Raw genomic sequence first — 57,671 nt, 5'->3', positions numbered from 1 at the left:
CGTCGTTGCTGATGTAATCGGTGCAGCGCAGCGGTCCGCGGGTGAACGGGTTTTCCCAGAGGCTTTGCTTGACCACGCAGTTGGCGTGACGCACCAGGCCGATCAGAAACACCACGTCGATCAGCGAGGGATGATTGGCAAGGATCATTTGCCCGGGACGACCGAGTTTTTCCGCGCCTTCAATGTCGTAGGTCAGCACCCCGGTACGGGCCATGAAGCGCACAAAAATCCAGAAACAGCGGCTGACGGTTCGCCGGGCCCTCAGCCGATGGGTGCGGGCGTCGCCGGGCAGGCAGTTCAGCACAGGAAAAACCACCAGGCGTAGGCACAGGCCGCCCAAGCCGAACAGGGCAAAGCTCGCGGCGGTGGCCAGCAAGCGCCAGTAATAGGCGTCGCGGTTTTTCTCGGTCACGGGTTGCGTTGCCAGGTCCATACACGATTTTTCCAGGCATGTTGGCAGGTGGTTTGCTGGCCGAGCAGCATACGCAACAGATTCAGCGCGTGGGGCCAGCGGGATTTGGACAACGCATCCGAGGGGCTGTTCAGGGACAACTGCCAGTCGGTGCCTGGTGTGATCAGCAGGCCGACGGCATAAGGGAACGGCACGTCGTCGATCCAGGTCGAGTAGGCCTCGGGCGGCCGCTCTTCGGTGACCACCAGCAGCACCGCGCCAGCGCCTTCGGCCAGCAGTGCGGCCGCTTCGAGCATGCCGTGCTCCAGGCCATCGCCTGCGGCGGCCAGGGCCGTCATTTCGCTGGTTTCACCGCGCATGATCGACCACAAGCCGATAATCGCGTTATGAACAGACAAGCTGAACCGGGTCGGCGACAGCGGCTGATCGGCGGCCAGATCACTGAGAATGTCGACGGTGCGTGGCGTTTCGCCGTGACGGGAAACAAAGACCAATGGCAGATCCTGCCGGCCTTCGGCCAATGGCCAGCCGACGCTGAATGCCATCCGTGCCAGGCGGCTTAGCCTGCGGCGCTGCATGGCCGGTAGAAAGGAAACGTCGGGAGCGGCATCGCTGTCCGGCAGCACGACGGGTTGCCGGCTCCAGGCCTGCCAATCGTTCACGCTCTCAAGCCCCGGGGCCCAGGCGCGCCATTGGGCGATGTTGAAGTTGATCACAGACATTCATCCCGCCCTCACGGGCTTACTTGACGCGGGGAGTGGCCGAGAGCCGAGACTCACCCTGCGCGGCGTTTGCCGCCGAGTGGCGCGCATTATCCCGGTGCCGGGAACGTGTAGCAAATGCTGGTTACATTTTGCTCAACAAGATGCAGCGACTGGCTCGCAAAAACTGAGCGATTGGCAATTATTCACACAATCACTACTCCGTCTGTCGGTTCCTGCGTCAAACCATCGGGCCGTTCAGGACTTTTCAAGCAAGAGAAGGCAACTGACTGTGTAGTCCCTGTGCCGACAAGGTAGCGAAGCAACGCCGTGCACCACTACACTCGGTCATTCTTTGATACACGGAGGTTTTGACATGCGGCGCGTGGTGTTCAATCAGAAAGGTGGCGTTGGCAAATCCAGCATTGCCTGCAATCTGGCGGCGGTCAGTGCCAGCGAGGGTTTTCGCACCTTATTGGTGGATCTCGATGCCCAGGCCAACTCCACTCAGTACCTGACGGGGCTCACCGGTAGCGACATCCCGATGGGCATCGCCGATTTCTTCAAGCAGACGCTGTCTTCCGGGCCGTTCTCCAAAAAGAATCAGGTCGACATCTACGAAACCCCCTTCGATAACCTCCACGTTATTACCGCCACCGCCGAACTGGCGGACTTGCAGCCAAAGCTTGAAGCCAAGCACAAGATCAACAAGCTGCGTAAGTTGCTTGAGGAACTGAGCGAAGACTACGACCGGATTTACCTCGATACCCCGCCAGCGCTGAATTTTTATGCGGTTTCTGCATTGATTGCCGCCGATCGTGTGTTGATTCCCTTCGATTGCGACAGTTTTTCACGCCAGGCACTGTACGGCCTGATGGCGGAAATCGAAGAGTTGAAGGACGACCATAACGAAGGCCTGGAAGTCGAAGGCATCGTCGTCAACCAGTTCCAGGCCCGCGCCAGCCTGCCCCAGCAAATCCTCGACGAACTGATCGCCGAAGGCCTGCCGGTGCTGCCGGTGTACCTGGCCAGCTCGGTACGCATGCGCGAATCCCACCAGGCCAACACGCCGCTGATCCATCTCGACCCGCGGCACAAGCTGACCCAGCAGTTTGTCGAATTGCATAACCTGCTGGAAAACGCCTGATCTTTCAGGCGAAACAAAACACTGTGGGAGCGAGCTTGCTCGCGATAGCGGACTGACAGTCAACATCATCTTCGACTGAAACACCGTCATCGCGAGCAAGCTCGCTCCCACATTGGAACCTGAGCAATTTCAGATGCCCTGACTGCGCAACCAGCCCATCAGTTGCGGCAACGGGAAAGCCCCGCTCTGGCGGGCGATCTCCCGGCCGTTCTTGAACAGGATCAGGCTCGGGATCGAGCGAATCCCCAACTGCGCCGACAACTGCTGGTTCGCCTCGCTGTCCAGCTTGGCCAACCGGCACTTGCCCTCCAGTTGCCCGGCCGCCTGCTCGAACACCGGTGCAAACGACTTGCACGGCCCGCACCAGTCGGCCCACACGTCCACCAGCAGCGGCAGATCGCCCTTGATCTGGCTGGCGTAGTCGCCTTGTTTCAATTCAAACGGCTTGTTCAGCAGGACGTCGGCCTTGCAGCGTCCGCACTTCGGGTGGTCGTTGAGGCGCTCGGCGGGGATGCGGTTGAGGCCGTTGCAATGGGGGCTGGGGATGAGGAGTGGGTCGGTCATGACAAGTCGTCCAGTCGAAAGCGAATGATCCTTATCTGGAGACAGGTCTCCAGATTTTCAATTGTGTAGCGCCTCACGACGAACAACTGATCTCCAGATGCTTACCCCATTCCGGCGGCCTCTCGGCGTAGCTTTCCATCCCCGGTTGTTCCTCGAACGGATTGCTCAGCACTGCGTGCAGTCGTCGAACTTCTGAATAGTCGCCGCTCTCTGCCGCATCGATGGCCTTTTGCGCCAGGTAGTTGCGCAGGATGTACAGCGGGTTGACCGCGTGCATCCGCTGGCGGCGCTGCTCTTGATCAAGCGTGCCTTCACGGGCGACCCGGGCGACGTAGAGTTCGCCCCAGGCATCAAAGCCCTTGAGGTCGACGAAGTCATCACGCAAGCGGGTGATGGCCAGCTCCGGTGCCTCATCCCCCAGGCGACGGAAAAACAGGCTGTAGTCGACGCCGCTGTTCTGCATCAGTTGCAGCAGGTTCTCCAGCAGTTTCTGGTCATCTTCTTCGGCCGTTGTAAGACCGAGGCGACGGCGCATCAGGTCCAGGTAATGGGCCTGGAACAGCGGTAGGTAGAGGCCGAGGGTTTCGCGCAGGGCTTCGACGCTGATGAACGGCGTCAGGGCCTGCGCCAACGCGCTGAGGTTCCACTGGCCAATCGGCACCTGGTTGCTGAAGGAGTAACGGCCCTGGTCGTCGGAGTGGTTGCAGATGAAGTTGGCGTCGAAGTCGTCGAGGAAGGCGAACGGGCCGAAGTCGAAGGTGATGCCCAGGATCGACATGTTGTCGGTGTTCATCACCCCGTGGCAGAAGCCATAGGCCTGCCATTTGGCGATCAGTTCGGCGTTGCGTTCGACCACTTCGCGGAACATCGCCAGGTACGGCTCCGGTTGTTCCAGGCACTGCGGGAAGTGCATGGCCAGTACGTGATCACCCAGCACTTTCTGCTGCTCGGGGCGTTTGGTGTAGTAGAAGTATTCGAAGTGGCCGAAGCGCACATGGCTTGGCGCCAGGCGCAGGACCATGGCTGCGCGCTCCTGCTTTTCGCGCCACACCGGGGTGTCGGAGCCGATCACGCACAGGGCGCGGGTGGTCGGGATTTTCAGGGCGTTCAGGGCTTCGGAAGCGAGGAACTCGCGGATCGAGGAGCGCAGTACCGCCCGGCCATCGCCCATGCGTGAAAACGGCGTCTGGCCGGCGCCCTTGAGGTGCAGGTCCCAGTGTTCGCCGGCCTCGTTGTACACCTCGCCGAGCAACAGGCCGCGTCCGTCGCCCAGTTGCGGGTTGTAGGAGCCGAACTGATGTCCGGAATAGACCATCGCCCTCGGAATCGCGTCGGCCCAGAGCTTGTGGCCGCTGAACAGTTCGGCGAACTCCGGGGTTTCGGCCTCGGCCGGGTCGAGGTCCAGCAGGGCCATGGCGGCGGGGCTGGCCACGACCAGGCGCGGATTGTCGATGGGCTCGGGCAGCACATGGGCGGAAAACGCTTCGCCCAGGCGGTCGAAGCGATTATCGAAGGTGAGTTCGTCGAGGGCTTTCAAGGGCCGGCTCCAGCAGAATGTCCGAGCATTCTGCTGGGGAAAGGCCGGTTAGTCGAGTTTGGCGGCGGGCGGTTCTTGCGCCGGCTTGCCATCGACGATCGGCACGATGGTTTTCGTTTCCGGCTCGATCGGCACCATCTTGTATTCCTGACCGTGCAGATTCTTGAGGTAAACCTCCATCTGCCGGAACGAGATGTTGATGTGCTGCTTCTTGAACTCGCGGTTGATGAAGCGGTTGACCTCGTCGAGCACCGGGTTGCGGTCGCCGAGGTCACGCACGTGCATGCGCAACTCGTGGTCGAGGGTGCTTTCGCCGAAATTCAGGAAGTACACATGCGGCTCCGGGTCTTTCAGGACGCGCGGGTTATCCCGTGCAGCCTTGAGCAGCAACTCTTTCACCAGGTCCAGGTCCGAGCCGTAGTCGACACCGAGCTTGAGGGTCACCCGGGTGATGGTGTCGGTCAGCGACCAGTTGATCAGTTGCCCGGTAATGAACGTCTTGTTCGGGACGATGATGTCCTTGCGGTCGAAGTCGGTGATGGTCGTGGCGCGGATGCGGATCTTGCTCACCGTACCCGACAGGTTGCCGATGGTGATGGTGTCACCGATCCTCACCGGACGTTCGAACAGGATCATGATGCCGGAAATGAAGTTGGCGAAGATTTCCTGCATGCCGAAACCGAGGCCGACCGACAGCGCCGCCACCAGCCATTGCAACTTGTCCCAGCTCACGCCCAGGGTCGACAAAGTCGAGACGAAGCCGACGCCGGCGATCACGTACGAGAGCAACGTGGTGGTCGCGTAGGCGCTGCCCTGGGCCAGGTTGAGCTTGGACAGCACGAAGACTTCCAGCAGGCCGGGCAAGTTACGCGCCAGGGCGAAGGTGATGCCGATGATGATCAGCGCACCGAGCATGTCGCCGATGCTGATCGGCACCATGCTCATGTTGGCGCCGGTACCGCTGGTGTATTCGTAGAGGGTGATGTTGTCCAGGTACGAGAACACGGTGATCAGGTCGGCCCAGACCCAATACAGCGCCGCCATGAAGCCGCCAAGCAGCGCCAGGCGGATCAGGCGCAGGGACTGTTCGTTGACCTTCTCGATGTCCAGGGTCGGCTCTTCGATCACCGCTTCGCCGTCGCCGGCCTCTTTGGCGGCCAGGCGCTTGGCCAGGGCGCGCTGGTAGGCCAGACGCCGGGCCGCCACGCTGAGGCCGCGCACGAAGGTGGCTTCGATCACCAGCCAGAACATCAGCAGGTACAGGGTATTGATCAAGCGGTCGCTGAGCTTAAGTGCGGTGTAGTAGTAGCCGAAGCACACCGCCACGAACAGCGCGACAGGCAGGGCGGTGAACAGGATCCCCACCAGTTTGCGGAACAGCGAGGCGTTCTCGTGGGTCGGGCTGCTGATGAGCAAGCGGCTGAGCAGCAAGGTCATCAAGGCGTAGCAGGTGAGCACCACCGGCATGCCTATCACGTCATCGGCCAGCGCCGCCGGTTGCAGTTCGGCAACGGCCACTACGGTCACCAGCGCCATCACCACGATGCCGAGGCGGCGGATCCATCTGCGCAGGAACTCTACCTGGGGCTTTTCCCAGCGGAAATGCAGTTCTGCCACGCCACCCGGTGCGAGGATCCGGTAGGCGGTGTAGAACACCAGCCAGGCTCCGGCCATTTGCAGCAGCGCCGCGCCCATATTGGCGTTCTGTCCACGGGCGTCGATTTGCAGAGCCAGACCGCACAAGGCGAGGCCCAGGGAAACCGGCATCGCCAGCAGGATGTTGATCAGAATCGCCTGCGGGGTGTGCCACTGGCTATCGCGTTTGAAGTGACCGATGTCCTGGTGAACCTTGTTCAGTCGAGCGTACAGACTCTTGCGCCGCCACAGCAGCGCACCGATCAGCAGGGCCAATGGCAGGAACAGCAGCGGGCGTTGGGTCAAGCCGTCGGTCAGTTCGCTCAGGCTTGACAGTACCGGCAGCGAATCGAGTTGCCGTTGCAGGCGATCCGGCACGCTGTGAATCCACTCCAGGTCCAGCGGCTTGTTGCTGGGAATCCAGAACATCTGTTCATCGAGCGTCGCCCGCAGGCTTTGCGCGGTGCTGAGCAGTTGCTTCTGGTTCAGTTGCAGGGTGATGGATTCATTGAGCACTGCGCTCAGTTCGCGATTGAGCCGCTCCAGCAGGTCGGCGCGGGTGGTGGCCAGTTCCATCAGGCTTTTGCGCAACTGCGGCGTGACTTGCTCGGGGGGCTGGGTCGACAGCAGGTTTTCAACGTAGGTGGTCGGGTTGCTCAGCAGTTCCCGTTGCTGGCTGACTTCGAACTGATACAGGCGAATGTCAGCGATCTGGTCGGCCAGGTTGCGGTCGAGCCGAAGGCGCGGCAACGCCTGTTTCTGTTTGTAGAGAATCTTCGAGAGCAACAGGCTGCCTTTGAGCACGTTGATTTGCTCGTCCAGCGCCGCATCGCTCTGGGTCAGGCTGTCCAGCTGTTGCTTGGTCTGCAGGTTCTGCTGGGTGACTTCGTTGAGGCGGTCGGTGCTTTTGAGCAGGTAGTCCGAGAGCTTCAGGTTGGCCGCGCTTTCGGTGGCCAGCAGGCTGCTGCCGCCGGCTTTCTGCGCTTCGATGGATTGCTGGGTGACTGTTTCCTGGGACAACGCCAGGCGCTTCTGGTTGATCAGGGTTTGCAGCTCCTGGATTTCCTTGTCCAGGCGGTCGGATCGCTCCGACAACAGGTCATGCTGGCTGTTGCCGAGATCTTGCAATTGGGTATTGCCGGCCAGTTCCTGGCGGCGCAGCGGGATCAGGGCGTTCAGTGCCGCCAGTTCGGCATTGAGCTGGTCACGCTGCTCGGCGCTCAGGGTCTTGCCGGCGTCCTTGCCGTTCTTGAGGATATTGTTGATCTGCTGGATGCGCGTCTGGCTGCTGGATATCTCCGCCTGGGCGCGCTCGGGGCGGGTCTGGGCAGTGATGATCAGGCTGTTGGCATCGCCCAGGGCTTTTTGCAGGTCGCTTTGCTGGGTGGAACGCTCTGTGAGCATTTGCTCCAGCTGCTGGATCGTTTCCTTGGCGAAGCGCTGCGCCACCGGCACCACGGTGCTGGCCTTGAGGCGGGTCAGTTCACGCTGGTTTTCCACCGTCTGCTTGGGTGCCGAGCTCAATGTTTGCTTGAGCTCGGCCAGCTTCTGCTCGTAATCACGCTTGTTGTTGAGCTGGTTCAGCGTGCCTTGCAGGACGGATTGCAAAGCCTTCTGATCGGCTTCCGGCAGTTTGCGGTCGGCAATCTTGTCCAGGCTCGCTTGCACGGCTTCGCTGGAGGGCGGTTCGGCCGCTTGTACCGCTTGTGAAAAACCAAGGGGGCCGACAGAGAGACTCAAGCCCAGAAGGGCAATGGCAAAAAGGGAGCGCAGGTTAGGCATAAAGACCGGTCAAGCAAGTGAGAGTGGAAGCAGTTTAGAGGAAGAGTCCGGGACCCGGGCGACTTCCTTCGGGGAATCTGACGCCCACTTTGCCGATCTTGTTCCCGTCCATGACCGCCACGGTCCAGATGGTGTTGTTCCACTCCACCTGGTCACCCACCACCGGCGCGCCGCCGACTTTCTGGGCAATGAAGCGGCCCAGGGACATGTCCGGATCGATGCCTTCGAACTTCAGCCCATACAGGGCCGCAACCGCGGCCAACTGGGCGTCTCCTTCGAGTACGAAGTCGCCGAAGAAGCGCAGATCGAGGCCCCGTTGTGGCGCCTGGCTGAAGAGTTTTCCGAGGGCCGGCAGGTTGTGTTCATGGCCGATAACACACAGCAGATCATCGACTTCCAGCACCGTACTACCCGACGGATGGAGCAATTGTTGACCACGAAACAGGGCAGCGATACGGGTGCCTTCGGGCATTTTCAGCTCACGCAGGGGCGAACCGATGCACCATTTTTCCGCGCCGAGGCGATAAACGAACAGCTCCCACTCGCTGGTGACATGCACTTCCAGGGCCGAGCGCGAGATGGGTGCAGGCTCCGGAGGCACCGTCACCTTGAGCAGCTTGGCGACCCACGGCAGGCTCGTGCCCTGAACCAGCAGCGACACCAGCACGATAAAGAAGGCGAGGTTGAAGTACAGCTGGGCGTTGGGCAGGCCGGCCATCAGCGGGAACACCGCGAGAATGATCGGGACCGCGCCGCGCAGACCGACCCAGGAAATGAACGCTTTCTCACGACCATGGAATGCCTTGAACGGCAGCAGGCCGACTACCACCGACAGTGGCCGGGCAAACAGAATCATCCACAGCGCCAGTGCCAGTGCCGGCAAGGCGATTGGCAGCAGGTCGTGGGGTGTGACCAACAGCCCGAGCACCAGGAACATGCCGATCTGCGCCAGCCAGGCCATGCCGTCGAGCATGTGCAAAATGCCGTGACGGCTGCGCACCGGGCGGTTGCCGATCATCAATCCACACAGGTACACGGCAAGGAAGCCGCTGCCGTGCAGGGCGTTGGTCAGGGCAAACACCACCAGGCCGCCGGCAATGACCAGAATCGGATACAGGCCGGTGGCCAGGTTGATGCGGTTGACCAGTTGCAGCATGAGCCAGCCACCGCCCAGGCCAATGACGCCACCGATGCCGAACTCGCGCACCAGGTGGGTCAGCAGGCTCCAGTGCAGGCCGGTCTGGCCGCTGGCGAGCATGTCGATCAGGGTGACGGTGAGGAACACCGCCATCGGGTCGTTGCTGCCGGATTCGATTTCAAGGCTGGCGGTTACCCGTTCGTTCAGGCCTTTGCCACCCAACAGCGAGAACACCGCCGCGGCGTCGGTGGAGCCGACGATGGCGCCGATCAGCAAGCCCTGGATCAGGTTCAGGTCGAACAGCCAGGCGGCCGCCATGCCGGTCAGGCCGGTGGTAATCAGCACCCCGACCGTGGCCAATGAGAGCGCCGGCCATAACGCCACGCGGAAACTCGAGACCCGGGTGCGCAAGCCGCCGTCGAGCAGGATCACTGCCAGTGCGAGGTTGCCGACCAGGTAAGCCGTGGGGTAGTTGTCGAAGATAATGCCGCCGCCATCGACGCCGGCCGCCATGCCGACGGCCAGGATGATCACCAGAATCGGGATGCCGAGGCGTGACGAAAGGGAACTCACCAGAATGCTCGCACCTACCAGCAACGCGCCGATCAAGAACAGGCTGTTGATGGTCGTCGCATTCAAAGGCAGTACTCCAGAAAGCTGAAAGGCGGGCACAAACTGACCATGCAGTCTGCGTGCCAGCGATTCTAACCTGTTGAAATGTGATGCTGTCAAAAAGCTTTTGCAGATCAAAAGATCGCAGCCTGCGGCAGCTCCTACATTAGGGAAATGGGAGATCTGCGTGTAGGAGCTGCCGCAGGCTGCGATCTTTTCGGCACCACTCTGTTACAGAGCAAAGGACTTGGCGACGAATTGCAGGAACCAGATTGGCTTATCACAGTCTTTAAAACTCGCGAGGAAGGTCGCCCGTCAGCAAAATCAAGGCTTTGCGCCTGTATAACCCTGGCATCCACGGTGACTTTTCTTTATCGTACGCGCCCTTTGAAAAAGCCCGGAATATCAAAATGTTGGAAGCATCCCTAAGCCAATTGGAACAACTGGTCAGCGACCTGGTGCAGCAGAACCAGACGTTGCTCGGCACCAACCAGACCCTGACTGCAGAACTGGCCCAGGCCAAGGATGAAAACGAAAGCCTGCAACTGAGCCTGATGGAGCAGGAAGAGAAACAAGGCGCTACGGCGGCTCGCATCCAGGCCCTGGTTGAGCGCGTCAGCGCAGGCCCTGTCAGCGCATGAGTTACAACGCCGCAGGGGTAAAAGTCGTCTCGATCCTGGGGGAGGACTATTCGATCAAGGCACCGGCCGGGGAAGAACAAACCCTGTTGGACGCCGCGATGATGTTGAAGGCAGCCCTGGCCGAAACCAAGAGGAAGTACCCGACGCTGATCGGTGACCGACTGCTGGTGCTGGCGGCGATGAATCTGTGCTCCCAGCAGATTGAAATGCAGAAACAGCACAAGCTCGAACTCGACCGTTACCAAGAGCAAGTCAGCGCCACGGTTGAAGTGATCTCCAAGACGATCAATCAGGCCTGATCGGCTTTGCGCACAACCAAAGAATAGATTGTCGGTTGGTTTGTATACAATCGGCACGGCTGTTGCAGTGTTTCAGCCTCTTATTCTTTGGGGGTGCTCCATGCAGTTCTGGCGACGCAGTATTCAATGGCAGTTGATCCTGAGCATGGGCACCGCCCTTCTGGTCAGTATCCTGATCGTGGTTGGCATTTATACCCTCGTGGTCAACCGTCTCGCCCAGAGCTATCTGGTCGAGCAAGCCTTGCCGTCGAGCATCGAAGCGATGCGCAACGACATCGAGCGGATCCTCGTCCAGCCCCTCACTGCCGCCAAGGACATCGCCAGCAACAGCATGGTGCGCGACTGGTTGGCCGGGGGTGAAGACAGTGCCCGGACCAACACCTTTGCCACCTATCTGGAAGGCATCCGCGCCGAACACAAAGCCTTTACCGCGCTGATTGTCGGCACCGCGTCCAATCACTACATCACCGAAAAGGGCCTGGACCGCACCCTCAGTCGATCCAATTCCAAAGATGCCTGGTTCTACGCGTTCCTCGACAGCAATCAGCCGCGCACCCTCAACATCGACAACGACACGGCCACCGGAGAATTGGCGCTGTTCATCGACCTCAAGGTCGAGCAGGCCGGCAAAGTCGTGGGCGTTGCCGGGCTTGGCCTGAGCATGAAAGAGCTGTCGGAGCTGATTCACAACTTCAGTTTCGGGGAGCGCGGCAAGGTCTATCTCGTGCGTTCCGACGGTTTGATCCAGGTCCATCCCGAGGCGCAATTCAGCGGCAAACGCACCTTGACCGAGCAGATCGGCGCTACAGCGGCGCAAGCCCTGATGAGTCAAAAAGCCGCCACCAGCAGCGGCTTCCAGCGCGACGGCGAAGACTTCCTCGCCTTGAGCTTGCCGCTGCGCGATCTCGGCTGGACCCTGGTGGCCGAAGTGCCGCAATCGCAGATCTACGCCGAAGCCCGCCGTGCCATGTGGATGAGCAGCGGCATCGGTCTGGCAGTGGCGATTGTGTGCCTGTTGCTGGTGGTGTTGTTGGCCCGTGGGCTGGTGCGGCCGATTCGCCAGGTAACAGCGGCGCTGGTGGCCATCGGTAGCGGTGGTGGAGATTTAACCCATCGCCTGGATGCCAGCCGCGCCGATGAGCTGGGTGATCTGGCGCGTGGCTTCAATCGATTCCTGGATAGCCAGCGCGACATGATCGGTGAAGTGCTGACCACCAGCAAGCGCCTGCGCACCGCTGTCGGCCAGGTGGCGCGGGTGGTGGACAACACCGCCGAACGCTCTGGTCGTCAGCAGGAAATGACCGACATGGTCGCCACCGCTGTTCACGAAATGGGCCTGACCGTGCAAGACATCGCGCAGAATGCCGGCAACGCGGCGTTCGCGTCACAAACCGCCCGTGACGAAGCGATGCAGGCGCGGGAGGTGGTGGGTGGTTCTATCCGCCATATTGAAAGCATGTCCCGGGAAATCGGCCTCGCGGCCACGGCGGTGGCCGAGCTGGCTCATCAAGTGGCATCCATCGATCAGGTGCTGGCGGTGATTCGCGGGATTTCCGAGCAGACCAACCTGCTGGCGCTCAACGCCGCTATCGAAGCGGCGCGCGCTGGCGACATGGGGCGTGGATTCGCCGTGGTGGCCGATGAAGTGCGCACCTTGGCGCGGCGTACGCAATCGTCCACCGATGAAATCCAGCAGATGATCGGTAGCCTCAAGCAAGGCGCGGAGAACGCGGTGTCGTCGATGCATTCCGGGCAAGCTGCGACCGGCACGGGTGTCGAATCGAGCCAGCGTGCCGGCACCTCGTTGACCGCGATTACCGGGCAAGTGGAGCGCATCAGCGATATGAACCATCAGGTGGCGACGGCGACGGAGGAGCAGTCGGCAGTCACCGAGGAAATCAATCGCAACGTGCAGGGCATTTCCGATCTGGCGCGGGCGACAGCGGGGGAGGTCAGGGCTTGTCGTGAAGATTGCCAGACGTTGCAGCGGTTGGCGGATGATCTGGCGCGGCAGGTGGGTGGGTTCAAGCTGAGTTGATGTGCTGTCTGTGCTGACGCTATCGCGGGCAAGCCCGCTCCCACAGGGTTTGGTGTTGAACACTGGATTAGTGAACAACAGAGACTCCTGTGGGAGCTGGCTTGCCAGCGATTGGATTTCAAAGGCTACACAAGGCCGGGATCAAAACCACTCATCCTGCATCCCCAGGCAAACATCATCCCGTGCCTCAAGAATCGCCAGCTCATGGTGGCACCCTGGCACTTCCCATGTCAGGAAGTAGCGGGCCGCCTGCAACTTGCCTTTATAGAAGCTCACATCCGCTGCATTGCCCTTGGCCAGACCTTCCTCGGCACGAATGGCCTGTTCCAGCCAGCGCCAGCCAATGACGGTGTGCCCGAACACCTTCAGGTACAGCGCCGAGTTCGCCAGGCTGCTGTTAACCTTGCCCTGGGCCAGGTCGGTCAGCAGGCCGATGGTCACGGCTTGTAGGCGCGCCACCAGTTTCTCCAGCGGCTCGCGTAGCGGCGTCAACGACTCGAACGCCTGGGCTCGTTCGGCGGTGTCGGCGATCAGGCGGATCAGTTGCTTGAGCCCCGCGCCACCGTTCTGCGCCAGTTTGCGGCCCAAAAGGTCCAGCGACTGAATGCCGTGGGTGCCTTCGTGGATCGGGTTGAGGCGATTGTCGCGGTAATACTGCTCCACCGGGTATTCGCGGGTGTAACCGTGGCCGCCGAGAATCTGGATCGCCAGTTCGTTGGCCTTCAGGCAGAACTCCGATGGCCAGGATTTAACGATCGGCGTCAGCAGGTCCAGCAGTTCATGGGCCTGCTTGCGCTCGGCTTCGATCTCCAGCGTCGTGGTGTCATCGAACAGCCGCGCCGCGTACAGGCCAAGGTCGAACGAGCCTTCAACGTAGGCCTTTTGTGTCAGCAGCATGCGTTTGACGTCGGCGTGCTGAATGATCGCCACCGGCGCAGTGTTCGGGTCCTTGCTGTCCGGCACGCGGCCTTGCGGACGCTCACGGGCGTATTCCAGCGAATACAGGTAGCCGGCGTAGCCGAGCATTACCGCGCCCATGCCGACGCCAATCCGCGCCTCGTTCATCATCTGGAACATGTAGCTCAAGCCCTGGTGCGGCTTGCCCACCAGATAGCCGACACACTCGCCGTTATCGCCGAAATTCAGCGCGGTGGAGGTGGTGCCGCGCCAGCCCATCTTGTGGAACAGTCCGGCCAGCAACACGTCGTTGCGCTGGCCGAGGCTGCCGTCGTCGTTGACCAGGAACTTGGGCACGATGAACAGCGAAATGCCTTTCACACCGGCCGGTGCGTCCGGCAGCTTGGCCAGCACCATGTGCACGATGTTTTCCGACAGCGGATGATCGCCTCCGGAGATGAAGATCTTGTTGCCCTTGAGGCGATAAGTGCCGTCGGACGCTGGCTCGGCGCGGGTACGAATATCCGACAGCGACGAACCGGCATGGGGTTCGGTCAGGGCCATGGTGCCGAAGAAGCGGCCGTCGATCATCGGTTGCAGGAAGCGGCGCTTCTGCTCCTCGGTACCGAAGCTTTCGATCAGGTTGGCCGCGCCCATGGTCAGGAACGGATAGGAAGTCGTCGCCGCGTTGGCCGACTGGAAGTGTGAAAAGCAGGCCTGGGACAGCAGTGTAGGAAGTTGCATGCCGCCGGCGTCGAAACTGCGCGCGGCGTTGAGGAAGCCGGCTTCGAGGAAAGCATCCACCGCCGGTTTCACTTCCGGAATCAGAATCGCCTGACCGTTCTCGTAGCGCGGCTCGTTCTCGTCGCCCTTGCGGTTGTGCGGGGCGAAGAACTTCTCGGCGATGCTGCGGGCGGTGCCTATGGCCGCATCGAAGGTTTCGCGATTGTGCTCGGCGAAACGTTCACGCTGAGTCAGGCCCTCGGCATCGAGGACTTCATACAGCTCGAAAGCCAGATTGCGGGAACTGAGCAGCGTCTCGGACATGGCGGCCTACCTTTTATTGGGATGGGCCGAGTCTAGTCTGGTGAATTTATGCTGAATAGCATGATTGATGAGCGTGATGGTGGGGCAGGGCGGCGACTTTGCAAGCGCCACAAACCACTGTGGGAGCGAGCTTGCTCGCGATGGCGGCAGATCAGTCAACATAGAAGGTGACTGATGGATCGCTATCGCGAGCAAGCTCGCTCCCACAGGGATTTTTGCTGAACCGGGCACCTGTTGCAGGTGCCCGGCTTATCGGGCTTAGCCGATCGTCATCAAGCTCGCATTACCACCCGCCGCAGCGGTGTTGACGCTCAACGCCCGCTCGATCACCAAACGCTCCAACGCAATGTTGGTCTCGCCCTGCGACAGGCCCTGAACCCCGACAATCGCACCGGCACGCTTGGCAACCTGCTGGCAAACCGCTCGCAACTGGTCGGAGTGGCCGTGATGCACAACCGCGTCAAACACCACTTCGTCCTTGTTCCAGTCGGAAACCAGCTTGATGCGCGCCTGAATCTCCTTCGGCAGGCGTGCGAACAGCGCCTTGGTCAGTTCACCCTCCGGCCAGACCGCCGAACCGCCGACAGCCAGTACCGCCGCCAGTTGAGTCAGCAGATCGCCTTCGACTTCCGCCAGGCACAGCACGTGTTCCCGTGGCAGGATCGCGTAGCTGTTGCGCTCGCCGGTCGGGCCGGCCAGGACGCGGGTGATGCCGCTTTGCGATTGCGCGGCGAACTGCACGCACAGGGTGCTCAGGTCGGCGAACTTGTTGCTGTCGGCCCAGGCTTTCAGGGCGGTCAGTGGCTTGCTCATGGCGTCGCGCAGACGAACGTCCGGTGCTGCGGCAGCATCGCCGCGAGCGAAGGATTGTTCGATCGCATCCGCAGGGCGGGTCGACAACAGGCGGTACAGGTACAGCGGGCCGCCGGCTTTCGGGCCAGTACCCGACAGGCCTTCGCCGCCGAATGGCTGCACGCCGACCACGGCACCGACGATGTTGCGGTTGACGTAGACGTTACCGGCATTGACGGTGTCGATCACCTTGGCGATGGTCTCGTCGATGCGGGTGTGCACGCCCAGGGTCAGGCCGTAGCCGGAAGCGTTGATCTGGCCGATCAGTTGATCGATGTCCTTGCGCTTGTAGCGAACCACGTGCAGCACCGGGCCGAAGATCTCCCGCTGCAGTTCGTCGAAGCTTTCCAGTTCGATCAGGGTCGGCATCACGAAGGTGCCGCGTTTGACTTCTTCGGCATCGGCGATGGCCACCTGGTACACGCTGCGACCTTTGTCGCGCATGGCCTGGATGTGCTTCTCGATGCCAGCCTTGGCTTCGGCGTCGATGACCGGGCCGATGTCCACGGACAGGCGCTCAGGGTTGCCGAGACGGCTTTCGGCCATCGCGCCCTTGAGCATTTCGATGACGCGATCGGCGGAATCTTCCTGCAGGCACAGGACGCGCAGGGCCGAGCAACGTTGGCCGGCGCTGTCGAACGCCGACGAAACCACGTCGATCACCACTTGTTCGGTCAGTGCCGAAGAGTCGACGATCATCGCGTTCTGGCCACCGGTTTCGGCGATCAGCGGGATCGGGCGACCCTGGCTGTCCAGGCGGCCGGCGATGTTGCGTTGCAGCAAACGCGCGACTTCGGTGGAACCGGTGAACATCACGCCTTTGACGCGATCGTCGCCGACCAGGCCGGCACCCACGGTTTCGCCGCGACCCGGCAGCAGTTGCAGTACGCCCTCGGGAATGCCGGCTTCGAGCAGCAGGCGCACGGCTTGAGCGGCGACCAGCGGCGTCTGTTCCGCAGGCTTGGCCAATACCGGGTTACCGGCGGCCAGGGCAGCAGCCACCTGACCACTGAAGATCGCCAGCGGGAAGTTCCACGGGCTGATGCACACGACTGGACCCAGCGGACGGTGAGCATCGTTGGTGAAGTCGTTGCGTGCCTGCACGGCGTAGTAACGCAGGAAATCCACGGCTTCACGCACTTCAGCGATGGCGTTGGCGAAGGTCTTACCGGCTTCGCGGGCCAGCAGGCCCATCAGCGGTTGGATCTCGGCTTCCATCAGGTCGGCGGCACGTTCCAGGATCGCGGCGCGTTCGGCGGGCGGTGTGGCCTGCCAGATCGGCGCGGCGTTGAGGGCGCACTGGATCGCGTTGTCGACGTCTTCGACGGTGGCTTCCTGTACATGGCCGACCACGTCACGCAGATCGGACGGGTTCAAAACCTGCGCCGGGGCTTCGTTGCTGGATGCGCAGCCGAGTATTGGTGCGGCTTTCCAGTGGTTGTGTGCGGTAGCGAGAAGCGCGCAGGACAGCGACGCCAAACGATGTTCGTTGGCCATGTCGATGCCGCTGGAGTTGGCGCGTTCGGAGCCATACAGGTCACGCGGCAACGGAATGCGCGGGTGCGGCAGGCCGAAACCACCTTCCACGGTCGCCATCTGCTCGATGCTCGCCACTGGGTCGGCTACCAGTTCCTGAATCGAAATCGACTGGTCGGCGATACGGTTCACGAACGAGGTGTTCGCGCCGTTTTCCAGCAGGCGACGCACCAGGTAAGCCAGCAGGGTTTCGTGGGTGCCGACCGGCGCGTACACGCGGCACGGACGGTTCAGCTTGCCTTCGGAGACTTTGCCTACAACCTGTTCGTACAGCGGTTCACCCATGCCGTGCAGGCACTGGAACTCGTACTGGCCCGGGTAATAGTTCTGACCCGCGATGTGATAAATGGCCGACAGGGTGTGGGCGTTGTGCGTGGCGAACTGCGGGTAGATGACTTCCGGCACCGACAGCAATTTGCGTGCGCAAGCGATGTAGGACACGTCGGTGTACACCTTGCGGGTATAGACCGGGTAGCCCTCCAGGCCTTCGACCTGGGCGCGCTTGATTTCGCTGTCCCAGTACGCGCCTTTCACCAGGCGGATCATCAGGCGATGACGGCTGCGACGAGCCAGGTCGATCACGTAGTCGATCACGTACGGGCAACGCTTCTGATAAGCCTGGATCACGAAACCGATGCCGTTCCAGCCGGTCAGTTGCGGCTCGAAGCACAGGCGCTCGAGCAGATCCAGCGACAGTTCGAGGCGGTCGGCTTCTTCGGCGTCGATGTTCAGGCCGATGTCGTATTGCTTGGCCAGCAGCGTCAGCGACAGCAGGCGTGGGTACAGCTCATCCATCACGCGCTCGTACTGGGCACGGCTGTAACGCGGGTGCAGTGCCGACAGCTTGATGGAAATGCCCGGGCCTTCATAAATCCCGCGACCGTGGGAGGCTTTGCCGATCGAGTGGATGGCTTGTTCGTACGAGGCCAGGTACTTCTGGGCGTCGTGCTCGGTGAGTGCGGCTTCACCCAGCATGTCGTAGGAATAGCGGAAGCCCTTGGCTTCGAACTTGCTGGCGTTGGCCAGGGCTTCGGCGATGGTTTCGCCGGTCACGAACTGCTCGCCCATCAGGCGCATGGCCATGTCGACGCCCTTGCGGATCATCGGCTCGCCGCTCTTGCCGATGATGCGGCTCAGGGACGAAGTCAGGCCGGCTTCGTTGTGGGTTGACACCAGCTTGCCGGTCAGCAGCAGGCCCCAGGTGGCGGCGTTGACGAACAGCGACGGGCTGTTGCCCAGGTGCGGCTGCCAGTTGCCGGTGCTGATCTTGTCGCGGATCAGGGCGTCACGGGTGCCTTTGTCCGGGATGCGCAGCAGCGCTTCGGCCAGGCACATCAGCGCCACGCCTTCCTGGGACGACAGGGAGAATTCCTGCAGCAGGCCCTGAACGATGCCGGCACGGCCGCCAGCGCTCTTCTGATTGCGCAGTTTTTCAGCAATCGAGGCGGCGAGTTTGTTGGTGGCTTCGGCCATAGGTGCCGGCAGGCGAGCCTGCTCGATCAGCATCGGCACGACTTCCGGCTCAGGGCGGCGGTAGGCGGCGGTGATCGAGGCGCGCAGTACCGACTGCGGCAGGATGCTTTCGGCGAATTCGAGGAAGCACTGGTGGGCGTGATCCAGAGGCGCATCGACGGTGTCGTCGGAATCCTTGGTCAAACCGCTCAGCTCGGTCAGGGTTGCACCACCCTCGAGTTTTTCCAGGTAATTGAAGATTGCCTGCTTGATCAACCAGTGCGGCGTGCGATCAATCGAGGTCGCGGCGGCCTTGAGGCGTTCGCGGGTCGGGTCGTCAAGTTTGACCCCAAGGGTGGTGGTAGCCATGTTTTTATCCTCATGTTTGCCACGACGGCGTGGCATCAGCTGGCGGCAAGATTAGCCGTGCGACTGTTGAGGTGCAACCGGGTGCAACCCTTTTTTTGTCGGAATATTACGCAGCTCGTCAGGAAATAAATTCTGGTACGGATGTGCCGTATCTGCTTGGTGCTTTTTAACGCGGTTGGCTCTGTTTCTTGCTCCGAAAAGGAGCAAAAACCGGTGGTTGATATTTATTTCCGACTGGGTGCAACTTATTCTCCAGAAACTGGTTGCACCTTATTTGCTTTGTTGAATAGCATTCGCGCCCAAGGTGCAACCAGGACAAGTCCGGGTGCTCCGGCTGATGGCTTTCCTGGGGAAACATCAGTCATAAATGCGCGGGAATCCGGATCGTCTGTCAAACGTATGCGTTTGCGAGCGGTTCACCAGCCGCCGCTACATAAAAACAAAGCCAGGGCGTAACTTAATGAGCGTAAGCAATCCAACCCTGATCACGTTCGTGATCTACATCGCAGCAATGGTGCTGATCGGCTTGATGGCCTATCGCTCCACCAACAACCTTTCCGACTACATTCTGGGCGGTCGCAGCCTGGGCAGCGTCGTGACTGCACTGTCCGCCGGTGCCTCCGACATGAGCGGCTGGTTGTTGATGGGCTTGCCCGGTGCAATCTACATGTCCGGTCTTTCCGAAAGCTGGATCGCCATCGGCCTGATCGTCGGCGCCTACCTGAACTGGCTGTTCGTCGCCGGCCGTCTGCGCGTGCAGACCGAGCACAACGGTGATGCACTGACCCTGCCGGACTACTTCGCCAGCCGTTTCGAAGACAAGAGCGGCTTGCTGCGGATCATCTCTGCGGTCGTGATTCTGGTGTTCTTCACCATCTACTGCGCTTCCGGCATCGTGGCCGGTGCCCGCCTGTTCGAAAGCACTTTCGGCATGTCCTACGAGACGGCGTTGTGGGCCGGTGCTGCGGCTACGATTGCCTACACCTTTATCGGCGGATTCCTGGCCGTAAGCTGGACCGATACCGTACAAGCCACCCTGATGATCTTCGCGTTGATCCTGACGCCAGTCATCGTGCTGCTGGCCACCGGTGGTGTCGACACCACCTTCCTGGCCATCGAAGCGCAAGATCCAAGCAACTTCGACATGCTCAAGGGCACCACTTTCATCGGCATCATCTCGCTGATGGGCTGGGGTCTGGGCTACTTCGGTCAGCCGCACATCCTCGCGCGTTTCATGGCGGCTGATTCGGTGAAATCGATTGCCAAGGCTCGACGCATCTCCATGACCTGGATGATCCTGTGCCTGGGCGGCACAGTGGCTGTGGGCTTCTTCGGTATCGCCTACTTCTCGGCGCACCCGGACGTGGCTGGCGCGGTCTCCGAGAACCACGAACGTGTGTTCATCGAACTGGCCAAGATCCTGTTCAACCCATGGATCGCCGGTGTCCTGCTGTCGGCCATTCTGGCGGCGGTCATGAGCACCCTGAGCTGCCAGTTGCTGGTGTGCTCGAGCGCCCTGACCGAAGACTTCTACAAGACCTTCCTGCGTAAATCCGCTTCGCAGCTGGAGCTGGTCTGGGTCGGCCGTGCCATGGTGCTATTGGTTGCCCTGATTGCTATCGCACTGGCAGCCAACCCGGAAAACCGTGTACTGGGTCTGGTGAGCTACGCCTGGGCCGGTTTCGGTGCCGCATTCGGTCCGGTCGTACTGATCTCCGTGATCTGGAAAGACATGACCCGCAACGGCGCACTGGCCGGCATCCTGGTCGGCGCGATCACCGTGATCGTCTGGAAACACTTCGAACTGCTGGGCCTGTACGAAATCATCCCGGGCTTCATTTTCGCCAGCCTGGCGATCTACTTCGTCAGCAAAATGGGCACCCCGACTGCCGGCATGTTCCAGCGTTTTGCGGCTGCAGAGAATGATTATCGTCTGAACAAGTGATGAGTGATGGGGTGAACGCTTCCCGTCGCTGATAAAAGAACGGCTCGCAGCTTTTGGTGCGGGCCGTTTTTTATTGGGGATCAGTCAAGATCGGTATCGGGCTGATTCAGAAAGATCAGCACGCCCAGTATTGCCATGTAGAACCTGAAGGCTGCGTCCTGACCATTCCAAATGTCGGATTGCCACATCAGAAACCACTCACCTCCTACAACCATGAAGCCGAAAAACCATACGAAAAACCCGGTCGTCAAACCCGCTACGGCCCACTTCCTGGCCCGTCTGAACTCATGCCCACCGGCTGACCGCGAGCGCCAGAGCTGTAGTGCGCCGTAGCCAAGAAGTCCACAGGTAATGGCTTCGCCAAGGATGATCAGCCAGTAAGCCCCATGCCACACCCAAGGCAGATCAATTGCGCGATACCGGGCGGCGTTGTCAGGGAAGGTGGTATCCATGCTCAGCACATGCCGGACGAAGTTGAAGTTGGAACCGTAGTCGGTGATGTTGTTGAACACGGTCATGAAGGCGAATGCGGCGAGCGCCAGGGTCATTGCAATCTTTGCGTAGCGAATGGTCATTTGTGCGTCCTTTGCTTTTTACGACAAAGAACGCTATCACACCGGTTTGCAGGTTCGGGAGTCTTCCTGTTGTGAGGCGTTTGTGAATTTGTCGAGTGATGGTGCGTGCTTGTTGCCGCTATGAATGCTCGAAGTGTCCGCTCAGTCGCCAACCCCTGACTTGCCGGCCGGTAAAAGGTAAACTTCCCGGCCTTCGCAGGAGCAGCCATGAATTATCGTCACGCCTTCCATGCCGGCAATCACGCCGATGTGTTCAAACACCTGACCTTGACCCGCCTCATCGCCCTGATGTCGCGCAAGGAGCAGCCGTTTGCCTATCTCGACACCCACGCCGGCATCGGTCTGTATGACCTTCAGGGTGATCAGGCCAACCGTACCGGCGAGTACCTGGAAGGGATTGCGCGTTTGTGGGATCAGCCGGATCTGCCGATCCTGACCGCCGATTACATGCAGGTGCTGCACGAGATGAACCCGGATGGCCAGTTGCGCTATTACCCGGGGTCGCCAGAGTTGGCGCGACGATTGACCCGCCCGCAGGACCGCGTGTTGCTCAACGAGAAGCATCCGGAAGACGGCGTTTTGCTCAAGGACAACATGGCCGGTGATCGTCGGGTCAAGGTGCACCTGGGCGAAGGCTGGCATGTGTCGCGGGGCTTGCTGCCGGTGCCGGAGAAGCGTGCGGTGATGTTGATCGATCCGCCGTTCGAGAAGCTCGACGAGATGCAGCGTTGTGCCGCGTCGCTCAAGGAAGCGATCGGCCGGATGCGCCAGACCGTGGCGGCGATCTGGTACCCGGTGAAGGATCAGCGTGCGCTGCGTCGTTTCTACCAGGACCTGGCCGGTACCGGTGCGCCGAAGTTGTTGCGGGTGGAGTTGCTGGTGCATCCGCTGGATACGCCGAACAGCCTGAACGGCTCCGGGCTGGCGATTGCCAATCCGCCGTGGGGGCTGGAGGAAGAGTTGCGTGAGTTGCTGCCGTGGTTGTCCGAGAAGCTTGGACAGACCCAGGGTGGGTGGCGGATGGATTGGTTGATTGCCGAGTAATGCTCGGCCTGTAGGAGCCGGCTTGCCGGCGATGGCGGCCTAGAGGTCAATGCTGGACCCACTGCCGCCATCGCTGGCAAGCCAGCTCCTACAAGTGATTTGTGTCAGATCAGATCGGGCAGGTCACGCCCGTACCGCCGATCCCGCAGTAGCCTTCCGGATTCTTGGCCAGGTACTGCTGGTGGTAAGCCTCGGCGAAGTAGACCGTTGGGGCTTCTTCGATTTCGGTGGTGATGTCGCCTTTGCCAGCCTTGGTCAGTTCGACCTGGAACACTTCTTTGCTGCGATTGGCTGCGGCCAGTTGCGTCGGGTTGGTCGCATAGATCACCGAGCGATATTGGGTGCCGATGTCGTTGCCCTGACGCATGCCCTGGGTCGGGTTGTGCAGCTCCCAGAACATTTTCAGCAATTCTTCGTAACTGACTTTTGCCGGCTCATAGACCACGAGCACCACTTCGCTATGGCCGGTCAGGCCTGAGCAGACTTCTTCGTACGTAGGGTTTGGCGTGAAGCCGCCGGCGTAACCCACTACGGTGCTGACGACGCCTTCACGCTGCCAGAAGCGACGTTCCGCGCCCCAGAAGCAGCCGAGGCCGAAGATCGCAAAATCGACATCGGTGGCGAACGGACCCAGTAGCGGGGCGTCGTGGACGAAATGTCTTTCCGGCAGGTTCATCGGGGTTTCGCGGCCAGGCAGAGCTTGTTCTTTAGTAGGGAGCACGTTTTTGTTCACCAGAATTTCCGAGCGCAGAACCATGATCAGTCCTCTCAGTCAGGATAATTAGACAGACAAGCAGTTTGCCCGAGAGTTGGATCGCTGTCAGGCGATTGGGCCACGCGGGTAGCGTTTGAGCTTCTCGATCAGCTCATTGCCCGGGATCGGACGGTCGAACAGGTAGCCCTGGCCGACGTCGCAGCGGTGACGGCGCAGGAACGACAACTGATCGGCGGTTTCGATGCCTTCAGCCACGACCTTGAGCTTCAGGTTATGGGCCATGGCGATCACCGCGGAGGTGATTTCCATGTCGTCCTGGTTGTCCGGGATTTCGTGGATGAAGCTTCGATCGATCTTGATGATGTCGATGGGGAATTTTTTCAAGTAACTGAGCGACGAGTAACCGGTGCCGAAGTCGTCCATGGCCAGGGTCAGGCCCAGGCGCTTGAGTTGGTCGAGTTGCAAGTGGGTGTCTTCGGTGGCCTCCAGCAGCAGGCCTTCGGTCAGCTCCAGCTCCAGCAAATGCGCGGGCAGGGCTTCTTCCTTGAGGATGGTGGCGATGGAGGCCACCAGGTCCGGGTCGGAGAATTGCTTGGGCGACAGGTTGATCGCCACTTGCAGGTTGCCCAGGCCGGCGGCGGTCAGCGCTTTGCTCATGCGGCAGGCCTGGCGCGCGATCCATTTACCGATCGGAATGATCAGCCCGGTTTCTTCGGCGACGCTGATGAACTGATCCGGGCGGATCATGCCCTTTTCCGGATGATCCCAGCGCAGCAATGCTTCCATGCCCAGCAAGCGACCGCTGCGCAGGCACAGCTTGGGCTGGTAGAACACGTCGAGTTCGTTCTGGGTCAGGGCGCGGCGCAGGTTGTTTTCGACGAACAGCTTGTAGCTGGCCTCGGCGTTCAGCGCTTCGGTGAACACCTGCACCTGATGTTTGCCGTTGGCCTTGGCCTTGTGCAGCGCCAGCCCGGCGTTGCGCATCAGGGTTTGCGGGTCGCGCCCGTGCAGCGGCGCGCAGGCCAGGCCCACGGAGCCGGTGACGCTGATCAACTGGTTGTCGACGAACATCGGTTTGTCGAGGGTAGCCAGCAACTGATTGGCCACCTGCTGACCCACCGTAAGGTCGCTGTTGTCCAGCAACACGGCGAATTCGTTACTGGCGAATCGCGCCAGGCTGCCGCTCGGGATCAGGCTGTTGCGCAGGCGTCGGGCCAGGCTGATCAGCAATTTGTCGCCAGTCTGGTGGCCGAGGCTGTCGTTGATCCGCTTGAAGTTGTCGATGTCCACCAGCAACAGGCTGATCGGCGCGTCGCTGTCGCGGGCGAAGCGTTCATCGAGGTTGCGGATGAACGCCGGGCGGTTGCCGAGATTGGTCAGGTTGTCGGTGTAGGCCAGGCGCTCGATGCGCTGCTGAGCGAGCTTGGTCTGGGTGATGTCTTCGTAGATGCCGATGTAGTGGGTCAACTCGCGGTTGTCGCCATAAACCTTGGAGATCGACAACTGGCCCCAGTAGGGTTCGAGGTTTTTCCGGCGGCTCTTGAATTCGCCCTGCCAACTGTTGCTCTTGGCCAGTGCCGAAGGCGCGTCGAACAGCAGTTCGCTGAGGTTCTCCAGGGCGGGCAGTTCCGACAGGCGCTGACCGTGCACTTCTTCGGTGGAGTACTGGGTGATGGCGGTGAAGCTCGGGTTGACGTACTCCACCACGCCGTCGCAGTTGACCAGCAGAAAGGCGTTGGCACTTTGTTCGACCGCACGCTGGAACAGGTGCAGGGCGCTGGTAGCGGTGCGTCGGTTGTGGTTGCTGATGACCTGGGCAAACTGGTCGGCCAGTTCGCCGGCGAAGGCGATTTCATCCGATTGCCAGGCACGGGTCGCACCGATTTGCTCCAGGCACAAAACGCCCACCACCTGGCCATCGACTCGGATACTGGCGTCGAGCATTGCGTTGACGTCGCGCGGGCGCAGGCTTTCGGCCATCTCCCGGGTGCGCGGGTCGCGCATGGCGTTATGAGCGTCGATGGCGCGACCTGTGTGCAGGGCGTCGAGGTAATCGGGGAACACGCTGGCGTCGATCGGCTGCGGCAGCAGGTATTCCTTATTCGTGCGGTGATAGGCCGATATCGGCACCAGCATCGAGCCTTCGAGGCTCCACAGGCTGGCGCAGTCGATTTGGTAAATATCGCAGGCGCTGCGGGTGATCAGCTCGGCGGCTTCACGCAAGGAGTTGTTGCTGCTGTAGCGCTGACGGGTAAGCAGCAGGATCAGGTCCTGCTGGGCCCGCACCCGGTCCAGATGCAGCAGTTGCTCCTGCTGGGCGCGCTGATTGAGCTCCAGGGCGATTTGCAGGCGCGAGTTCTGGGTTTCCAGATCCAGGGCCGGTTGCAGCGGGTCATCCTCGAACAGGCCGTCAATGACCAACAGGTAGCCGCGCAACAGGTGGCGATTGTGTTGTTTGTAGGCTTCGCCCAGTTCCAGCAGATTCAGGGAGCCGGAGGCAGTGTGCAGGGTGTAGCGGATCAGGTAATGCGTGCTTTGAGTCAGCTGTTGCTGGACCGCATCATGAAGTTGATAGCGCGCTTCCGGCTCCATCAGGCTGGCGTAGGGCGAACCCACCAGTGCGCACAGCTCCACGGCGGGCAAGCCGAACTGGCGTTCGCAATTGGGATCGAGAAACAATAGCGCCCAGCTGGGTTCATTAAGCCGTTCGAAACGCAGCATGCCGAGCCGCGAGGGCACAGGCAACTGCGTCACTACCTCGGCCACCATACGGCTGGCGGCATCGGGTTGGCTTTTCATGGAGGGAAACTCGCTTCGAATATGCTGAACGCGCTGGGCTCACGCCCTCTTTACTGTTGCCTGCGGCAAGGTTGCATCATTGCGACACCGACTGACAAGAGAGATGAAGGCCAAGTGCTATAAGAATATGTCGGCAGGCGCGAAGATTTCTGCAGTTTCGGGAAAAAGTATTGCTATTGATCAGATCGCAGCCTTGAGGGGGGCGTCTCGAAGGCTGTGATTTTTTACCATCAGCGCAAACTAATGCCTGTCGATTGCAGCAACTTGCCATCGCGATCGTGGTAATTCACCTGAATGCGTTCTGCATTGATGACCAGGTGCGCGAAGTTATCCTGGCTGATGACGTTAGCGGTCAATTCCTGCCGATATTCGCCAGCAGCGTTCCATACCAGCGGCCGGTCGAGGATAAAGCTGGATTGACTGGCATAGGGCAGCAGTTTGGTGTTGCACAAAGGCGACGACACGATGGTGTGGACTTCGAAGTCAGGGTCTTCGCTGTGTGTCAGCCGACTGGTCAGGGAGGCGTGGACGTCACCGGAAACGAAAATGACATTCTTCAATCGGTGCGAACGAATGGTCTCCAGCAACCGCAGCCGTTGCCCGGGAAAGCCGGCCCAGGCGTCATTCCCGTCCTGTTTGGCGTCGGGAAAGAACATCACGCTGGTAACCACCAGCTTGACCCGGGCGGGGGCTATGGATCAGCCATTGGCACAAGGCATGTTCCTGTTCAGCATCAAGCATGCGTCGATCATCGGCGGACAAGTTGCGCCGGGTGCGACTATCGGTGACGAACCATTCGATATCGCCATCGGCGAACTGATACCAGTAGTGATTCGGAATCCGGCTGATCTGGCCATCGTCAAGTAATTCAAATGCCGGGCTATGGCTGGCTTGATATAACTCATATGCAGTGATGGCGTTTTTGTATAACGCCTCATCGGCCGAACTTTTCTTGTTCGGCCAGTTGTCTTTAATTTCATGATCGTCGAGGATCATGTAAGTCGATACGTTGGCCATTAACCTGGAAATATGCGGCTGGGAGAAAGCCGCACGATATTTTGCGAGTATTTGCTGATACTCGCGGTCAGGCGCAAAAAAATTCAAGTCGTCGGCATAGATCTGGTCGCCAGTCATCAGCACTGCGCTGACCGGTGGGTCGGCTTGCTTTGCCAATTGAGTCATCGAGGCAAATATCCGGTCACCCTGTTGGGGTGCCGACGGGATGCCGGCGGTCATTCGCAGGTAACGGCATGAGCCGACGAAATAGGCTCGTGGCGTACCGGCCGCGCCGGACCGGGTGCGCAAGCGATAGAGCTCTTGTGGCCATTGCAGCGGCAGTTCCTGCAGTGACTCCGCGGTGTGCTCGGTACTCTGGGTGCTGAACCAGCCGGCCTGGTATTCGTACTCGGTATCGGCTGCCAGGTTATTGAGAGCAATGACATCGGACATGTCCTGCAGGTGTGTCAGCCTTGCAAAGACACTGTTAAGCCATTGTTCATGCCCGGACTGCCGATAACGAATGCCGGCAAATACGGGTGCACTGTTTTGTGCTTCGCCGCGTACAAAAATACGCGCGTGATTAGTTGTTGTGTGGCCAATAATCGGGCCGACAGTTGGTTTTATCATGTTTGAGTCCATTCGCTGCCAGTTAATCCGGAAGTTGGTTGTTTCGGATGCAATGAGGTATTCAGCCAAGACTAATTATTTGGCCTGAATAAATACCTGGCAGAAATGGATTAAAGTTGTGGGTGATATCAGCCACAAATGTAGGAGGGTGTTTAAACAAGAACTTCAGGCAAAAAAGGTACTTCACGCAATCCCGGGAAACTGTAGGAGTCAGCTTGCTGGCGATGGACTTAAGTGCGCCGCGATTATCCAGTTCATGCGCGTTATCGTTACCGACCATCGCCAGCAGGCTGGCTCCTACAAGGGGGCGTGCCCACGCTCGAACCAGTGGATGCTCAAAAAAAAGCCCCGCCAAATTGGCGGGGTTGAGGTACGAGCGTGGCGCTCGGAAACGTGGAACGCGACCGGCCCTCCGGTGAAGGAGGGCCGGTTGGTATTACAGGAGCATGGTGCGGATGTCGCCCAGCAGGTCGCTCAGACGCTTGGTGAAGCGTGCAGCAGCGGCGCCGTTGATCACGCGGTGATCGTAGGACAGCGACAGTGGCAACATCAGTTTCGGCTGGAAGGCTTTGCCGTCCCAGACTGGCTGGATGGTGGCCTTGGAAACACCGAGGATCGCCACTTCCGGCGCGTTGACGATCGGCGTGAAGCCGGTGCCGCCAATGTGGCCGAGGCTGGAAATGGTGAAGCAGGCGCCTTGCATCTCGTCCGACGAAAGCTTCTTGGTCCGGGCTTTTTCAGCCAGGGAAGCGGCTTCGGCAGCCAGTTGCAGCAGGCTCTTCTGGTCGACGTTCTTGATGACCGGTACCAGCAGGCCATCCGGGGTGTCGACGGCGAAGCCGATGTTCACGTATTTCTTGCGGATGATCGCTTTGCCGCTTGGCGCCAGCGAGCTGTTGAAGTCCGGCAGTTCCTTGAGCAGGTGTGCGCAGGACTTGAGCAGCAACGGCAGGACGGTCAGCTTGACGCCGGCCTTCTCCGCAACGGCTTTCTGGGCAACACGGAACGCTTCGAGTTCGGTGATATCCGCCGAATCGAATTGCGTCACGTGCGGTACGTTCAGCCAGCTGCGGTGCAGGTTGGCAGCGCCGACCTGCATCAGGCGGGTCATCGGCACTTCTTCGATTTCACCGAAGCGGCTGAAGTCCACGACCGGAATCGGCGGGATGCCCGCGCCACCGGTTGCGCCGGCAGCAGCGGCCGGCGCTTCCTTGGCCTTCTGCATCATGGCCTTGACGTAAACCTGCACGTCTTCTTTCAGGATGCGACCGTGCGGACCGCTGGCGCCAACGGCGCTCAGCTCGACGCCGAATTCGCGAGCCAGTTGACGCACGGCAGGGCCGGCGTGAACTTTCGCGCCAGGCTTGGCTGGAGCGGCAACCGGGGCAGCAGGTGCGGCGGCAGGTGCAGCAGCGGCTGGAGCCGAAGCAGGAGCGCTCGGGGCAGCAGCGGCAGGTGCCGGTGCAGCAGCCGGGGCAGCGCCTTTGACTTTCAGTTTCAGGATCAGGTCGCCGGTACCGACTTCGTCATCGAGCTTGATGGAAACGCTTTCCACCACGCCAGCGGCTGGCGATGGAATTTCCATGCTGGCCTTGTCGGATTCCAGGGTGATCAGCGACTGGTCGGCCACAACGGTGTCGCCGGCCTTGACCAGTACTTCGATGATCTTGGCCTTGCCCGCCGAACCGATGTCCGGAACGTGGATGTCCTGGACGCTGTCGGCAACCGGTGCAGCCGGAGCTGCTGCAGGTGCAGGCGCAGTGGCAGCAGCTGGAGCGGCAGCCTGGGCCGGGGCGGCAGCCGGTGCCGCAGCACCTGCCACTTCCAGATCCAGGATCAGGTCGCCGGTGCCGACTTCGTCGTTGAGCTTGACGCTGATGGCCTTGACCACGCCAGCGGCAGGCGACGGGATTTCCATGCTTGCCTTGTCGGACTCCAGGGTGATCAGCGACTGATCAGCCGTGACGGTGTCGCCGACCTTGACCTGGATCTCGATGATCTGGGCCTTGCCCGACGAACCGATGTCCGGCACGTGCACTTGCTGAACGCTGGCGGCAGCCGGTGCAGCAGCGGGAGCGGCAGCTGCAGGAGCAGCAGCCGGCTTGGCTTCAGCCTTGGCCGCCGGCGCAGCGGCAGCCGCAGGGGCTGGCGCAGCGGCACCTTCGACTTCCAGTTCCAGCAGTTCGTCGCCTTCTTTCAGGCGATCGCCCAGCTTCACTTTCAGGCTCTTGATGATACCGGCCTTCGGCGCGGGCACTTCCATGCTCGCCTTGTCCGACTCAAGTGTCAGGATGCTCTGGTCGGCTTCGATACGGTCGCCGACCTTCACAAACAGTTCAATTACTTCACCTTCACCGCTGCCGATGTCAGGTACGCGAATGAGTTCGCTCACAGAATCTCTCCTCAGCAGTCCAGTGGGTTGCGTTTTTCCGGGTTGATACCGAACTTGGCGATGGCTTCGGCCACAACCTTAGGTTCGATGTCACCACGGTCAGCCAGTGCTTCCAGGGCTGCCAACACCACGAAATGACGGTCGACTTCGAAGAAATGACGCAGTTTCTTGCGGCTGTCGCTGCGGCCGAAACCGTCGGTGCCCAGGACTTTGAATTCCTTGGACGGTACCCACTGACGGATCTGCTCGGCGAACAGTTTCATGTAGTCGGTCGAGGCGATGACCGGACCCTTACGGCCGTTCAGGCACTCTTCGACGTAGCTCAGCTTAGGCTTCTGGCCAGGGTGCAGACGGTTGCTGCGCTCAACGGCCAGGCCGTCGCGACGCAGTTCGTTGAAGCTGGTAACGCTCCACACGTCGGCGCCGACGTTGAACTCTTCGCGCAGGATCTTCGCGGCTTCACGGACTTCACGCAGGATGGTGCCGGAGCCCATCAGCTGAACGTGGTGCGCCGCTTCGCGGTTGTCTTCCTCGAGCAGGTACATGCCTTTCTTGATGCCTTCTTCGGCACCGGCCGGCATGGCTGGCTGCTGGTACGACTCGTTCATCACGGTGATGTAGTAGAAGACGTCCTGTTGCTCTTCGGTCATCTTCTTCATGCCGTCCTGAATGATCACCGCCAGCTCGTAGCCGTAGGTTGGATCGTAGGTGCGGCAGTTCGGGATGGTGGCAGCCAGCAGGTGGCTGTGACCGTCTTCGTGTTGCAGGCCTTCACCGTTCAGGGTGGTACGGCCGGCGGTGCCGCCGATCAGGAAGCCACGGGTGCGGCTGTCGCCAGCGGCCCAGGCCAGGTCGCCGATACGCTGGAAGCCGAACATCGAGTAGAAGATGTAGAACGGCAGCATCGGCTGGTTGTGGCTGGAGTACGAAGTACCGGCAGCGATGAAGGAGCTCATGGCGCCCGCTTCGTTGATGCCTTCTTCGAGGATCTGGCCCTTCTGGTCTTCCTTGTAGAACATCACCTGGTCTTTATCGACTGGCTCGTAGAGCTGGCCGACGGAGGAGTAGATGCCCAACTGACGGAACATGCCTTCCATACCGAAGGTACGGGCTTCGTCCGGGATGATCGGCACGATGCGCGGGCCGATTTCCTTGTCCTTGACCAGTTGCGCGAGGATCCGCACGAAGGCCATGGTGGTGGAGATTTCACGGTCGCCCGAGCCGTCCAGGATCGCCTTGAGGGTGTCCAGTGGCGGAGTCGGGATGTTGAAGCTGTGAGCACGACGCTGTGGTACGAAACCGCCCAGTGCGTTGCGGCGATCTGCCAGGTAACGGGCTTCGGCGCTGTTCGGCTCCGGCTTGAAGAACGGCAGGTTTTCCAGCTCTTCGTCCTTGACCGGGATGTCGAAACGATCACGGAACAACTTCAGGCTGTCGACGTCGACTTTCTTGGTGTTGTGCGCGGTGTTTTTCGCTTCGCCGGCACCGGTGCCATAACCCTTGATGGTCTTGGCCAGGATGACGGTCGGTTGTTCCTTGTGGTTGACCGCTTCGTGGTACGCCGCGTAGACCTTGTACGGGTCGTGGCCGCCACGGTTGAGTTTCCAGATCTCGTCGTCGGACAGGTCTTCAACCATCGCCTTGAGTTCCGGCGAGTTGAAGAAGTGTTCACGCACGAACGCGCCGTCTTTGGCTTTGTAGTTCTGGTACTCGCCGTCGATGACTTCGTCCATGCGGCGTTGCAGGATGCCGTCGACGTCCTTGGCCAGCAGTGGGTCCCAGAAACGGCCCCAGATGACTTTGGTCACGTTCCACTGAGCACCGCGGAACACGCCTTCGAGTTCCTGGATGATCTTGCCGTTGCCGCGAACCGGGCCGTCGAGGCGCTGCAGGTTGCAGTTGATGACGAAGATCAGGTTGTCCAGCTTCTCGCGGCCGGCCAGGGAGATCGCGCCCAGGGATTCCGGCTCGTCGCACTCGCCGTCGCCCAGGAAGCACCAGACTTTCTGTTTGCCTGGCTGGATGAAGCCGCGGTGTTCCAGGTACTTCATGAAGCGTGCCTGGTAGATCGCCTGGATCGGGCCCAGACCCATGGATACGGTCGGGAACTGCCAGAAGTCAGGCATCAGCCAAGGGTGCGGGTAGGACGACAGGCCCTGACCGTCGACTTCCTGGCGGAAGTTGTTCATCTGGTCTTCGGTGATGCGGCCTTCCATGAATGCGCGGGCGTACACGCCTGGCGAGGTGTGGCCCTGGAAGTAGATCAGGTCGCCGCCGTGTTCGTCGGTCGGGGCCTGGAAGAAGTAGTTGAAGCCGATGTCATAAAGGGTCGCACTGGAAGCGAAGCTGGAGATGTGACCGCCGAGGTCAGAATCCTTCAGGTTCGTACGCATCACCATGGCCATCGCGTTCCAGCGTACCAGCGAGCGAATGCGGCGTTCCATGAACAGGTCGCCAGGCATGCGTGCTTCGTGGGTAACGGGGATCGTGTTGCGGTAAGGCGTGGTGATGGCGTAAGGCAACTGCGAACCGCTGCGGGTCGCCAGTTCACCCATACGGGTCATCAGATAGTGAGCACGGTCTTCGCCTTCTTTGTCGAGAACCGATTCCAGGGCGTCCAGCCATTCCTGGGTTTCGACGGGATCGAGGTCTTGCATGGCTTGCTCCAGGGCGGAAAGGCTACCAGAATCGGTTGCCTGAGTTAGCGACTGGCCTTGTGGGCAGACGTTATGAATTCTTGGATTGCCGACAGGTTGTTCCGGCGGCGTGTAGTTTTACTACAAATCTTCCGGCATTTCAGCCCGTCTAATGTATATACGAGTAGTAAAACTACAGATGAGCGGCTTGTGGCCCCCGGCTGCGTTGTGAGAATAATCGTTAAGGTTGGTCTTTTTCCAACTACAAAAGGTAAAAGCTTGATGCTGGCTGCCAAAATAAAAGAAATTTCAGCTATTTCTAACTTTTGTTCGACACTCCATCAGGTAGTGGGTTTTCGAAAACCACTACATGCAGTCCGCTATACGCCGATCAAGGATAGACCATGAGCCTCCCTTCGCTTGCCGAACTGCCGGCCATTCTCCAGCCGTTTGTCACCCGCGCCGAGCAGTCGTTCCGGGCTGCTGTCGCCACTTTGGACGATGACCACGGGCTGTCTGCCTGGTCGCCAGAGCGCTGGGCGCAATTTGCCCGCGTCACCGCCGCCAGCGATTTCGTGATTGAACAGTCTGTTCGTGACCCTTTGATGTTGCTGCAGCTGGTGCAGTCCGGTGAGCTGGACCGCAGCTACGCGCCTGGTGAATTGTGCGCGCAGATCGCGGCCGCCGTGAGCACGGCCGAGACCGACGATCTGCTGGGCCGTGCCCTGCGCCGCCAGCGCGCGCGCCATCAGGTGCGGATCATCTGGCGCGACCTGACCCGCCAGGCCGATTTGATCCAGACCTGCCGCGACCTCTCGGACATGGCCGATGCCAGCATCGATCAGGCCTATCAATGGTTGTACGTGCGGCATTGCCAGCAGTTCGGCGTGCCGACCGGGCGACGCAGCGGCGAGCCGCAGCAGATGGTCATCCTCGGCATGGGCAAGCTCGGTGCCGTGGAGTTGAACCTGTCGTCGGACATCGACCTGATTTTCGCCTATCCCGAGGGCGGCGAAACCGTCGGCGTGAAACGCGCGCTGGATAACCAGGAGTTCTTCATTCGTCTGGGCCAGCGGCTGATCAAGGCCCTGGATCCGATGACCGTCGACGGCTTTGTATTCCGCGTCGACATGCGCTTGCGCCCCTACGGTTCGGCGGGCGCGCTGGTGCTGAGCTTCAATGCGCTGGAGCAGTATTACCAGGACCAGGGTCGCGACTGGGAGCGCTACGCGATGATCAAGTCGCGGGTGGTGGCCGGCGACCAGGTGGCTGGCGCGCAACTGCAGGACATGCTGCGGCCGTTCGTTTACCGGCGTTACCTGGACTTCTCGGCCATCGAAGCGCTGCGTACCATGAAGCAGTTGATCCAGCAGGAAGTGCGGCGCAAGGGCATGGCCGACAACATCAAGCTCGGTTCCGGCGGCATTCGCGAAGTCGAGTTCATTGCTCAGGCGTTCCAGCTGATCCACGGCGGCCGCGACCTGAGCTTGCAGCAGCGTCCGCTATTAAAGGTGCTGAGCACGCTGGAAGGTCAGGGTTATCTGCCGCCGGCCGTGATCAGTGAGCTGCGCGAAGGCTACGAATTCCTGCGTTACACCGAACACGCGATTCAGGCGATCGCTGACCGTCAGACGCAAATGTTGCCCGATGGCGAGCAGGATCAGGCGCGCATTGCCTTTATGCTGGGCTTTGCCAACTGGACGGCGTTCCACGAACAACTGATGTACTGGCGTGGCCGCGTAGCCTGGCACTTCGGGCAGGTGATCGCCGATCCCGACGAAGAGCAGGGTGCCGAAAGCGAAGTGGTGGTCGGCGGTGAGTGGTTGCCACTGTGGGAAGAGGCTCAGGACGATGAGGCCGCTTGCCGCCAGTTGGAACAGGGTGGTTTCAAGGATGCCCCCAAGGCCTTGAAAGCCTTGGCCGGTCTGCGCAGCAGTCCGCAATTGCGGGCGATGCAGCGTCTGGGGCGCGAACGTCTCGATGCGTTTATTCCGCGTTTGCTGGCGCAGGCCGTGGAGCATGCCAATCCGGATCTGGTGCTGGAACGCGTGTTGCCGCTGGTTGAAGCCGTGGCCCGTCGCTCCGCGTACCTGGTGCTGCTGACCGAGAACCCTGGCGCCTTGCGGCGTTTGCTGACGCTGTGCGCCGCGAGCCCGTGGATCGCCGAGCAAATCACCCGTTTCCCGCTGCTGCTCGACGAATTGCTCAACGAAGGCCGACTGTTCAAGCCGCCACTGGCGCCAGAACTGGCAGCCGAGTTGCGCGAGCGCCTGACACGGATTCCCGAGGACGACCTCGAACAGCAAATGGAAGCGCTGCGTCACTTCAAGCTGGCGCACCGCTTGCGGGTGGCTGCGTCGGAAATCGCCGGCAGCCTGCCGCTGATGAAAGTCAGCGACTACCTGACCTGGCTCGCCGAAGCGATTCTTGAACAGGTGCTCGCACTGGCCTGGCGCCAGACCGTGGCCAAGTACGGCACGCCCCTGCGCACCGATGGCACCTTGTGCGATCCCGGCTTCATCATTGTCGGTTATGGGAAAGTCGGCGGCCTGGAACTCGGGCATGGTTCGGACCTGGACCTGGTGTTCATCCACGACGGTGATCCGCAAGCTGAAACCGATGGGCCCAAACCCATCGACGGTGCGCAGTTCTTCACCCGGTTGGGGCAGCGGATCATTCACCTGCTGACGGCGCAGACCAACTCCGGGCAGTTGTATGAAGTGGACATGCGTCTGCGGCCGTCCGGTGCGTCGGGATTGCTGGTGAGTTCTTTGGGGGCGTTTGCCCGTTATCAGGAGAACGAAGCCTGGACCTGGGAGCATCAGGCGCTGGTGCGGGCGCGCGTGCTGGTGGGCAGTCAGGATGTCGGCCAGGCCTTCGAGAAAGTCCGCGCCGCGATATTGGGCAAGACGCGTGATTTGCCGACCCTGCGCCAGGAGGTCAGCGAGATGCGCGCCAAGATGCGCGATAACCTCGGCAGCAAGAGCACGGCAGCCGGCACCGGGGCAAATGCCTTCGAAGCCACGGCGCCGTTCGATATCAAGCAGGACGCCGGAGGTATCGTCGATATTGAATTTATGGTGCAATACGCGGCCCTGGCGTGGTCCGAAACACACCCGCCATTGCTGCGCTGGACCGATAACATCCGCATTCTGGAAGAGCTGGAGCACGAAGGGCTGATGCCCGTCGAAGATGCCAGCCTGTTGCGTGAAGCGTATAAAGCGTACCGTTCCGCCGCCCACCGACAGGCTCTGCAGAAGAACCCGGGCGTGATACCGGCCGACCAGTTCGCGGACGAACGGCAGCAGGTCATGCGGATCTGGCGTGAGCTGGGGCTAAACTGAAACGGGATTTTTGATACGCCCGATACCCCTGTGGGAGCGAGCTTGCTCGCGATAGCGGAGGCACAGTCACCATTGATGTTCGGATGTGACGCCCTCATCGCGGGCAAGCCCGCTCCCACAGTAGATCTGCAGTGTCATGCCGATCGAAGTACACCAATACCCAATGTGGGAGCGAGCCTGCTCGCGATAGCGGAGTGACAGTCGACAGCAATGTTGAAGGTGATGACCCATCGCAAGCCACCATGCTCCCGCAGAGATTCTCGAGGCGGGGAGGCGTAGGCCTCCCCGGTTCGTTTATGGAAACCACATGAAAATTCTGATCGTTGGGCCCAGTTGGGTCGGTGACATGGTGATGGCGCAGACACTTTTCCAGTGTCTCAAGCAACGCCACCCGCAGTGCGAAATCGACGTGCTGGCCCCCGAGTGGAGCCGGCCGATTCTTGAGCGCATGCCCGAAGTTCGCCAGGCCTTGAGCTTTCCGCTCGGTCATGGCGTGCTGGAGTTGGCGACGCGCCGGCGCATCGGCAAGTCCCTGGCCGGCCAGTACGACCAGGCGATCCTGTTGCCCAATTCCCTGAAGTCGGCGCTGGTGCCGTTCTTTGCCGGCATCCCGAAACGCACCGGCTGGCGCGGCGAATTCCGCTATGGCCTGCTCAATGACGTGCGCACGCTGGATAAGGATCGTTATCCGCTGATGATCGAGCGCTTCATGGCCCTGGCCTTCGAGCCGGGCGTCGAGTTGCCGAAACCCTATCCGCGTCCGACGCTGCAGATCGACCCGGTCACCCGCGAGGCGGCACTGGCCAAGTTCGGCCTGGCCCTCGATCGTCCGGTGTTGGCCCTGTGCCCCGGCGCCGAGTTTGGCGAATCCAAGCGCTGGCCGTCCGAGCATTACGCCAAGGTCGCCGAAACGAAGATTCGTGAAGGCTGGCAAGTCTGGTTGTTCGGTTCAAAAAACGACCACGCCGTGGGCGAAGACATTCGCGCGCGGCTGATTCCCGGCCTGCGCGAAGAATCGGTCAACCTCAGCGGCGGCACCTCGCTGGCCGAAGCCATCGACCTGCTGTCCTGTGCCGATTCGGTGGTGTCCAACGACTCCGGCCTGATGCACGTCGCTGCCGCGCTGAACCGCCCGCTGGTAGCGGTCTACGGCTCGACCTCGCCGGGTTTCACGCCACCGTTGGCCGAGCACGTGGAAATCGTACGCCTGGGCATCGAGTGCAGCCCGTGCTTCGACCGCACCTGCCGTTTCGGCCATTACAACTGCCTGCGCCAGCTCATGCCGCAGGCCGTGAACGAAGCCTTGCAGCGGTTGCAAGGCACTGTGGTCGAGGTCAAATAGCTTGCGGGTTCTGTTGATCAAGACATCTTCGCTGGGCGACGTCATTCATGCGTTGCCGGCGTTGACCGACGCGGCGCGGGCGATTCCCGGCATCAAGTTCGACTGGGTGGTGGAAGAAGGCTTTGCCGAAATCCCGACCTGGCATCCGGCGGTGGGCAAGGTGATTCCGGTGGCGATCCGTCGCTGGCGCAAAAACATCTGGCAGACCATCAAGAGCGGTGAGTGGAAGCGCTTCAAGCAAAGCGTGCGCGCCACAAAATACGACTTGGTGATCGACGCCCAGGGCTTGCTGAAAAGCGCCTGGCTGACCCGTTACGTCAAGGCACCGGTGGCCGGCCTCGATAAAAGCTCGGCGCGCGAGCCCATCGCTGCGCGTTTTTACAATCGGCGTCTGGCCGTTGCCCGCGGGCAGCACGCGGTGGAGCGCGTGCGTCAGTTGTTCGCCATCGCCTTGGGTTATGACTTGCCCAAAGGCATGGGCGACTACGGTCTGAATGTCGAGCGCCTGGTGGAGTTGCCGCGCAAGAATCCGTACGTGGTGTTTCTGCATGGCACGACCTGGGACACCAAGCACTGGCCTGAAGCTTACTGGCGCGAGCTGACCGAACGGGTCGGCTACCTTGGCGTCGGGGTGAAGCTGCCTTGGGGCAATGCCCTGGAGAAAGCCCGCGCCGAACGCATCGCCGCCGGTTTCAAACACGCCGAAGTGTTGCCCAAATTGAATCTGGCCGGTGTCGGCAAGGTGCTGGCCGGCGCGCAAGCCTGCGTGGCGGTGGATACCGGCCTGGGCCATCTGGCCGCCGCGCTGGATGTGCCGACGTTGTCGCTGTTCGGTCCGACCAATCCGGGCCTGACCGGCGCCTACGGCAAAGTGCAGATTCACCTGGCCAGTGACTTCCCGTGTGCGCCGTGCCTGCAAAAGAAATGCACCTACCAACCGACGGCCGAAGATACCCGTCAATTTGACCTGAAACGCGAGTGGCCGTTGTGCTTCACGCGTCTGAACCCCGAGCGTGTCGCCAGCCGACTGAGCACGTTGTTAATGGCTGAGGAGCTGCGCTGATGCAATTGGCATTTGTCCTGTACAAATATTTTCCGTTCGGCGGCTTGCAGCGCGATTTCATGCGCATTGCCCTGGAGTGCCAGAAACGCGGCCATCAGATTCGCGTCTACACGCTGATCTGGGAGGGCGACGTACCGCCGGGCTTCGAAGTGCTGGTGGCGCCGGTCAAGGCGTTCTTCAACCATCGACGCAACGAAAAACTCAGCGAATGGATGGAAGCCGACCTGGCCAAGCGCCCGGTTGACCGCTTGATCGGCTTCAACAAGATGCCGGGCCTGGACGTCTACTACGCCGCCGACGGCTGCTTCGAAGACAAGGCGCAGAACCTGCGCAACTCGCTGTATCGCCGTTGGGGCCGCTATCGCCACTTCGCCGAATACGAGCGCGCGGTCTTCGCCAAGGATGCGAAGACCGAAGTGTTGATGATTTCCGAGGTTCAGCAGCCGCTGTTCATCAAGCATTACGACACGCCGCTGGAGCGTTTCCATCTGCTGCCACCGGGTATCGCCCAGGACCGTCGCCGGCCGGCCGATGCCGATGACATTCGCGCCGGGTTCCGCGCTGAATTCGACCTCAAGGACGACGAGCTGCTGCTGGTGCAGATCGGCTCCGGGTTCAAGACCAAGGGTGTGGACCGCAGCCTAAAGGCACTGGCGGCATTGCCTGCGGAGCTGAGGAAGCGCACCCGGCTGTTTGTAATTGGCCAGGATGACCCCAAGTTATTCCAGATGCAGAGCGCGACATTGGGGTTGGGCGACAACGTCACGTTCCTCAAGGGGCGCAGCGATATCCCGCGCTTCCTGTTGGGTGCCGATCTGTTGATCCACCCGGCGTACAACGAAAATACCGGCACCGTGCTGCTCGAAGCCCTGGTGGCCGGCTTGCCGGTGTTGGTGAGCGCGGTGTGCGGGTACGCCCATTACATCGCCGAGGCCGATGCTGGCCTGGTGTTGGACGAACCCTTCGATCAGGCGCAGCTGACGCAATACCTGACCGGCATGTTGAACGACGCTCAAGCAAGGGCGGCCTGGAGCCGCAATGGTCTGGCCTTCGCCGAAACGGCCGACCTCTACAGCATGCCGCAACACGCGGCCGATGTGATTCTGGCGGAGCACGCTTAAATGAAGTTGATGCTGGCTGAACCGTTCAAGAGCCTCTGGGCCGGACGCGACCCGTTCGCCGAAGTCGAGGGGCTCAAGGGCGAGGTGTACCGCGAGCTGGAAGCACGCCGGACATTGCGCACGGAAGTCGACGGCAACGGGTTTTTCGTGAAAATCCACCGTGGCATCGGCTGGGGCGAGATCTTCAAGAACCTGCTCACGGCCAAGCTCCCGGTACTGGGTGCCGGCCAGGAGTGGAAGGCCATTCAGCGCCTGCAGGAAGTCGGCGTGCCGACCATGACCGCCGTCGCGTATGGCGAGAAGGGCAGTAACCCGGCCGACCAGCACTCGTTCATCGTTACCGAAGAGTTGGCGCCCACCGTCAGCCTCGAAGACTTCAGCGTCAACTGGGTCAAGCAGCCGCCCGAGCCAAAACTCAAGCGCGCGCTGATCGCCGAAGTCGCACGCATGACCGGCATGATGCACCGTGCCGGGGTCAACCACCGCGACTGCTACATCTGTCATTTCCTGCTGCACACCGACAAACCGGTGACCTTTGATGACTTCAAGCTTTCGGTGATCGACCTGCACCGCGCCCAGACCCGTCCGGCGATCACCTCGCGCTGGCGCAACAAGGATCTGGCCGCCCTGTACTTTTCAGCCCTGGACATCGGCCTGACCCGCCGCGACAAATTGCGTTTTCTCAAAGGCTATTTCCAGCAGCCGCTGCGTCAGATCCTGAGTGAAGAGGCCGGTTTGCTGGCATGGCTCGATGGCAAGGCCAACAAGCTCTACGAGCGTAAACAGCGATACGGGGATGCGCTCTGATGTCGGGTTGGAAACTGGAGCCGGCCTACAGCGAACTGGCAGAGGACTTCGGCAGCCTTGAGGCGGTGTTTGCGCTTCAGGGCGAGCAGTTGACCAAGGACCTGCTCTCCGAGGTCATTCGCGTTCAGCGCAATGGCGTCAACTATTACGTCAAGCGCTACGTGGGTGCCGGCAAAGGCTTGCGGCGTTACCTCGGCAAGCCTCGGGTGAAGATGGAGTGGCAGAACCTCAAGCGCTTCGCCAAGTGGGGCATTCCCACGGCCGAAGTGGTGGCCTGGGGGCTGGAGCGGCGCGGTGCCGCCTACGCTCGCGGCGCGATGATTACCCGGGAGCTGCCGCGTACCGAAGACTTGTCGGCACTGGCCGAGCGATGCGATCCGAAACTGTCGGATCGTGCCTGGGTCGATGCCGTCAGTCGTCAGTTGGCCCAGTACACCCGGACCATGCACGACCACCGTTTCACCCATAATGATCTGAAGTGGCGCAACCTGCTGATCGACGATGAGGCTCGACTGTTTCTGATCGATTGCCCCAACGGCGATTTCTGGCGCGGTTTCTGGCTCAAGTACCGCATCACCAAGGATCTGGCCTGCCTGGACAAGGTCGCCAAGTATCAACTGTCGGCTACCCAGCGCCTGCGCTTTTACCTGCAATACCGCAACCGGACCCGGCTTAACGCCGCGGACAAGAAACGCATCCGGCACGTGGTGAGATTTTTCGAGGGACGCGAATGACTGATTTTCTGGCCGCTGAAGACCGTGCGCTGCTTGAGCGCCATGGTCTCGGCACGTTCGAGGCACTCTGGGCCAAACAGCTCGATGCGGTGGACGAACCCAACACCGGTCGCGGCGGCTGGAGCAGCGTGTTTCGACTGGATCTGGAAGGTCATGGTTACTACCTCAAGCGGCAAAGCAACTACCTGACCCGCACCTTGCGCGCGCCGTTCGGCGAGCCGAGTTTCGCCCGCGAGTTTCGCAACATCTCCCGTTATCGGAAGATGGGCATTCCAGCGCTGGAAGCAGTGTTCTACGGGCAGCGCAAGGTCAATGGCGAAGTCCGCGCGATCCTGCTGACCCGCGCCCTTGACGGTTGGGACGACCTCGACTCGCTGTTACAGCGCTGGGCTGAATTGAGCCCTGAGCAGCACTCGGAGATCCTCAAGGCCAGCGGCGAACTGGCCCGGCAACTGCACGCTGCACGCCAGGTGCACGGGTGTTTCTATCCCAAACACATTTTCATGCGTGCCACCGGCCACGGCTACCAGGCTCAGTTGATCGACCTGGAAAAGACCCGGCCGCTGCTGTACGGGCAGCGTGACCGAATCAAGGACCTGGAACCGCTGACGCGCCGCGCGCCCGAGTGGGGCGAATCGCAGCTGCGGCAATTGCTGGCGGCGTATCTGGATCAGCCGCAGGACAGCTCGCTGATCGACAGCTGGTTGCAGCGCTTGACCGCACGGCGCAGCCAAAAGGGGCCACGTTGATGCGTTTGTCCGAATTGAAATCCGCTGGCCGCCATCCGGCTTTGCCGCTGAGCGTTTCGCTGGCCGATGCCGCCGGCCCCGCCGATTTGCAACTGTTGAGCCTGTTGCGGGTATTGCCAGGGCAGCGTTATGTCGGTGCCGGTGTCTGGCGTGGTCGGCCGGTGTTGGCCAAGTTGCTGGTCGGCAGCAAGGCTGCACGGCATTTTCAGCGTGAACTGGACGGCGTGCGCCTGCTCTCCGACCAGGGCCTGACCACGCCGCAGTTGTTGGCCGACGGCCTGAAAGACGGCGAGGGTGGCTGGCTGCTGTTTGATTTCCTTGAGCATGCCGAAAGCCTGGGTGACACCTGGAAGCAGGTTGAGCAGCAGCCCGTACTGTCCGATGGACAAGGGGCGGTACTGGCCGAGGCGTTGGGTGCGATCGGTCAGATGCATCGCAGGGGCCTGTGGCAGGAAGACCTGCACCTGGACAATCTACTACGCCAGGGCGGCCGCCTGTACCTGATCGATGGTGCCGGTATCTGCAGCGAGACGCCTGGCCAGCCGCTGTCGCGGCAGAAAGTCCTGGAAAACCTCGGGGTGTTCTTCGCCCAGTTGCCGAAGTCGATTGAGCCCTTCATTGAAGAGTTGCTGGTGTATTACCTGCTCAGCAACGGTGAACACGCCTTGCCCATGGAGGCGCTGCAGAAGCAGATCGACAAGGTCCGCAACTGGCGTCTCAAGGACTACCTGATCAAGGTCGGCCGCGAGTGCACGCTGTTCAGCGTCCAGCGCGGGGCCTTCGGACTGCGGGCGATTCGCCGCGAGGAAGAGGCGTCGATGGTACCGGTGCTGGAGCAGGCCGATGCCTTGCTCGATCAGGGGCATCTGTACAAGACCGGCGGCGCGGCGAGTGTTGGCAAGGTCGAGGTGGATGGCCGCACGCTGGTGATCAAGCGCTACAACATCAAGGGTTTTGCCCACTGGCTCAAGCGTTTCTGGCGCCCGAGCCGGGCCTGGCATTCATGGCGCGAAGGCAATCGCCTGGCGTTCCTCGGGATTGCCACGCCCAAGCCGCTGGCGTTGCTGGAGACGCGTTTCCTGTGGCTGCGCAGCCGGGCGTACCTGATCACCGAGTATCTGCCGGGGCCGGACATCATCGAGCGTTTTGCGCCCTATGTTGAAAGCGGTGACGCACCGCAGGCCGAACTGGCGGCGCTGGATCATCTGTTTGCCGAGCTGATTCGTTTGCGTATCAGTCATGGCGACTTCAAGGGCCATAACCTGTTCTGGCAGCAGGATCGCTGGGCGTTGATCGACCTCGACTCGATGTGCCAGCACGGCTCGCTCGGCAGTTATGCACCGGCATATGCGCGGGATCGGGCGCGGTTCATGCGTAACTGGCCTGAAGGCAGCGCCCTTTACCAGGTCATCGATCAGCGTTTGCCCAAAGACATCTCCAGCGCGACCTGAATCCTTTTCGCGAGCAGGCTCGCTCCCACAGGGATCGTTGGTGAACACATAGCCTGTGCGTGCCTCGGTCCAAATGTGGGAGCGAGCCTGCTCGCGAAGAGGCCCGAACAGCCAACCGAGAAAGCAGACAAGTTCTTGTGAACCGTCCTACGCGATCTTGGGAAGCCATGAACTGTGGCCGAAATCGCCCCGATGCTAGTTTGCCTGACGTTCTCGGAGGGCAGGCTGTGTCGATCAAAATGGCAGTTTCATCGGGCGTTTTATCCGTGTCGCTAATGGGCTGCGGGACCGCCGCTACGGTCCTGCAGGATGAAGCCGAAGCAGCGCACGGGCTGCGCAGGCAAAAGACCTATTGCCAGTCCATTCCCCGGATCTATAGCGGCTTCGCTTATGACTTCTGCGTATTGAACGCACCGCCCGATCCCACGGGTGTCCTCGTACCGCTCATTTTGCTCGACCTGGCCCTGTCCGGCGCACTGGACACCGCCGCCTTGCCCTACACGATTTACCGGCAAAGCGTGGACGGCAATATCCTTGTCTACTGGCGGCCTTCGCGCGGCTGAAAATGCCGTGAGGTCCCCGCTGCAGTTGCTCGCCGCTTGCGGCTAGAGGCTAGCCGCCGCTTTTACGCTATAATCCCGCCCTTTAGCTGTCTCTCGCCCCTTGCGAGGGCACATTAATTTTTGAGGCGCTTGCGCCTGCATGCAGACTAAAGAGGCTAGACCCCTGTGGCATTGACGATTCTTGGCCTGTCCGGCGCCCTTAGCCATGATCCTTCCGCAGCCCTGTACATCGACGGCAAGCTGGTCGCGGCGGCTGAAGAGGAACGCTTCGTACGCGATAAACATGCAAAGAACCGCATGCCCTACGAATCGGCGAAATTCTGCCTGGAACAGGCTGGCATCAAGCCGTCCGATGTCGACGTGGTAGCGATCCCGTTCGCCCCGATCAGCCTGTTCGGCAAGGCCCGCTGGCAGTACGCCAAGCGCTACTGGTACGCCCCGGACCGTGCACTCGATGCGATCCTGATGGGCAACCGTCGCTACAAGCGCTATCGCAACAAGATCGTCTGGTGCCTGGAGCAACTGGGCTTTGATCCGAAGAAGATCAAGATCGAGCCGGTCGAACACCACCTGGCTCACGCCTCCAGCGCCTACCACTGCTCCGGTTTCAAAGAGAAAACCGCGATCCTGGGCATCGACGGCAAGGGCGAGTACGCCACGACCTTCTTCGGTTACGGCGAAAACGGCAAGATCCACAAGATCAAGGAATTCTTCGATCCGGACTCCCTGGGCGGCCTGTACGGCGCGATCACCGAGTTCCTCGGTTTCGATATGCTCGACGGTGAGTTCAAGGTCATGGGCATGGCGCCGTACGGCGACGCCAGCAAATACGATTTCTCGCGCCTGGCTTCGTTCGAAAACGGCGAGCTGGTGATCAACACCGACTACGCCAACGTCATCGGCCTGCGTCGCTATAAAGAGAAGGGCAAGGGTTACTACTTCTCGCCGAAGCTGATCGAGTGGCTGGGTCCCAAGCGCGAAGGCGACATCGCCGACGAGCCTTACATCCACTACGCGGCCAGCATTCAAGCGCTGTTCGAAAAAATCTCGTTGCAGATGATCGACTACTACCTGGGCGACGTGCTCAAGGAAACCGGCAAACTGGCCTACGCCGGTGGCTGTGCGTTGAACGTCAAACTCAACCAGAAAATCATCGCTCGCGATGACGTCAAGGAGCTGTTCGTACAGCCGGCGTCCGGCGATGCCGGTACCGCAGTGGGCGCGGCAGCCTATGTGTCCCACGCGCGTGGCGTACCGGTCGAGAAGATGGAACACGTCTACCTCGGCCCGTCGTACAGCAACGAAGACGTGATCGCGGCCTGCGCCCGTCACGCCAACAAGCCTACATGGCGCAAGCTCGACAACATGCCGGAGCAGATCGCCAAGATCATGGTCGACGGCAACCCGGTGGCCTGGTTCCAGGGCCGCATGGAGTTCGGTCCGCGTGCACTGGGTGGTCGTTCGATCATCGGTTGCCCGAGCGTGCCCGGCGTGGCCGATCGCATCAACCACCAGATCAAGTTCCGCGAGCGCTGGAGGCCTTTCTGCCCGTCGATGCTCGACACCGTGGCGCCGCAGATGATCAAGATCGATCACCCGGCTCCGTTCATGACCTTCACCTTCGAAGTGGCGGAAGAATGGAAGACCCGCGTGCCGGAAGTCGTCCACGAAGACGGCACCTCCCGCGCCCAGGTGCTCAAGCGCGAATACAACCCGCGCTACTACGACATGATGAAAGCGCTGGAAGTGCTCACCGGCAACGGTGTGTCGCTCAACACTTCGCTCAACCGTCGCGGCGAACCGATGATCTGCTCGCCGACCGATGCGCTGAACATGTTCTTCGGTTCGGATCTACAGTATCTGATCATGGAAGACATCCTGGTGGTCAAAGAGGGCGCAAACGCCTATGACACGTTCGGCTGAACGTCATGTGCTGCAGTTCTGCCACGGCTATGACGGGCCGTTCCTGGACTGCGCACGGCAGTACGCCAGCCTGTTCGCGGGGACTGGCTATCGCGTGACCACGGTGTTCCTCACCGGGGTTGCCGATGCCGAAGTCGCCGCGGGCTGCGCCTCCGACGAGGTGCTGTTCATGGAGTACAGTTCCAAGGCCATTCGTGGCCTGAAACTGGGCGCCATCGGCGATCTGCGCAAGATCGCCGCGTCGCGCAACTTCAGTTTCTGCATCGCTCATCGCTTCAAGCCTATCTATATCGCCCTGCTCGGTACGTCGTTGCCGGTCATTGGCGTGCACCACGGGTTTGAAGACTACAAGCGCGGCAGCCGCAAACTGTTCGCCCATATATTCCGCAAGCGTTTGAGCCTGCTCGGTGTGTCCGACGCGGTGCGCGACGACATGCGCAGTTGCCTGCCGAAGTGGCCGGCTTCGCGAATTCAGACGTTGTACAACCGCATCGACGTCGATGCCTTGCAAGCCACGCAGGTGTCGGCTCGCGAGGCCCGGGAAACCCTGGGACTGGCGGCGGATGCCTGGATTGTCGGCAACGTCGGCCGCCTGCATCCGGACAAGGACCAGGCCACGTTGCTCGAAGGTTTCGCCGAGGCATTGCCGCAGTTGCCGGCCAACAGCCAGTTGGTGATTCTCGGCAAGGGGCGCCTGGAGGAAGACCTCAAGGCTCAGGCCCGCGAGCTGGGTATCGGCGACCGGGTGCTGTTCCTCGGCCAGGTGCCGGATGCGCGCAACTATTTCCGGGCCTTCGATGTGTTCGCCCTGAGTTCCGATCACGAACCGTTCGGCATGGTGCTGCTGGAGGCCATGGCCGCCGGCGTACCCTTGCTCGCCACGGCGTGCGGTGGCGCGAAGGAAGTGGTCGAAGGCGTGGGCATCCTGTTCCCGTTGGGCGATGCCGGACATCTGGCCCAGGGCCTGCAACACCTGGCCGGCATGGATGATCAGCAACGCCGGCAGTGTGCCGAGATGATGCTCGAGCGCTTGCGCGAACGCTTTTCCGACCGCGCAGTGCGCGATGCTTTCTGGCACTTGCCGCACGTTACCGAACTGGCACAGAGGGGCTGATGCTCAACCGATTTCAAGGCTGGCGCGAGCGTGGCTGGGCGGTAGTCGACGCCTCGACTTACGCCGAAACCTGGCAGCGTTATGGCGGCAGCGTCGCGACTCATCCCATGGTGGTCGAGCGCCTGGCGCAACTGGCAGACATCCCGGTGCGCTACCTGGCCTGGATGCAGGGTGGCGAGGTCAAGGCGGCGATTCCGACCTGGGGTCGCGACCTGGCCTTGTCCAAGGACGTGCTCAAGCGTCGCGGCAAGAAAGGCCTGTTCGACCTGGGCAACGCCGAGATCATCCTGCCTGCCGCGGCCGATGCCCAGGCGCCTTTGCGCCATCGCGGGCGCTATCTGTCGGCGTTGAACGAGGGGCGGTTCACCGGCATCAGGTTGCAGGCCGAACAATTGGCGATGGCCCGCACACCGGAAGAACTATCGAAAAAGTTTCGCTACAACCAGCGCCGTGAATTGCGCCTGCTGGAAGAGGCCGGGGGCGTGGTGCGGCCGGTGTCCGAATTTTCCAGCGCAGAGCTGTCTGCGATTTATTGCGACCTGTTCCAGCGCCGCTGGGGTTTCCCGGCGACAGGTGCCAAACGCATGGCCGAGGTCATCGAGTTGCTGCGCGAGTTGCTGATCGGTTCGGTGATTTTTCTCAACGATGCGCCGATTGCGATTCAATTGGTGTACCGCGTCGAAACCCCGCAGTGGATCAGTGTCGAGTACATCAATGGCGGGGTCGATCCCGAGACTCGCGAGTTCAGCCCCGGCAGCGTGCTGAGTTTTCTCAATACGCAAAGCGCTTGGGAGCATGCCCGGGCGCAGGACAAACCGTTGCGTTTTTCTTTCGGTCGCGCCGACCGTGAATACAAGGATCGCTGGTGCAACCCTGTGCCGGTCTTCACCGTATGAGCCAAGTCATGAGCCGCAAACAGCAACTGCTCAAGCGCCATCGGCGCACTAAACGTATCGGCCTGTTGATTGCGCTGGTGCTGTTGATCGTCATCGGTGTGCTGGTGGCCTGGTGGTTGCCGCTGGTGTTGGCGGTTCTGGGCTGGATTGCCCACGAAGCCTGGTTTGCCGACCATCTGTTCTACTCGCCGAAAGACGATTACCAGTACAGCTTTCCCCCGTACACGCCACAGCCCAAGGTGCACCTGAGCGGTGAACATTTGCGGCTGGACGAGGGCGTGATGCTGGTCGACGACGCGACGCTGGTGCTGGCCCTGCGAGTAAAAAGCACTTGGCTGGGCCGTTTTTTTGATCCGGTGGTCGAGCTGACGGGGGGCGAAAACCCCGACCGACAAACCTTCGAACGGGGCGTAAACGGCCTGCGCTACCTCAATCTCAGTGGTCAGGCTCAGGCGCTGTCCCGTGGTGACCTGCGCTTGCGCGGGCGATTCTGTCGGGTGTTCGGTGAGCCGGTGCTCTGGGCGCTGGAACATCCGGATTACCGGCGTCAGCGGGTGATGGTCATCGCGCCCCACGCCGATGACGCCGAGCTGGCGGCCTACGGTTTGTACAGCCAGGCCGACGAAACCTGGATTGTCACGCTGACAGCGGGCGAAATCGAAGCCGAACACTACCGGCAGATGGGCCTGAACAAGGTCGATGCGGCGCGCTTGAAAGGCCGCCTGCGCGCCTGGGACAGCATTGCCGTACCGCGTTGGGCCGGTGTGCCCGAGGCCCGTTGCGTACAGCTGGGTTATTTTTGCCTGCAACTGGCGAGCATGCAGGCCGCGCCTGGCGTGCCGGCGGGATCGCGGGAAGCCGACCTGAGCGACACCCGACTATTTCGCCAGCTGAATCCTTTCGCACTGCCAGGCGATGCCGATGGCGCGCCGACCTGGAACAACTTGCTGGCCGATCTGCGCGAATTGCTGCTGCGGGCCCGGCCCGAGGTCATCGTCCTGCCGCATCCGACCCTGGATCCGCATCCCGATCATATCTGCGCCCAGGCGGCAGTCCTCGAGGCTTTGCAAGGCCTGGACTGGCAACCGACCACGCTGTTGGGCTACGCCAACCACTTGCACGACAACGACCGTTGGCCGATGGGCGATAGCGGTGACGGCATCGCCTTGCCGCCGGCCTTCGATTCCGTCCAGCCGATGCAGCCTTATTGCCTGCCGATGCCGCTGGAGCAACAGCGGGACAAGGCCATGGCGTTGGGCATGATGCACGACCTGCAGCCGCCGATGCCGTTCAAGCGCCGCCTGCGTCGTTTGATCCAGCGGCTGTTGGCTGGCCGGGTTCCGCCCACCTACGGCGAGAACGAATTCTTTCGCAAGGCCGTCCGGCGCCACGAGCTTTTGTGGTCCATCAAGCACATACCAGGCAATGTTTCTCAGCGGGGAGAGTTATGAGTCAGCGGTCAAAGGTCCTGCAGCTGCAGCCTGACTACAACGTCAAAGCCCATGATTTCGCCGACCTCGCGGAGCAAATCGTCAAGGCCCTGCCCACTGATCGATATGAAGTGACCGCCGCGTTTCTGCGGGGCAAACCCGGGCCGGGCGAAGCGGTGAGCCGGGCCGATCGTTCGGTGTACTTCGAGTTTTCCGACAAATCCCTCAAGGGCATGCGCTTGCGGGCGATGTGGCAGCTGTACAAGTTCTGCCGCCGGGAAAAATTCGATGTGGTGATCTGCAACCGCTTCAAGCCGGTGAACATGATGCTGGCGCTCAACCGCTGGTTGAAAGTACCGCTGTGCATCGGCATTTCCCACGGCTTTGGCGAGTACGACCGTTTTTACCGGCGCCGCCAGACCCAGCGTCTGATCGATCGTCACTGGCGTTTCGTCGGCGTGTCGCCAGCGGTGAAGCAGTATCTGCTGGACTGCGACTGTGGGTTCACCGACCAGAATACCTATGCCATCACCAACGCTATCGACATCGAGCAAGCCGAAGGTCTGCAGCACACTCGTGAAAAGTCCCGTGAAATGCTCGGCATCGATCCGTCGGTACGGCTGATCGGTGCGCTGGGGCGGCTGGTGCCGGTCAAGGGCCACATCTATTTGCTACAGGCCTTTGCCGCGCTCAAGGACAAATACCCCAATACCCAGCTGGCGATCATCGGTGCCGGCCGCGAAGAGTCGCGCCTGGCCGCGGAGATCGACCGCCTTGGCCTCGGCGGTCGCGCCCATTTGCTGGGGTTCAAGGAAATTGCCCTGCAGTACATTCGCGCTTTCGACATCTGGACCATGCCGTCCCTGGCCGAGGGCCTCGGGTTGGCGTTGCTGGAAGGCATGAGCGGGCATTTGCCGGTGATTGCCTCGAACGTGCCGGCCATGTTGCCGCTCATCGAGGGGGCCGGTGGCCTGGCGATTACGCCCAAGGATGTGCCGACGCTGCAAGCTGCGCTGGACACGTACCTCGGGCTGTCGGATGACGAACTCAAGGCCAAGGGCGAGCAGGCTTTCCGTTATCTGCAACAACACCATGACATCGAGGAGTTCCGTCGCGAATACCTCAATCTGATCGACTCCGGCCTGGAACAGGCCCGCAAGGAACAGCCATGAACGACGCGCAACCCATCGTCACGGTCATTATCGCGTCGTACAACCACGCCCCTTACATCGAGCAGAGTATTCTCAGCGTCCTCAACCAGACCTATCGGAACATTGAGTTGCTGGTGGTCGACGATGGTTCGAAGGATGACAGCGTCGAGCGGATCAAGGCGTTGCAGGCCACCCATGGCTTCGACTTTCGGGTCCAGGAAAACCAGGGGCTGACCAACACCCTCAATGGTGCGATTGCCCGGGCAAAGGGCAGCCTGATCGTGCCGTTCGGTTCGGATGACATCATGTTGCCGGAACGAATCGCCATCCAGGTCGCGCATATGGACGGCAAGCCCGAGGTCGGCATTTGCGCCGGCAACATCGAACTGATCGATGCCGACGGCAATCTCTACCCGGAGAAGCGCCAACGCCGGGATGTGCCGTTCCGTCGCCTGGACTTCGATGACATGTTCCTGGAGCGCAAGCCCTATCCTCCGGCACCCACCCTGATGATCCGGCGCGAAGCGCTGGAGAAGGTGGGCGGTTTCGACCCGACCATTCGCCTGGAAGATTTGCTGATCGAGTTGAAGGTGACCCATGCCGGTTACTACATCGATGGTTTGAACGTGTTGATGGCGCGCTATCGCAAGCACGCCACCAACTCCTACAAGAATCACCGCTTCATGATCGACAGCATCCTGCGCACCTACGCGCTCTTCAGCGATCACCCGCTGTATGACGAGGTGCGCTACAAGTTTCTCAATTCCATGTTCCTCAAGACCGCCAACCGTGATCGCAAGCTGGCGCGTGAGTTGCTGGCGCAGATTCCCTTCAAGGCCTGGAACAAGAAAACCTGGCGCGGGTTGGGCCGGATGTATTTCTCACGGCTGGAGAAAGACTGAGACAGGCGGGGGACTCAAGGGGGGATTGCTCAACCTTGTTGAGCCGTCTTCTCCAGTTCTTCCCCGGCTTTCCTGTTCTGGCGCAACCAGTGCAGGGTTTTTTTGCCGGCATTGATACCGGGCTTTTCGATGTACTGGTAAGTCAGGCTGCTGATGATGATCAGCAGGCAGCTGCACACGGCCAGCAACGGCAGGAAGACCCAGGCTTGCCGGGCGTCAAGATGCAACAACAGCGGCAGTCGCTGCACCAGAATCCAGAGTACGAAACCGTGCAGCAAATACGTGCTGTAGCTGATTTCCCCCAGCCAGCGAATGCTGCGTGGCCTCAGGGCGCCGAACAGGGTATTGCCGGATGCCACGATCACAAAAAACAGTGACAGCAGCAGTAGCGCCCCCAGGTTGAATGCACGGTTGAACACCGTAAAGGCGATGGCCAGGGCGAGCAGGGCGATGATGCCCGCCAGTGGAGTCAGGCTCCAGGCGACCCATTGTGGTCGGCGAATCCAGTACGCCGCAGCGATGCCACCGAGGAAGCTGGCCAGGAAGTGCTTCTTCAGTGAATGTTCCCATCCGAGCACCTCATACAGGGCGTAGATGCCGATCAGGCACAGCACCGTCTGCATCCAGCCCCCACGATAAATGAACACCATGGCGGCCAGTGGCAGGGCCAGATAGAAAAAAACCTCGTACCCCAGCGTCCAGGTGACATTGGAGATCAGCATGCCCGTCTGGTGGTACTGGTTGACGTCTGGCCGGTCGAAGGTCAGCCAGGCGAGGGCCTGACCGATGAGCTGGATACCGGAGTCCTTGAGTTCCCAGTCCTGCAGATAGAACACGCAGACAAACACGATCAACATCAGCGGCAGGTAGAGCGGGTAGAGGCGAAACAGCCGCGATACCGCAAATGCCAGCCAGTCGTGTTGCCGCCGGTGGGTGAGCAAGCGGTCCCAGAACAGAAATCCGGTGATCATGAAGAACAGGGCAACGCTGCCCTGGCCGAGCTGCGAGTAGAAATTGCTCGGCGGAAAATCGATCACGCCGGTTCGCAGAAAGATCCAGGTAATGACCGAATGGTGCACGAACACGCCGAAAGCCAGATACCCGCGCAAGCCGTCGATGCTGGCAAAGCGGCTTTCACCACCATGCTCCAGCTGTCGGGCGAATCCTGGCACCGTGCGCAGCAGAAGCGCAGCGGTCGCGATGGCAAGCAGGTAGCCCGTCATCGCGATAAGCGGGTTGGTTTCTGTCATCAGTGAGCCCGGGCCGGAGGACTCCCCGCCAGCACTTGCCTGTGCAAATTATCCACGTCGGCTTTCGAGGCCGCCGAGGCGTATCCCTGCAGTAGCGCTTCGAAGTGATCTTCGAACAGCCAACGCCGATCTTCTGCGTAGCGCTGCATATGGCGCAGATTACGCCGACGCAGGGAAGGGCTCAATGAAGAAGGGTAGATTCGCAGGTCGGCCAGGTCGATCAGGCCGAACTCTCCGTCCTCCAGCACCAGCACATTGCCCAGGTGCAGGGAGCGGAAGTAGACCCCTTTGTGATGCAGTTGAGCCATGAATTTGCCGAAGCGCTCCACCAGTGCCTGGCGCACCGCCGGGGCGGTGATGCCTTGCAGGATCTGGCGCAGCGTGTTGCCCGACAACGGCGAGTAGTGCACCGCAGTGCTGCCGTCTTCGAACCGGTAGAGATCGAGGATTTGCGGGGTCGGGATGCCCATGCCGCGCAGTTGCACACTGTTGACGGCAAAACGATCGGAATAGGGCGTGAAACTGCCTGAGGTATACCAGCGGCGACGGCGGAACAGCTTGAGAAAGCTGCCGTCGGTCAGGCGCAGGACTTTGGGGCCCAAACCGTCTTCTTCGATGATCCGGGCATCGGCCGTCAGCTGCTGGAGGGCGCTTGGCGTCGTGGTCTTGATCGGCACGTCCAGCAGGCGTCTGGCCCGTTGATTGATGCTCAATGCGGCAATCAGCGCCAGGGGGATCCACAGCAGGAACCAGTGCTCTTTGGGGCGCGAGATAATCCCGCCACCTTCAGTCAGACCCGCGCCGATGCCGAACGCCAGCCAGGCCGAGGCAATGATGAGCAGCGGTTGCACGCGATGACGCCAGCTTCTGATGAGGCCCCACGCGTGGAAAAACAGCCATGGCAGCAGACCGATAATGCCGACGTAGTAAAGCACGCCGAGGGCAAAGCTATGGGGTTCCTCAAGGGTGTAGCCGACGCCTGGGTCCAGGGTCAGCTCGGCGTTGTAGCCATGTCCGATCCACGGATGTTCAGCGATCCTGTCCAGGGTCAATTGCCAGAGCTCGATACGGAAGGAGCTGCCTCGCTCAATGATTTTGTCCGCAAACAGCGCGAACGTCGCCGTTCCGGCAATGAACAGGGAACCAAGCAGAACGACCGAGCGTCGGTTCCAGCAGATGAAGCACAGCCATAGCGCCGCCAGCGTCAATGCAACCAATGGGGTCCTGGAACCGGTGGCCAGCACGGTGGCGAACATGATCGCCATCGCTGGCAAGCTCAACCAAAGTATCCGGGGGCGCTTGCAGGTCATGCTCAGGCTTAGCCAATAGGTACAGAAAAAGCCGAAGACGTGGGAGCTGAGCAATGGATTGTCGAACGCGCCGACACCGATCATGCGCATTTCCGGCTGGTAGATCAGGCCGAACCGGTACAGGTTGTAGACAGAGGTGATCAGCGCCACCGTTGCGGCGCAGAACAGCAAAGGTTGGATGATTTCGCTGCGATAGCGCACCAGCAGATAGCAGCCAACGAACAGCATCAGGGTATGCAATGGCGGTTTGAACTGACCGAAGTCGATTTCGTCGCCCGGGCCCCAGCCCAGGCTGAGCATCGCCCACGCCACAAACAGCAGGACTGCAATGACGATCGGTTCGTGCAGCAGCTCCTTGGCGAGCCGCGGCCGCAGGCACAGTGCAATCAGTGTCGGAATGCTGAACAGACCATAGTAGAGCTTGTGATGCACACTGCGCCCCGGGAGGAAAAACAGGGCACAAAGCAGCAATAAATAACCGAGTGGAAGGATCCACAAACAAATGAAATCGAAGATTCTATTGGACGTGCTGTTCAAAGCGTTTAATTGCATGCTGAGTAACTTATTCCTGAATTGAGCGACCATACCAAGGCAGGGGCAGCGGGTGGCTATTTGACGCGCCACAATACACAGACTGTATGCGATTGCCAGAACCCTGGGGAAGCTGTGCTAAAGTCAGCGTCCTTTTCATCGACATTCGCGTGATATGACCGACTCCAGTCTCTCCGCAAGCCCATCGAGCTTGAAAATCTACTTCCGTCTGCTCGGCTATGTCCGGCCGTATATCAGCCTGTTCCTGATCAGCATCGTCGGTTTCCTGATTTTCGCTTCGACGCAGCCAATGCTGGGCTACATCCTCAAGTACTTCGTCGACGGTCTATCCAATCCTGAAGCGGCGCTGTTTCCAACCGTGCCTTACCTGCGCGACCTGCAACTGCTGCAGGCGGTGCCGTTGCTGATCATCCTGATCGCTGCGTGGCAGGGGCTGGGGTCGTACCTGGGCAACTACTTCCTGGCCAAGGTTTCCCTGGGCCTGGTCCATGACTTGCGGGTCCAGCTGTTCAATAACCTGCTGGTGTTGCCAAACCGGTATTTCGACAAGCATAACTCGGGGCACCTGATTTCACGTATCACCTTCAACGTGACCATGGTCACGGGGGCGGCAACAGATGCGATCAAGGTCGTAATTCGTGAAGGCATGACGGTGATCTTCCTGTTTGCCTCGCTGCTGTTCATGAACTGGCGCCTGACGCTGGTGATGGTCGCCATCCTGCCGCTGATTGCCATCATGGTGCGCACGGCCAGCAAGAAATTCCGCAAGCAAAGCAAGAAAATCCAGCTGGCCATGGGCGACGTGACGCACGTGGCGTCCGAAACGATCCAGGGCTATCGCGTGGTGCGCAGCTTCGGCGGTGAAAAGTACGAAGAGAAACGCTTCTTCGAAGCCAGCCAGGGCAATACCGACAAACAATTGCGCATGACCCGCACTGGCGCCATCTACACGCCGCTGCTGCAACTGGTGATCTACACCGCCATGGCCGTGCTGATGTTCCTGGTGCTGTTCCTGCGTGGCGATGCGTCCGCCGGCGACATGGTGGCCTACATTACCCTGGCCGGCCTGCTGCCCAAGCCGATTCGCCAGCTGTCCGAAGTCAGCTCGACCATCCAGAAAGGTGTGGCCGGTGCTGAAAGTATCTTCGAGCAACTGGATGTCGAGCCTGAAGTCGATACCGGTACCGTCGAGCGTGATGTCGTCAGCGGCCGCCTGGACGTGCGCAACCTCAGCTTTACTTACCCTGACACCGAGCGTCAGGTGCTCAATGACATCAGTTTCTCGGTCGAGCCCGGGCAAATGGTGGCGCTGGTGGGACGTTCGGGCAGCGGCAAGTCGACCCTGGCCAACCTGATTCCGCGTTTCTATCACCACAACAAGGGCGAAATCCTCATCGATGGCGTCGAGGTGGAACAGTACAAGCTGTTGAACCTGCGTCGGCATATCGCCCAGGTGACTCAGCACGTGACCCTGTTCAGCGACACCGTGGCCAACAACATCGCTTATGGCGACCTGGCCGGGGCACCCCGTGAAGACATCGAAAAAGCGGCGAAAGATGCCTACGCGATGGACTTCATTGCTCAATTGCCCGAAGGCCTGGACACCCAGGTCGGGGAAAACGGCGTGTTGCTGTCCGGTGGCCAGCGTCAGCGCCTGGCGATTGCCCGGGCGCTGTTGAAGAATGCCCCGCTGCTGATTCTCGACGAGGCGACTTCGGCACTCGATACCGAGTCCGAGCGGCATATCCAGGCTGCCCTGGATCAGGTCATGAAGGGGCGCACCACGCTGGTGATCGCTCACCGCTTGTCGACCATCGAGAAGGCCGACCTGATCCTGGTCATGGATCAGGGGAAAATCGTCGAGCGCGGCACCCACGAGCAGCTGCTGGCTCAAAACGGCTACTACTCGCGCCTCAACGCGATGGGCCTCGACGCCCCGGCCGAAGACATCGCCTGACCCCGAAAGGGCGAGCCTGGCTCGCCCTTTCGTGCCGGTGCCGTCGCCTGACGGTTCTTTTGCTCAAAAAATGAGCAAAAACACCCGGCAAATCATCCCGTTGCAGCCACCGCACAAGCCGACGCCAACCCTGTGTTAATATCGCGCCCCTGTTCATTCTGTATGTGGGTTGCACCATGAAGTTGTCCATGCCGCGATTCGATCAAGCCCCTGTCTTGGTGGTCGGCGATGTCATGCTCGACCGTTACTGGCATGGTGGTACCTCACGGATTTCCCCTGAGGCGCCGGTGCCGGTGGTCAAGGTCGATCACATCGAGGACCGTCCGGGTGGCGCTGCCAACGTTGCCTTGAACATTGCCGCCCTGGGGGCTCCGGCCTCGCTGGTCGGTGTAACCGGCGACGATGAAGCTGCCAATAGCCTGGTCAACAGCCTCAAGGGCGCTGGCGTGCGGGCCATCTTCCAGCGCATTGCGCACCAGCCGACCATCGTCAAGCTGCGGGTCATGAGTCGTCACCAGCAACTGCTGCGTATCGACTTCGAAGAACCCTTCGCCACCGACGCGCTGGCGCTGGCCGCGCAGGTCGACGAGTTGCTTGAAGGCATCAAGGTGCTGGTGCTGTCCGACTACGGCAAAGGCGCACTGAAAAATCATCAGGCGCTGATCCAGGCCGCCCGGGCCCGTGGCATTCCGGTGCTGGCCGATCCAAAGGGCAAGGATTTTTCGATCTACCGTGGCGCAAGCCTGATCACGCCGAACCTCAACGAATTCGAAACCATCGTCGGTGGTTGCGCCGATGAACACGATCTGGTCAACAAGGGCGCGCAACTGATGCACGACCTGGACCTCGGTGCCTTGCTGGTGACCCGTGGCGAACACGGCATGACCTTGCTGCGTCCGGATCATCCGGCGCTGCACCTGCCGGCCCGTGCCCGTGAAGTGTTCGACGTGACCGGTGCCGGCGATACAGTGATTTCCACCCTGGCAGCAGCGATTGCCGCGGGTGAAGAACTGCCTCACGCCGTGGCCCTGGCCAACCTGGCGGCCGGTATCGTGGTCGGCAAGCTCGGTACGGCGGCCATCAGTGCGCCGGAACTGCGTCGCGCGATCCAGCGCGCGGAGGGTTCCGAGCGCGGTGTACTGGGTCTTGAGCAGCTGTTGCTGGCGGTCGATGATGCCCGCGCGCACAACGAACGGATTGTCTTCACCAACGGTTGCTTCGACATCCTGCATGCCGGCCATGTGACCTATCTGGAACAGGCGCGGGCCCAGGGCGACCGCCTGATCGTCGCGATCAACGACGACGCATCGGTCAGCCGCCTGAAAGGGCCGGGCCGTCCGATCAACAGTGTCGACCGGCGCATGGCGGTGCTGGCCGGATTGGGCGCGGTGGACTGGGTCATCAGTTTTCCGGAAGGCACCCCGGAAAACCTGTTGAGCGCGATCAAGCCGGACGTGCTGGTCAAGGGTGGCGACTACGGGATCGACCAGGTGGTCGGCGCGGACATCGTGACGGCCTACGGCGGTACCGTGAAAGTGCTGGGGCTGGTGGAAAACAGCTCGACCACGGCGATTGTCGAGAAGATCCGCAAGTCCGAGTGATGCAGCTTTTGTAGGAGCTG

The 57,671-nt window shown here is 60.8% G+C and carries 38 protein-coding genes and 2 pseudogenes (1 of these 40 running past the window's edge); 24 read left to right on the top strand and 16 right to left on the bottom strand.

What is annotated here, in order from left to right; all coding sequences use genetic code 11:
- Together CD175_RS26730 and CD175_RS26725 are read right to left on the bottom strand one after the other, a co-directional pair.
- A protein-coding gene (locus CD175_RS26730; RefSeq protein ID WP_104451085.1) for a lysophospholipid acyltransferase family protein crosses the window boundary here: on the bottom strand, window positions 1-433 show its 5' portion. The gene continues 377 nt to the left of window position 1, outside the view; 433 of the gene's 810 nt are visible here — the first part of the coding sequence; the start codon lies at window positions 431-433; its stop codon lies beyond the left edge, outside the window.
- Entirely contained in the window at window positions 409-1,134 is a 726-nt protein-coding gene (locus CD175_RS26725; protein WP_102673196.1) for a beta-ketoacyl synthase chain length factor, read from the bottom strand. The genes CD175_RS26730 and CD175_RS26725 overlap by 25 nt, the downstream gene beginning before the upstream one ends.
- A gap of 355 nt (window positions 1,135-1,489) precedes the next feature.
- Here CD175_RS26725 and CD175_RS26720 point away from each other — a divergent pair, with 355 nt between their 5' ends.
- On the top strand, window positions 1,490-2,260 hold the full coding sequence (locus tag CD175_RS26720) for a ParA family protein (protein ID WP_015093167.1): 771 nt from the start codon (window positions 1,490-1,492) through the stop codon (window positions 2,258-2,260).
- Between the two features lie 129 nt (window positions 2,261-2,389).
- Here the strand turns inward: CD175_RS26720 and trxC are convergent, their stop codons facing one another.
- The 4 genes from trxC to CD175_RS26700 all read right to left on the bottom strand — a co-directional run bounded on the left by trxC (window position 2,390) and on the right by CD175_RS26700 (window position 9,555).
- Window positions 2,390-2,824, bottom strand: coding sequence for a thioredoxin TrxC (gene trxC, locus CD175_RS26715; RefSeq protein WP_104451084.1), 435 nt, complete (start codon window positions 2,822-2,824; stop codon window positions 2,390-2,392).
- Between the two features lie 73 nt (window positions 2,825-2,897).
- A complete protein-coding gene (gene selO, locus CD175_RS26710) occupies window positions 2,898-4,361 on the bottom strand; it encodes a protein adenylyltransferase SelO (RefSeq protein WP_104451083.1) in 1,464 nt (487 codons plus the stop codon).
- A gap of 48 nt (window positions 4,362-4,409) precedes the next feature.
- Window positions 4,410-7,778, bottom strand: a complete 3,369-nt coding sequence (mscK, locus tag CD175_RS26705) for a mechanosensitive channel MscK (RefSeq protein ID WP_104451082.1) — start codon at window positions 7,776-7,778, stop codon at window positions 4,410-4,412.
- 34 nt (window positions 7,779-7,812) lie between these two features.
- Window positions 7,813-9,555, bottom strand: a complete 1,743-nt coding sequence (locus CD175_RS26700) for a potassium/proton antiporter (protein WP_104451081.1) — start codon at window positions 9,553-9,555, stop codon at window positions 7,813-7,815.
- Between the two features lie 383 nt (window positions 9,556-9,938).
- On the opposite strand from CD175_RS26700, the gene CD175_RS26695 reads away from it, so the two are divergent.
- The 4 genes and pseudogenes from CD175_RS26695 (at window position 9,939) to CD175_RS32175 (ending at window position 12,506) form a co-directional block, all read left to right on the top strand.
- Window positions 9,939-10,169, top strand: coding sequence for a hypothetical protein (locus CD175_RS26695; RefSeq protein ID WP_007971835.1), 231 nt, complete (start codon window positions 9,939-9,941; stop codon window positions 10,167-10,169).
- Window positions 10,166-10,468, top strand: coding sequence for a cell division protein ZapA (locus tag CD175_RS26690; protein WP_007981180.1), 303 nt, complete (start codon window positions 10,166-10,168; stop codon window positions 10,466-10,468). Before CD175_RS26695 ends, CD175_RS26690 begins: the two co-directional genes overlap by 4 nt.
- Before the next feature lie 100 nt (window positions 10,469-10,568).
- Window positions 10,569-11,642: pseudogene (locus tag CD175_RS32180) on the top strand (HAMP domain-containing protein); the annotation flags it as partial.
- Window positions 11,643-11,660: 18 nt separating this feature from the next.
- Entirely contained in the window at window positions 11,661-12,506 is an 846-nt protein-coding gene (locus CD175_RS32175) for a methyl-accepting chemotaxis protein (protein ID WP_420849152.1), read from the top strand.
- 141 nt (window positions 12,507-12,647) lie between these two features.
- Here the strand turns inward: CD175_RS32175 and CD175_RS26680 are convergent, their stop codons facing one another.
- Both CD175_RS26680 and putA read right to left on the bottom strand, forming a co-directional pair.
- Entirely contained in the window at window positions 12,648-14,450 is a 1,803-nt protein-coding gene (locus tag CD175_RS26680; protein ID WP_104451079.1) for an acyl-CoA dehydrogenase, read from the bottom strand.
- Between the two features lie 258 nt (window positions 14,451-14,708).
- Window positions 14,709-18,659, bottom strand: coding sequence for a trifunctional transcriptional regulator/proline dehydrogenase/L-glutamate gamma-semialdehyde dehydrogenase (gene putA, locus CD175_RS26670; RefSeq protein ID WP_104451077.1), 3,951 nt, complete (start codon window positions 18,657-18,659; stop codon window positions 14,709-14,711).
- 460 nt (window positions 18,660-19,119) lie between these two features.
- Here putA and putP point away from each other — a divergent pair, with 460 nt between their 5' ends.
- Window positions 19,120-20,604: a sodium/proline symporter PutP gene (putP, locus tag CD175_RS26665; protein ID WP_104451076.1), complete on the top strand. Its 1,485-nt coding sequence runs from the start codon at window positions 19,120-19,122 to the stop codon at window positions 20,602-20,604.
- 80 nt (window positions 20,605-20,684) lie between these two features.
- Here putP and CD175_RS26660 read toward each other — a convergent pair whose 3' ends face one another.
- Window positions 20,685-21,179, bottom strand: a complete 495-nt coding sequence (locus CD175_RS26660) for a DUF2165 family protein (protein ID WP_104451075.1) — start codon at window positions 21,177-21,179, stop codon at window positions 20,685-20,687.
- Between the two features lie 207 nt (window positions 21,180-21,386).
- Here CD175_RS26660 and CD175_RS26655 point away from each other — a divergent pair, with 207 nt between their 5' ends.
- Complete coding sequence (locus tag CD175_RS26655) at window positions 21,387-22,223, top strand: 23S rRNA (adenine(2030)-N(6))-methyltransferase RlmJ (RefSeq protein WP_104451074.1); 837 nt, start codon at window positions 21,387-21,389, stop codon at window positions 22,221-22,223.
- Window positions 22,224-22,332: 109 nt separating this feature from the next.
- Here CD175_RS26655 and msrA read toward each other — a convergent pair whose 3' ends face one another.
- The 5 genes and pseudogenes from msrA to aceE all read right to left on the bottom strand — a co-directional run bounded on the left by msrA (window position 22,333) and on the right by aceE (window position 32,412).
- Complete coding sequence (gene msrA / locus CD175_RS26650; RefSeq protein WP_104451073.1) at window positions 22,333-22,980, bottom strand: peptide-methionine (S)-S-oxide reductase MsrA; 648 nt, start codon at window positions 22,978-22,980, stop codon at window positions 22,333-22,335.
- Between the two features lie 63 nt (window positions 22,981-23,043).
- Window positions 23,044-25,737, bottom strand: coding sequence for a putative bifunctional diguanylate cyclase/phosphodiesterase (locus CD175_RS26645; protein ID WP_104451072.1), 2,694 nt, complete (start codon window positions 25,735-25,737; stop codon window positions 23,044-23,046).
- A gap of 230 nt (window positions 25,738-25,967) precedes the next feature.
- A pseudogene (locus tag CD175_RS26640) lies at window positions 25,968-27,363 on the bottom strand (alkaline phosphatase D family protein).
- 436 nt (window positions 27,364-27,799) lie between these two features.
- Entirely contained in the window at window positions 27,800-29,755 is a 1,956-nt protein-coding gene (aceF, locus tag CD175_RS26630) for a dihydrolipoyllysine-residue acetyltransferase (RefSeq protein ID WP_104451070.1), read from the bottom strand.
- A gap of 11 nt (window positions 29,756-29,766) precedes the next feature.
- Window positions 29,767-32,412, bottom strand: a complete 2,646-nt coding sequence (gene aceE, locus CD175_RS26625; RefSeq protein WP_104451069.1) for a pyruvate dehydrogenase (acetyl-transferring), homodimeric type — start codon at window positions 32,410-32,412, stop codon at window positions 29,767-29,769.
- 383 nt (window positions 32,413-32,795) lie between these two features.
- Between aceE and glnE the strand changes: the two genes are divergently transcribed.
- From glnE to CD175_RS26550, 15 genes are all read left to right on the top strand, one after another.
- On the top strand, window positions 32,796-35,735 hold the full coding sequence (gene glnE, locus CD175_RS26620) for a bifunctional [glutamate--ammonia ligase]-adenylyl-L-tyrosine phosphorylase/[glutamate--ammonia-ligase] adenylyltransferase (protein WP_104451068.1): 2,940 nt from the start codon (window positions 32,796-32,798) through the stop codon (window positions 35,733-35,735).
- 307 nt (window positions 35,736-36,042) lie between these two features.
- Window positions 36,043-37,077: a lipopolysaccharide heptosyltransferase II gene (gene waaF, locus CD175_RS26615; protein ID WP_104451067.1), complete on the top strand. Its 1,035-nt coding sequence runs from the start codon at window positions 36,043-36,045 to the stop codon at window positions 37,075-37,077.
- 1 nt (window position 37,078) lies between these two features.
- Window positions 37,079-38,140 (top strand): lipopolysaccharide heptosyltransferase I, encoded by a 1,062-nt coding sequence (waaC, locus tag CD175_RS26610; RefSeq protein ID WP_104451066.1) that lies wholly within the window; start codon window positions 37,079-37,081, stop codon window positions 38,138-38,140.
- Window positions 38,140-39,261 (top strand): glycosyltransferase family 4 protein, encoded by a 1,122-nt coding sequence (locus CD175_RS26605; RefSeq protein ID WP_103397336.1) that lies wholly within the window; start codon window positions 38,140-38,142, stop codon window positions 39,259-39,261. Before waaC ends, CD175_RS26605 begins: the two co-directional genes overlap by 1 nt.
- Window positions 39,262-40,068 (top strand): lipopolysaccharide core heptose(I) kinase RfaP, encoded by an 807-nt coding sequence (gene rfaP, locus CD175_RS26600; RefSeq protein ID WP_104451065.1) that lies wholly within the window; start codon window positions 39,262-39,264, stop codon window positions 40,066-40,068.
- A complete protein-coding gene (locus tag CD175_RS26595) occupies window positions 40,068-40,802 on the top strand; it encodes a lipopolysaccharide kinase InaA family protein (protein WP_104451064.1) in 735 nt (244 codons plus the stop codon). The genes rfaP and CD175_RS26595 overlap by 1 nt, the downstream gene beginning before the upstream one ends.
- Complete coding sequence (locus tag CD175_RS26590; protein ID WP_104451063.1) at window positions 40,799-41,551, top strand: lipopolysaccharide kinase InaA family protein; 753 nt, start codon at window positions 40,799-40,801, stop codon at window positions 41,549-41,551. The genes CD175_RS26595 and CD175_RS26590 overlap by 4 nt, the downstream gene beginning before the upstream one ends.
- Window positions 41,551-43,002, top strand: coding sequence for a lipopolysaccharide kinase InaA family protein (locus CD175_RS26585; protein ID WP_104451062.1), 1,452 nt, complete (start codon window positions 41,551-41,553; stop codon window positions 43,000-43,002). The genes CD175_RS26590 and CD175_RS26585 overlap by 1 nt, the downstream gene beginning before the upstream one ends.
- Before the next feature lie 227 nt (window positions 43,003-43,229).
- A complete protein-coding gene (locus tag CD175_RS26580) occupies window positions 43,230-43,565 on the top strand; it encodes a YceK/YidQ family lipoprotein (protein ID WP_104451268.1) in 336 nt (111 codons plus the stop codon).
- A 165-nt stretch (window positions 43,566-43,730) separates the two neighbouring features.
- A complete protein-coding gene (locus CD175_RS26575; protein WP_104451061.1) occupies window positions 43,731-45,488 on the top strand; it encodes a carbamoyltransferase family protein in 1,758 nt (585 codons plus the stop codon).
- A complete protein-coding gene (locus CD175_RS26570; protein ID WP_104451060.1) occupies window positions 45,472-46,602 on the top strand; it encodes a glycosyltransferase in 1,131 nt (376 codons plus the stop codon). Before CD175_RS26575 ends, CD175_RS26570 begins: the two co-directional genes overlap by 17 nt.
- Window positions 46,602-47,498, top strand: a complete 897-nt coding sequence (locus CD175_RS26565) for an antimicrobial resistance protein Mig-14 (protein ID WP_104451059.1) — start codon at window positions 46,602-46,604, stop codon at window positions 47,496-47,498. The genes CD175_RS26570 and CD175_RS26565 overlap by 1 nt, the downstream gene beginning before the upstream one ends.
- A gap of 8 nt (window positions 47,499-47,506) precedes the next feature.
- A complete protein-coding gene (locus CD175_RS26560; RefSeq protein ID WP_104451267.1) occupies window positions 47,507-48,949 on the top strand; it encodes a PIG-L deacetylase family protein in 1,443 nt (480 codons plus the stop codon).
- Window positions 48,946-50,100: a glycosyltransferase family 4 protein gene (locus CD175_RS26555; RefSeq protein ID WP_104451058.1), complete on the top strand. Its 1,155-nt coding sequence runs from the start codon at window positions 48,946-48,948 to the stop codon at window positions 50,098-50,100. The genes CD175_RS26560 and CD175_RS26555 overlap by 4 nt, the downstream gene beginning before the upstream one ends.
- Window positions 50,097-50,981 carry a glycosyltransferase gene (locus CD175_RS26550; RefSeq protein ID WP_104451057.1) on the top strand — a complete coding sequence of 295 codons (885 nt, stop codon included), beginning with the start codon at window positions 50,097-50,099 and terminating at the stop codon, window positions 50,979-50,981. Before CD175_RS26555 ends, CD175_RS26550 begins: the two co-directional genes overlap by 4 nt.
- A 29-nt stretch (window positions 50,982-51,010) precedes the next feature.
- On the opposite strand, the gene CD175_RS26545 is transcribed toward CD175_RS26550, so the two are convergent.
- Window positions 51,011-52,231 (bottom strand): acyltransferase family protein, encoded by a 1,221-nt coding sequence (locus CD175_RS26545; protein WP_104451056.1) that lies wholly within the window; start codon window positions 52,229-52,231, stop codon window positions 51,011-51,013.
- A complete protein-coding gene (locus CD175_RS26540) occupies window positions 52,231-54,093 on the bottom strand; it encodes an O-antigen ligase family protein (RefSeq protein ID WP_104451055.1) in 1,863 nt (620 codons plus the stop codon). Before CD175_RS26540 ends, CD175_RS26545 begins: the two co-directional genes overlap by 1 nt.
- 154 nt (window positions 54,094-54,247) lie before the next feature.
- Here CD175_RS26540 and msbA point away from each other — a divergent pair, with 154 nt between their 5' ends.
- Window positions 54,248-56,050, top strand: a complete 1,803-nt coding sequence (msbA, locus tag CD175_RS26535) for a lipid A export permease/ATP-binding protein MsbA (RefSeq protein ID WP_104451054.1) — start codon at window positions 54,248-54,250, stop codon at window positions 56,048-56,050.
- A gap of 176 nt (window positions 56,051-56,226) precedes the next feature.
- Window positions 56,227-57,651 carry a bifunctional D-glycero-beta-D-manno-heptose-7-phosphate kinase/D-glycero-beta-D-manno-heptose 1-phosphate adenylyltransferase HldE gene (gene hldE / locus CD175_RS26525; protein ID WP_015093200.1) on the top strand — a complete coding sequence of 475 codons (1,425 nt, stop codon included), beginning with the start codon at window positions 56,227-56,229 and terminating at the stop codon, window positions 57,649-57,651.
- Window positions 57,652-57,671 lie beyond the last annotated feature (20 nt).

Source organism: Pseudomonas laurylsulfatiphila, from assembly GCF_002934665.1.
GTDB classification, from domain to species: Bacteria; Pseudomonadota; Gammaproteobacteria; order Pseudomonadales; family Pseudomonadaceae; genus Aquipseudomonas; species Aquipseudomonas laurylsulfatiphila.
This window is presented reverse-complemented; position numbering and strand designations above follow the sequence as displayed.

Bases quoted from the DNA above. Each gene is read 5' to 3' on its own strand.
- CD175_RS26565 (WP_104451059.1), top strand. From the start codon at position 46,602: ATGCTCAACCGATTTCAAGGCTGGCGCGAGCGTGGCTGGGCGGTAGTC.
- CD175_RS26725 (WP_102673196.1), bottom strand. From the start codon at position 1,134: ATGTCTGTGATCAACTTCAACATCGCCCAATGGCGCGCCTGGGCCCCG.
- msbA (WP_104451054.1), top strand. From the start codon at position 54,248: ATGACCGACTCCAGTCTCTCCGCAAGCCCATCGAGCTTGAAAATCTAC.
- CD175_RS26540 (WP_104451055.1), bottom strand. From the start codon at position 54,093: ATGCAATTAAACGCTTTGAACAGCACGTCCAATAGAATCTTCGATTTC.
- putP (WP_104451076.1), top strand. From the start codon at position 19,120: ATGAGCGTAAGCAATCCAACCCTGATCACGTTCGTGATCTACATCGCA.
- trxC (WP_104451084.1), bottom strand. From the start codon at position 2,824: ATGACCGACCCACTCCTCATCCCCAGCCCCCATTGCAACGGCCTCAAC.
- CD175_RS26720 (WP_015093167.1), top strand. From the start codon at position 1,490: ATGCGGCGCGTGGTGTTCAATCAGAAAGGTGGCGTTGGCAAATCCAGC.
- hldE (WP_015093200.1), top strand. From the start codon at position 56,227: ATGAAGTTGTCCATGCCGCGATTCGATCAAGCCCCTGTCTTGGTGGTC.
- CD175_RS26560 (WP_104451267.1), top strand. From the start codon at position 47,507: ATGAGCCGCAAACAGCAACTGCTCAAGCGCCATCGGCGCACTAAACGT.
- mscK (WP_104451082.1), bottom strand. From the start codon at position 7,778: ATGCCTAACCTGCGCTCCCTTTTTGCCATTGCCCTTCTGGGCTTGAGT.
- glnE (WP_104451068.1), top strand. From the start codon at position 32,796: ATGAGCCTCCCTTCGCTTGCCGAACTGCCGGCCATTCTCCAGCCGTTT.
- CD175_RS26545 (WP_104451056.1), bottom strand. From the start codon at position 52,231: ATGACAGAAACCAACCCGCTTATCGCGATGACGGGCTACCTGCTTGCC.
- CD175_RS26655 (WP_104451074.1), top strand. From the start codon at position 21,387: ATGAATTATCGTCACGCCTTCCATGCCGGCAATCACGCCGATGTGTTC.
- CD175_RS26680 (WP_104451079.1), bottom strand. From the start codon at position 14,450: ATGTCCGAGACGCTGCTCAGTTCCCGCAATCTGGCTTTCGAGCTGTAT.
- waaF (WP_104451067.1), top strand. From the start codon at position 36,043: ATGAAAATTCTGATCGTTGGGCCCAGTTGGGTCGGTGACATGGTGATG.
- rfaP (WP_104451065.1), top strand. From the start codon at position 39,262: ATGAAGTTGATGCTGGCTGAACCGTTCAAGAGCCTCTGGGCCGGACGC.
- CD175_RS26605 (WP_103397336.1), top strand. From the start codon at position 38,140: ATGCAATTGGCATTTGTCCTGTACAAATATTTTCCGTTCGGCGGCTTG.
- aceE (WP_104451069.1), bottom strand. From the start codon at position 32,412: ATGCAAGACCTCGATCCCGTCGAAACCCAGGAATGGCTGGACGCCCTG.
- CD175_RS26695 (WP_007971835.1), top strand. From the start codon at position 9,939: ATGTTGGAAGCATCCCTAAGCCAATTGGAACAACTGGTCAGCGACCTG.
- CD175_RS26550 (WP_104451057.1), top strand. From the start codon at position 50,097: ATGAACGACGCGCAACCCATCGTCACGGTCATTATCGCGTCGTACAAC.
- CD175_RS26645 (WP_104451072.1), bottom strand. From the start codon at position 25,737: ATGAAAAGCCAACCCGATGCCGCCAGCCGTATGGTGGCCGAGGTAGTG.
- msrA (WP_104451073.1), bottom strand. From the start codon at position 22,980: ATGGTTCTGCGCTCGGAAATTCTGGTGAACAAAAACGTGCTCCCTACT.
- CD175_RS26590 (WP_104451063.1), top strand. From the start codon at position 40,799: ATGACTGATTTTCTGGCCGCTGAAGACCGTGCGCTGCTTGAGCGCCAT.
- CD175_RS26660 (WP_104451075.1), bottom strand. From the start codon at position 21,179: ATGACCATTCGCTACGCAAAGATTGCAATGACCCTGGCGCTCGCCGCA.
- putA (WP_104451077.1), bottom strand. From the start codon at position 18,659: ATGGCTACCACCACCCTTGGGGTCAAACTTGACGACCCGACCCGCGAA.
- CD175_RS26585 (WP_104451062.1), top strand. From the start codon at position 41,551: ATGCGTTTGTCCGAATTGAAATCCGCTGGCCGCCATCCGGCTTTGCCG.
- CD175_RS26570 (WP_104451060.1), top strand. From the start codon at position 45,472: ATGACACGTTCGGCTGAACGTCATGTGCTGCAGTTCTGCCACGGCTAT.
- CD175_RS32175 (WP_420849152.1), top strand. From the start codon at position 11,661: ATGATCGGTGAAGTGCTGACCACCAGCAAGCGCCTGCGCACCGCTGTC.
- CD175_RS26595 (WP_104451064.1), top strand. From the start codon at position 40,068: ATGTCGGGTTGGAAACTGGAGCCGGCCTACAGCGAACTGGCAGAGGAC.
- CD175_RS26690 (WP_007981180.1), top strand. From the start codon at position 10,166: ATGAGTTACAACGCCGCAGGGGTAAAAGTCGTCTCGATCCTGGGGGAG.
- CD175_RS26555 (WP_104451058.1), top strand. From the start codon at position 48,946: ATGAGTCAGCGGTCAAAGGTCCTGCAGCTGCAGCCTGACTACAACGTC.